The sequence below is a fragment of the Bradyrhizobium cenepequi genome (genome assembly GCF_020329485.1).
Classification (GTDB): Bacteria; Pseudomonadota; Alphaproteobacteria; order Rhizobiales; family Xanthobacteraceae; genus Bradyrhizobium; species Bradyrhizobium cenepequi.
Window position 1 is genome coordinate 54,120 of the sequence record NZ_JAGKJI010000021.1, and the last position, 56,688, is coordinate 110,807.

Consider the following 56,688-nt stretch of genomic DNA (forward strand, 5'->3'; position numbering starts at 1 on the left):
GCGACCGCGGCAGCCTGATGCATGGCGGCGCGAATGCGCGCAAGGATACGACGATGAGAAAGCTGGCTGCGATCGCTTGCTCACTGCTCTTCCTTGGCATTGCACCCGCGGCATCGGCGCAGGATCTGCCAAGATCGATCAAGATCGTCGTGCCGTTCCCGGCGGGAGGCACGACCGACATTCTCGCACGCTACGTGGCGCAGTCGCTCGAGATCAAGCACGGCATCACCGTGATCGTCGACAACCGCCCCGGGGCATCGGGCGTGATTGGCTCGCAGGCCGTGGCCACGTCACCTCCCGACGGCAGCGTGCTCCTGCTCACGGCGACGCATCACGTCATCAATCCGAGCCTGCGGAAGAGCTTTCCTTACGATACCCGCACCGCGTTCGCGACCGTCGCGGTCATCGCCACCGCGCCGAACGCCCTGGTCGTCAGTCGCGATTTCGCCGCCAGGAATGTCGGCGAGCTGGTCGCGATGGCGAAGGCACAGCCAGGCAAACTGTCATTCGCGTCCTCTGGCATAGGCGGCGCCAACCATCTATCGGGCGAATTGTTCAAGCAAATGGCGGGCGTCAATATCGTGCATGTGCCCTACAGAGGAGCGGCCCCTGCCATGAACGATCTGATCGGCGGCCATGTGCCGATCATGTTCGACACGTTGCCGACGGTGATCCCGGGAGCCGCGGCCGGAACGCTCCGCGTGCTCGCGGTGACAAGCAGGGAGCGCGCACCGACGCTACCGGACGTGCCGACGCTGGATGAAGTGGGCCTGAAGGGTTTCGAGGCGACGTCCTGGTTCGGACTTTACATGCCGCACGGCGGTGAGTCCGCCGTCTACGGCAGGCTGGTCACCACTATCCGGGATGTGCTCGCGGATTCCGCTATCAAGGAGAAGTTCGCGAGCCAGGGCGTCGAGCCGGGCAAGCTGTTCGGCTCCGAATTCGCGAAGTTTGTTGATGCCGAGATCGCAAAATGGAGTCGCGTGGTCGAGGCCGCCAATCTGCACCCGGAATAGTCCTCACATCAGCGGCGAGACCGCGCGACGCCCAGCCGGTCATCGCTCGGCCTGTTGGGGGAATTCCAGCGTCCAGTTGACGCCCGCCGCGGAGAAGTCGAGGCTGCCGCTGCCGTTCAGGGCGCGGGGCACGATCTGCTCGATCACGACGCGGCCGAAACCTTGCCGTTGCGGCGGCGTCACGGCGGGGCCGCCCTTTTCGGACCACGAGAATCGAACGCGGTCGTCGCCTTCCTCGGCGTGCCAGCGGATCACCACCTCGCCGTCGGGCGTCGACAATGCCCCGTGCTTGGAAGCGTTGGTCGCCAGTTCATGCAACGCCAGGCCCAGATGCTGCACGGCGTCAGGTTTGAGGATGATCGCAGGGCCGTCCGCGTCGATGCGCCCCGAATTGGCTTCGTCGAAGGGCCGCATCTGCGACGACACCAGATCGCGCAGCGAGGCGCCGCGCCAGCTATCCCTGACCAGGAGATCATGACAATGCGCCAGCGCCTGCAGCCGCTCCAGAAAGCGTGTCCGGTATTGCTTGACGTCCCCGGCATATTGCGCCGTCTGGTTGGCGACCGCCATGACGACGGCGAGCAGGTTCTTGGTGCGGTGCGATAGCTCCTCGATGATGAAGCGGATGTGCTCCTCGCGCCGCTTCTGCTCGCTAATATCGATGTGGGTGCCGATCCAGCGATAGACGGTCGAGGTTGCATCCCGCAGCGGGATCACCCGCGTCAGGAACGGACGGTAGCGCCCGTCCTTTCCGAGCAGCGACAGTTCCATTTCGAGCGGCACGCCATCGCGCAGCGAATGCGCCCAGCGGCTCTTGACCTCCGGCTGCGAGGCAGGGGAGAGCAGAGCCTGCCAGTCATGAACGCTGCCGGCTTCCACCGGCACGCCCGTGTAGTCGCACCATTGGCTGTTGATCCAGAAGATCCGGCCGTCGGCGTCCGCCATCCAGACCAGTTGCGGAATGGCATCGGCCAGCGTGTGAAACTGGCGTTCGCTAGCCAAAAGTGCGGCTTCGGCGCGCTTGCGTTCGGTGATCTCCTCGGCGGCGACATTGACGCCGATGATGTCGCCACGTGGTCCCCGGTGCGGATGCCAGTAGGTGATCCAGGTACGGTGTTCGACCTGGTTGGGGCGCTGCCCCGCCACCTCGACGCCGATCACCGGTTCGCCGGTCGTCATCACCGAACGGACGATCGCTTCGATCGAGCCGGCGAGCGCCGGCACGCACTCCCGCACCGTTCGTCCAAGATGCCCTTCGACGGAAATGCCGCATATTTCGGTGAGCCGCTGGTTGATATGCAGGTAGCGGCAGTCCGGCGAGAGGAATGCGAGCCCGATCGGCGCAGTATCATAGATCAATTGCAGCGCGGGCTGCTCGGCGAATGGCAGGCCGGCCAAGGGGAGGCTCGGCAAATCTGCCTGCGGCTGGGCGCGTACATCATTAGGCACGGAATGCCTCTTTAACGCTTCTCCGTCCGCCGCCACCCCCTGTAGCGACACAACCCTACACCGGCCTCCCGGCCCTGTGTCAACCGATCCAGCCGCATGCATCCTCTGCTTTCAAGTTGTTGAAAATAAATAGAAAGTTCATGCTAGCGGCGCTAACCCATGGAGGACGCGGATCGCCGGTCGCCTGAAGCTAGGCGGATGGCTTCATGCCGAGAGCGCAGTACTCGCCGTTCGAAAATAGTGTATCCGCTGTTTCGAGGGCGCGGTCGGACCTCTGTTCCCGCGCGACAAGAGCATAAGTTTCTTCGGAGGAAGTTTTCATGTCGGCTCTGCCACTCTCGGGCATCAAGATTCTCGACCTGACGCGTGTGCTCGCGGGTCCGTTATCTGCGCAGATGCTGGCCGATCTCGGCGCCGAGGTGATCAAGATCGAGCGTCCCGGCACCGGCGACGACGCGCGCGCCTTTGGTCCGCCTTACCTGACCGATCCGGAAGGCAAGGAGAACAACAACAACTCGTTCTATCTCTGCGCCAACCGCAACAAGAAGTCGGTCACGGTCAATATCGCCAAACCGGAAGGGCAGGAGATCATCCGCGAGCTCGCCAGAAACGTCGACGTTATGATGGAGAACTACAAGGTCGGCGATCTCAAGCGCTACGGGCTCGACTATGAATCGATCAAGACAATCAACCCGCGCATCATCTATTGCTCGGTGACCGGCTTCGGCCAGACCGGCCCCTATGCGCCGCGCGCCGGCTATGACGCGATCTTCCAGGCGATGGGCGGGCTGATGAGCGTCACCGGCCACATGGATGGCGAGCCCGGCGCCGGCCCGATGAAGGTCGGCCCCTCCATCGTCGACTACATGACCGGCATGAACACCTCGATCGGCATCCTGTCCGCGCTCTATCATCGCGATGCGAGGGGCGGGGAGGGGCAGCATATCGATGTCTGCCTGTTCGACACCGTGATCGCCTCGCTCTCGCACTACGCGCAGATCTATCTCGTCAACGGCAAGACACCGCCGCGCCGCGGCACCTGGGGCAATGGCGGCATGCCGGCCGGCGTGTTCCGCTGCACCGACGGCGAACTGATGCTGGTGGTCGGCAATGACGCGCAGTTCGAGCGCACCTGCGCCGTGCTCGGCGAGCCCGATCTCGCCAAGGATCCGCGCTTCATCAAGAACAACAACCGTGTCGTGCATGGCAAGGAGATCATGGCGATCTTCGCCGGCCTGTTCCTCAAGAAGCCGGTCGCCTATTGGCTGGAAGAGCTGGAGAAGGCCGGCGTGCCGTCCGGCCCGGTCAACGATTTCGCGCAGGTGTTTGCCGATGAGCATGTCCGCTCGCGCGGCATGGAGATCAAGGTCGACCACCCCTTCGAACATTCGCTGTCGCTGATCCGCAACGCGCTCACGTTCTCGGCCACGCCGATCAAGGACTACCGCGCGCCGCCGCTGCTCGGCGCGAACACCAAGGAAGTGCTGACGGGCAAGCTCGGTTATGACGAAGCCAAGATCGAGGGATTGAAGGCGGCGGGGATCATCTAACAACGATCCGGGACGTCACCGCGCGTCGCGTGCGAGCACGCGCGCCGGCGCCTTGCTCGCCGTATCGCCCATCGTCAAACTCATCGCTGCGACAGAGACCACGCGCTCGATGATCGCTTCGACATCGTCGACGTCGCATTTGCCTTCCGACAGCTTGGTGAGCCGCTCGCTGTCGCGCACCGTCTGCTGGGCCATGGCGAGTGCGAAGTGCAGGCCCCAATAGAGTTCGACATCGCTGTGTCCGGGGAGGGACCGCCGCATCGCCGCGATGAACTTGCGCAAGTGGTCGATCTCGCGGTTGCGGATGCGGCGGATCGGCGGCACGGATTCGATCGAGACCCGTATCATGAAACGCGCCGCGGTCGAGCGCTGGTTCTCCGGGCCGAGACAGCCGCGCAAGGTCGGGCCGACAAGGGCGCGCAGCACCGCATCGACGGAGGCCCGCCCGCCACCGTCTTCCTCGGCCGCTTGCAATAGCCTCAGTCGTTCGCGGTTGAGCTGGATGCTGCGGGTGACGAACAGTTCCGCGATCAATTCGTCCTTCGAGCCGAAGTGATAGTTCACCGCGGCGAGGTTGACGTTCGCCTCCGCGACAATGTCGCGCAGCGTGACGTCGCCGAAGCCGCGATCGGCATAGAGCCGCTCGGCAGCGGCAAGGATGGCGGTACGCGTCTGGTCGCTGGCCATTGGGTCTCCCGCCTCGTCGAGGGAGTTGCATTTCAAACATTTGTATGAAACTATCGTTTGAAGGCCGGAAAATGTCAATCTGCGGAATGCGCGGCTGGCGTTCTGGCACACCACATCCATTGCCGTCCGCGATCGGGCCTTGCGGCGCACGGGCGGCAGGAAGACAGTGCGGCCCAAAGTCTAGGAAACGAGGAGCGTCCCATGGATTTCACGATGTCGGACAAGCAGAGGGAATGGCTGAACCGCGTGCAGTCGTTCATGAACACGCATGTTCGCCCGGCGGTGCCGATCTACCGGAAGCAGGACGAGGAGGGGCCGCGCTGGAAGGTGATCCCGATCCTCGAGGAGTTGAAGAAGAAGGCCAAGGCCGAGGGTCTCTGGAACATGTTCCTGCCGCCGTCCTCGCACGACGATGACGAATTTCATGGCGCGGGACTGACCAATCTCGAATACGCGCTGCTCTCCGAGGAGATGGGGCACATCACCTGGGCGTCGGAAGTCTTCAACTGCTCCGCGCCCGACACCGGCAACATGGAAGTCCTGTTCCGCTACGGTAGCAAGGAGCAGAAGCGGCAGTGGCTGCGGCCGCTGATGGACGGCGAGATCCGCTCCGCCTTCCTGATGACCGAGCCCGCGGTGGCCTCGTCGGATGCGACGAACATCGAGACCCGCATCGAGCGCGACGGTGACCACTATGTGATCAACGGCCGCAAATGGTGGTCGTCGGGCGTCGGCGATCCCCGCTGCAAGATCGCGATCCTGATGGGCAAGACCGATCCGACGGCGGCCAGGCATCAACAGCAGTCGCAGATCTTGGTCCCGCTCGACACTCCCGGCATCAAGGTGGAGAAGATGCTGCCGGTGTTCGGCTTCGACGATGCGCCGCATGGCCATGCCCAGGTGCTGCTCGAGAACGTGCGTGTGCCAGCCTCGAATCTTCTGCTCGGTGAAGGCCGCGGTTTCGAGATCGCGCAGGGCCGCCTCGGCCCCGGCCGCATCCATCACTGCATGCGCACCATCGGCAAGGCCGAGGAGGCGCTGGAGAAGATGGTGAAGCGGCTGATGTCGCGCACCGCCTTTGGCAAGAAGATCATCGAGCACTCGGTTTGGGAGCAGCGCATCGGCGAGGCCCGCACCAACATCGAGATGACGCGCCTGCTTTGCCTCAAGGCCGCCGACATGATGGACAAGGTCGGCAACAAGACCGCGCAGCTCGAGATCGCCATGATCAAGGTTGCGGCGCCTAACATGGCGCTGAAGATCATCGACGAAGCGATCCAGGCCTATGGCGGCGGCGGCGTCTCCGACGACGCCGGATTGGCGAAGGATTACGCGGGTATCCGCACGCTGCGGCTGGCCGACGGTCCGGACGAGGTGCATAACCGCGCCATTGCCAGACTTGAACTTCGGAAGTATGCAAACACTGCACACTGACCGGGAGCACCACGATGGCGCTCCCCAAGAAGAGTGAGGGAGCGTCATCGTGGCGGACGGCGTCAGGAAGGACGAAGAATTTTCCGGGACCCGGGAAGTCGAGGAGCGGCATCGCATCGACGAGGCAAGTCTTGCCCGCTGGATGCAGGAGCACGTCGAAGGCTTTCAGGGACCGCTGAAGGTCCTGCAGTTCAAGGGCGGCCAGTCCAATCCGACCTATAAGCTCGAGACGCCCGGCCGCGCCTATGTGATGCGGCGCAAGCCGTTCGGTAAATTGTTGCCGTCCGCGCACGCGGTCGATCGCGAGTTCCGTGTGATCGCCGCGCTCGGCAAGCAAGGCTTCCCGGTTGCGAAGGCCTATGCACTCTGCACCGACGATTCCGTGATCGGCGCCACCTTCTACATCATGTCCTTTGAAGAGGGTCGGGTGTTCTGGGATCCGACGCTGCCGAGCCAAACGGCGGAGGATCGGCGCAAGATCTTCACCAGCAAGATCGAGACGCTCGCGAAACTCCACGTCTTCAATCCCGAAGCGATCGGGCTCGGCGATTTCGGCAAGCCCGGCAACTATTTCGCCCGCCAGATCGATCGCTGGACCAAGCAGTACCGCGCGTCCGAGACGCAGCACATTCCGGAATTCGAGAAGGTGGCCGAGTGGCTGCCGAAGACCGTGCCGCAGCAGGAACGGGTCTCGATCGTCCACGGCGATTATCGCCTCGACAACATGATCTTCCATCCGACCGAGCCGCGGGTGCTGGCGGTGCTGGACTGGGAATTGTCGACGCTCGGCGATCCCATGGCCGACTTCACCTATCTGTTGATGCAGTGGACCATGCCGGGGCTCGACGGCGCTGATATCAAGGCGCTCAACATTCCGAGCCTGGAAGAGGCCGCGCAGATCTATTGCAACGTCACCAAGATGGCGGTGCCGGATCTGAACTGGTATTTCTCCTACAACCTGTTCCGCCTCGCAGGCATCACGCAGGGCATAGCGGGCCGGATCCGCGACGGCACCGCGGCGAATGCGAAGGCGATCGAGTCCGCCAAGCGCACGGTGCCGCTGTCCCAGGCATCATGGGAATACGCGCAAAAGGCGGGCGCGACGTGAGAGAAGATATTGTGGCGCGATCTTTTTGGATCGCGTCATGTTTGAATAGAGCGAGCCGTGATACCACTCCACCTCTCCCATAGGGAGAGGTCGGCGCGTAGCGCCGGGTGAGGGGTTGCGGTCTCTCGATAGAGCGAGATCCTCTCACCCGAATTGCTGCGCAATTCGACCTCTCCCCGCTGGGGAGAGGTGAGGCACTTCCGACGCGGCACCAATTCGATCGAATTCCATCAATGCTATTGTAGCTGACTTGGCCCTTTCACTTGGCGCTTTCCCCGAACTTACGCGGAAGCCTGTTCATGGCGGTGGCCACCGCAGGCTTCACCATCAACGATGCGATCACCAAGGTCGTCTCGTCGGAGATGAACTTCGGCCAGGTGATGCTGGTGCGGGGCGTCTTTGCCATTGCGCTGATCGCGGCGTTGGCATTGCATCAGGGCGCGATGCGGTCGTTTCGAACGCTCCTGATCAAGCCGGTTGCGCTGCGGGTGATCGGCGAAGTCGGCGGAACGGTCTCCTATCTTGCTGCGATCTCGCATTTGCCTTTGGCGAATATCTCCGCGATCCTCCAGGCGCTGCCGCTGCTCGTCACGTTGGGCGCAGCGCTCGCATTCGGTGAGCCCGTCGGCTGGCGGCGCTGGCTTGCCATCATTGCCGGCTTTGTCGGCGTTCTCATCATCGTTCGGCCCGGCGCCGAAGGCTTTAACCAGTTCTCGCTGTTCGCCCTGATCTCGGTGATCTTCTGCGCGTTGCGCGATCTCGCGACCAGACAGATACCGGCGCAGATTCCATCGCTGTTCGTTACCTTCTTGACGACCGTCACGGTGACGACCACCGGCGCGGTCATGCTCGTTCCACTTGGCGGCTGGACTCCGCCATCAGTGAGCGCGCTCGGCCTCCTGGCGATGGCTGCGGTCCTGGTCCTGATCGGCTACCAGTGCGTCATCATGGCGCTGCGCACCGGCGATATCTCGGCGGTGGCACCGTTCCGCTACCTCGCGCTGCTCTGGGCCATGCTGCTCGGCTATCTCGTCTTCGGTGATGTGCCGGACGCCATGATGATCCTGGGTGCGTCGATCATCGTGCTGTCAGGCCTCTACGCGTTCTACCGCGAGCACAAGCGCAAACGGCCCGTGGCAGCAGGCGCATCTGGCCTGCCGCCGGATGGGCTGTGACCGCCGGCCGGCCTTGGCCGGGCCGGTCTCGACGGAGGTGAGCGTCAGACAAACAGGAAGTCGCTCGCATGAAGCGAGTGCAACGCGACGTTTTCCAGTACGATCGAACTGTTGGCGTCCACGGTGATGACCGTATCGTGGCCGACCTGATGGCTGGCCATCTCCACGTCATGGAAGTTTCCGAACACGCCATTGTCGAATTCGATGCGGTCGCCGTGGCGGAAGTCACTGACGGAATCATGTCCGAAACTGCTGGCGAACACGAATGTATCGTTCCCGTTACCGCCTTCGAGCTTATCGTTGCCGGCACCGCCCGTTAGGATGTCGTTGCCGTTGCCACCGCTGAGAGCATCGTTGCCGCGGCCGCCGATCACCGTGTCGTTGCCGTTGCCGCCAAGGATCTTGTCATTGCCGTCGTTGCCATTGAGCCGATCGCTGCCGTTGCCTGCGCTCATGGTGTCGTTGCCGGTGCCGCCCGTCAGATTGTCGTTGCCATTGCGCCCGCTGAAGGTTTGGCCGCTCTCGGCCACATTGGCTACGGCAACGTGGATCGTCTGGCTGTTGCTGGCGCCGAAAGCGTCTGTTGCCGACACCACCAGGTCGTAGACGTTGTCGTGATTGGCGTCCTCGGGCGTTTCGAAATCCGGCAGGCTGAGGAAGCTGAGCGCGCCGGTGTGGGGATCAATCGAGAAGAGTTTCTGGTCGCTTCCGCCCTCGAGAGCGAACGAGAACGCGTCATGCTCGGGATCAACCGCAGCGACCGTTCCGACCGCCTTATGATTCTCCGAGACCATGAAAGAAGGCGGCGACGTCAGCGTCGGGGCGTCGTTCACGGCGCTGACGGCGACGTTCACGGTGCCCGTATCGCTCAGTTGCCCGTCGGTTGCGGTGTAGTCGAACGCGACCGGACCGTTGAAGTTGGCATTCGGCGCAAAGGTCAGCGTTGCGTCGGCGTTCAGCGTCACGGTGCCCTCGGCCAATACGACCCTGTGGTTCTGATCGAACGCCCGACCATTGATGGCAGAGATCGCCAGCGCGTCGTGGTCGGGATCGATATCATTGCCAAGGACATTGACGATGACGGGAGTATCCTCGGCCGTCGTCGCGACATCATCGGCGGCGACCGGCGCATCATTGAGCGGGATCGCGAACCGCGCCAGCAGCGGATCGTGATCGCTGGTCTGATCGGCGAATTCAGCATTGATCCGCACAACGTCGAATTGCGCGACGTCGCTCAGCGCATCGCTGACGAAGACATGGTCGAGCGTCTCGGAGTTGCCTTCGAAGACGTAGTCATACCGCTCGTTGGCTGGCAGCAGGTCCTGCAGGTCGTTGAGGATGGCGGTGCCGCCCGGCGTGTAGTCCGCCACCGCGTCGAACGGATCGGTCCCCGGAACGTCGTAGTTCGAGATCGTTGCCGTTCCTTTGAGGACCGCCATCGGCTCCTCGAACTGGAATTCGTTCAGGTCGCCCGCAACGATCACCTTGGCTTGCGCGTCGGAGCTGAGCAGATTGTCGATGAACGTGTTCACCGCCTGCGCCTGTGCGGCACGCTGGACCTCGCCAGCGTCGAATGGAGGCTGATCGCTGCCGAGCAGCGGTGCGCTGCCGCCTTTCGAGGTGAAGTGATTGTCCACGACGGTGACCGCTTCGCCATGGAAGTTGAATGTCGCAACGAGCGGCGGCCGCGAGTCGAAGAACGGATTGTCCGGGTTGGTCTGCTGATCTACATAGGAGGTGGTGACGGCGCTGCCGTCCGCGCCGATCGTCCGCAGCGAGTCGGAGGCGAAATCAACGCGATCGGTGCGATAAAGGAAGGCGGTGCGGATGTTGCCGCCCGGCTCGCCACCGTTGGTGTCGTCGCCGATGAACGGATTGTCGATATAGGCATAATGGACGCCGGCCGGCGCGGCGGCATTGAGGGCATCGACCAGCATCTGCAGCGTCGCGTCGGCGGACGTCACCCCGTCGTTCGTCGGGCCGCTACCGTCCTGCACTTCCTGCAGCGCGACGACATCCGGTGCATTCAGATTGTGGAGGATCTGGTCGGCGATGGTCGCGAAGCGCGCGGCGCCGTCGCCCGGATCGAGATTCTCGGCATTGTAGCTCGCGACCAGAAGGTGATCGGCGTCGCCGCTGAGCGTACCCGTTTCTTTCGTAAGCGTGCTCGGGGCGGTAACGCCGTAGGCCTGGGTCGCGACGACCTGGTAATTGCCGAAGTCGTAGTTGACGATGCCGGTGACGTCGCCCAGCTGCGCGCCGACATTGACGAGCGGCGACGAGAACCCCGGAAGGATGCCGTTGTCGTCGTCGATCTGCACGCGTTCGGGGTTGAAGTCTCCGCCTGACGTATTGGTATCGCCAAAATCGCTTGCGCCCGGCGTGAGCAGCAGATTGCCACGGTCGGTCTGCCCGGTGGCGAGCGTCCCGTTGGCCGGATCGGAGTCGTTGTCGACGACCGAGAAGATTTCGCCAAAACTGTTGGTCGGTCCCGTCGCCTGCGCGTCCTTCACCGTCACCAGCATGCCTTCGAGACTCTCGAAGAAATTGCTTCCGGCGATCAGGCTTTCGGTCGGCGGCACCAGCCCGCCCGGTCCGCCAATCTGCACCGGCGCGATATCAGGCCCGTCGCCAAGGTCGGTCACGTTGGTGACCGAGGAGATTTCGGTGGTCGAGAAGCTGCCCACAGCGGCGTCGGACGGCGTGAATTCCTGCACCGTGCCCGACACCCGAACCAGATGCCCGACCTCCGGCAATTCGCCGTTCGGCAGGAACACGAAGATGCCATCCGAAGTCGCAGCGTTTCCGTCCCCGTTCGGATCCTGGATGTAAAAGCCACGGCTGCCGTTGGTGTCGACGGCTGTCACGACGCCGGTCGTGCTTATGGTCTGGCCGGCTAACTGCGAAAGGTGGCCGCTGCCCTGGATGGCAAAGATCGCGGTGAGGGGCACATCGTCATTCTGGATCGAAGCCGCGGCTGAGGCCGTCGTGATCACCGAACCGGGCGAGGCGTTCGATAGCGTCACGGTGAAGGTCTCATTGGGTTCGACCGCGAGATCACCCGCTACATTGATCGTGATGGTCTTGCTGGTTTCCGTGCCGGTGAACGTAAGCTTTCCCGACGTCGCCCCGGAGAAATCCGCGCCGTCAGCCTGATTGGCGCCGCCGGGGCCGGTCACGGACCAATCGACCGTCGCATCGCCGGTCGGGTTGGTGCGCGTCACCGTGAACGTGAACGGCGTCGTGCCCGCACTGCCTTCGCCCTTGTTGGCGTCGGTTGCGGCGATCGAAAAGCTCTGCTCCGCGGCGGTCGTGAAATCCAGTTGGCCCGCGCCAATTCCTGCGAAATGATTGCCGCTCGTATCCTGGATTGCGCCGTCAGCGATCGTTACGTGGTAGACGGCGCCTGCGGCGAGGTCGGACGTCGGGTTGATCGTCACCGCGTTGCCGCTGATCGTCACCGCGCCGTCCGGATCAGGGCCGCCGCCGACGCTGATCGTGCGTGTATCTCCCGAGCCATCGCTGATCACGATATTGCCGGCGCCGAGTTGCACGCTCTCGTCGAAGGTCAAGATGATGTCGCTGGCGGTTGAGATGTTGCCTGCCTCGTCGCTCGGATTGGCCGAGACGAGGGCCGGCGGCGTCGTATCGGCGAACGGGCTGCTCGACACGTTGAGGTCGTCAATGCCGACCCATTCGTCGCTGCCGGCGGCATTGGTGGTCATGATGCGGACCTGAACCTGCGCCTGATTGTTCGCCGCTGCCGGCAACGTGACATCAATGGGCGTCACCATGCTGCTGGCCGAGGGCCCGCTGGTTGCGTCGGCAATATAGCCGCCGGGCACATTGCTCCATGCGCCGGTCTCGCCTATGCGATACTGCACGTTGAGCTGCTGGATTGAACTGTCGGCGGTTCCGTCGATGTCGCGTGCGTTAAACTGTAGATGCACATCCTGACGCCCGGTCGCGTCCAGATAAAGGATGATGTAGGGCGCGTCCGCAGTGCCGGAACCCTGAAGGGCAATGGTCGGATTCGCAATCCCGTCGAATTCCGCGACGCCGCCATTGGTGATGGTCGTATTGCTCTGGTTGGCGATGGCATCGAGGTCGTTTGCGACTGTGGAATCGAGGGCCAAGGTCCGCGGGTCAGTTCCAGTCGCGGTCGTGATGTCCTGGCCAAGGTAGCCTTCGATGCTCGGAACTCCACTCCAATCGTCATTTGTGGTGATCAGACCGGCGTTGCTCCAGTCTTGCGTGAGGGAACCGTTTGCAAGCGTGAAATATGCTTTTGACATGATTGTCACCTCCGCTGTGATTTCGTGTTGTTGTTGTCCGCACGGTCGCTAGCGATCAGCGCGGAATGCACCCCAGTGCCGCGCTGAGGCGCGTATCTAGGCAAGCGCGTGTCTCAAGCGTGTGACGTTTCGCTTGCGAAAACATGTCCTGTGGAATTCGCTTCGAGTTGCTTGACCGACACGATGCGAACAAGAACGCGCTGCTCGCGTTGCGACTTTTTGCGGCGCGCTGTCATTGCGAGCGAAGCGAAGCAATCCAATCCATTCTTTCGCCTGCGGCGCTATGGATTGCTTCGCTTCGCTCGCAACGACGATGTGATGAGTCTGGTGCGACAAGACGACCCGTCGGGCAAATCACCAAAAGTCTGTCCAGTCCTTCGCGCAGAAATAAATCGCTTAACCCGTCGGGCAAATCAGTGATTTAACTCCGCGCGTCTCACCCAGATGAGGGGCGGGTCGCGATCGTCACGAACGTTGCGGTGAGATGCGGTGGACGCGGGTGTTGCGACTGACGAGCGCGGCATCAGCGGACGGCGAAGTCGTGTGGTTCTGGCGCCCCGACGCTGGCGCTAAGTCTTGCAGAGATGATCTGTGAGGCGACGGTGGCAAGAAAGCCCGGTCACCGGGGAGAGCACGAAGTAAGCCGTAAACCACTGCGCAGGGAAAGCCGGTGTTGCTTCGGTTGACCTGTGGTCCTACCCCCGTGCTTTTTGTTGCACGGGGCCCACGGGTGCAACCGGCACCCGGCTTTCCCTGCGCCCTCTATTCAATGAGAGGGTGGAAAGTGAAGCAAGACTCGGGCGCCATGCGCCGCGAGAATGCGGACTCACATCCGTTGTTTGAATCAGACGTAGGATGGGTAGAGCGCAGCGAAACCCATCATTCGCGAGGCTCGCTCCATCGCGATGGGTTTCGCTGCGCTCTACCCATCCTACGAGCCTGCTGTTTGAAAATTGATTGAGCTCTTCCCCACGTCGTCCCGGCCTTGAGCCGGGATCCATAACCACAAGTGCTTATTGTTATGCAAAGCTGCAACCACTTGCTCACACCACAACGCACATCGGTGGTTATGGGTCCCTGCTTTCGCATGCTTTCGCAGGGACGACGAGGTGAGAGAGCGCGCCCTAAATCGGCTTGCCCGTGTACGGCATCGACGCCGTGAGGCCGCCATCGACGGGGATCGCCTGGCCGTTGACGTAGGACGCTTCGTCGTTCGCAAGGAACAGTCCCATCGCGGCGAGCTCGTGCGGCTGGCCGGCGCGCTTGAGCGGATTGAGTTGGCCGATCTTGTCGGAGGTGCCGCGCTCCTTGGCGCGATCGAACACCGGCTTGGTCATGCCGGTCTCGATCAGGCCCGGGCAGACCGCGTTGATGCGCACGCCGGTGCCGGACAGCGAATAGGCCGTGGTCTGCACCAGGCTGATGACGCCGGCCTTGCTGGCGCCGTACGGATGCCCGCTCGCGCCTGCCTTCAGGCCTGCCACCGACGCGGTGCAGATGACCGAGCCATATCCCTGCTTGGTCATGTGCGGGATCGAGTGCTTGATCGCGAGGAACGGTCCGATCAGGTTGATGCGCAGCACCTCCTGCCAGTGCTCGACCGTTTGGTCGGCGAGCGGCACCAGGCCGCCGCTGACGCCGGCGTTGGCCCAGATCGCGTCGAGCTTGCCGTATGTCGACAGCGCCTTGTCGATGAAGGCTTTCACATCGGCTTCGGAGCCCGCATCCGCCATCACGGCCTCGACGGTGCCGCCGGCATCGCGGACGAGTTTTGCGGTCTCGTTCACGCCCTCGGTGCGGTCGACCGCGATCAGCTTCGCACCTTCCTTGGTGAACAACAGGGAGGCAGCGCGCCCGATGCCGCTTCCCGCGCCGGTGATGATGACGGATTTGCCTTCGAGGCGGCCCATGTGTTTCTCCCTGGTGGTCATGCGTATCGGCGCTTGCCGCTTCGCGGAATTCAAACAAGATTTCAAACGCCAAAGTCACTTGTGACGTTATGTGCTCTGACGTAGGACACGCGCACACTATTCAAGGGGGCCTGTGATGTCCAATGTCGACAAGTCAGAGGTAGTCACGACGCGGTGGTGGTGGATACGGCACGCGCCGGTACGCAGCGATGGCGGCAATATCTATGGCCAGAAAGACATCGAATGCGACACCGGAGATCGCGAAGTGTTCGAAGCGGTCGCGAAGATCCTGCCGCGCGCTGCGGTCTGGTACGCAAGCAACCTGATGCGCACGCATCAGACCGCGGAGGCGATCTGGGCTGCCGGCTTTCCAAAGCCTGCCGGCATGACCAGGGAAGTCGCCTTCGCCGAGCAGCATCTCGGTCGGTGGCAGGGCATGAATCGCGCCGCGTTCCTTGCCAGCCGCCCGGTCGGCAGCCATTGGTTCGCCGATATCAACGAGCCCGCGCCCGATGGCGAAAGTTTCATGGATCTCTACACCCGCGTCTGCCGCGCGATCGTGCGAATCAATGTCGCAGAAGCCGGCAGGGACGTGATCGCGGTCGGTCATGGCGGCACGATCAAGGCCGCCGTCGGCCTGGCGCTCGGCGGCCAGCCGGAGAGGGGCCTTGCCTTCGACATCGACAATTGTTCGGTGACGCGGCTCGATCATGTTGCAAGCGCGGACACCAGCCTCTGGCGATTGCCGATGGTGAACCAGCAGCCCTGGATCGCGGACGCAAAGCATGCCGCGATGCATCAGCCGGCCGGACCGGAAGTCGTGCCGGAGAACAAGCTCGCCTGACGCGCAATATCAACACCTCATACTGGGAGAGAAACATGACTTTGTTCGACATGAAGGGAAAAGTGGCCGTCATCACCGGCTCGACACGCGGCATCGGCCGCGCCATTGCCGAGCGCATGGCCGAGCACGGCGCCAAGGTGGTGATCTCCTCGCGCAAGGCCGACGTCTGCGACCAGGTGGCGAAAGAGATCAACGATAAGTTCGGCAAGGGCAGTGCGGTTGCGATCGCGGCGAACATCTCGAGCAAGGAGAACCTTCAGAACCTCGTCGACGAGAGCAACCGCGCCTTCGGCAAGATCGATGTGCTGGTCTGCAATGCGGCGTCGAATCCCTATTACGGCCCGCTGGCCGGCATCTCCGACGACCAGTTCCGCAAGATCCTCGAGAACAACATCGTCGCCAACAACTGGCTGATCTCGATGGTGGTGCCGCAGATGATCGAGCGCAAGGATGGCTCGATCATCATCGTGTCCTCGATCGGCGGCCTGAAGGGCTCGACCATCCTCGGCGCCTACGCGATCTCGAAGGCCGCCGACATGCAGCTTGCGCGCAACCTTGCCTGCGAATACGGCAAGCACAATATCCGCGTGAACTGCATCGCGCCCGGCCTGATCAAGACCGACTTTGCCAAGGCGCTGTGGGACAATCCGGAGAACCTGAAAGCCTCGACCGCGCGCTCGCCGTTGCAGCGCATCGGTATCCCCGACGAGATCGCCGGCTGCGCGGTGCTAATGGGATCGAAGGCCGGCGACTTCATGACCGGCCAGACCGTGGTGATCGACGGCGGCGCGACGGTCAGTTGACGCGCATGACACACACTCAACCGTCATCGCCCGCGCAGGCGGGCGATCCAGTAACCACCGGCCTCATTCCAATAGGCGCCGGCGTTTACTGGATGCCCCGCCTTCGCGGGGCATGACCCCGTGGATGGTGCGTCAGTCCAGCGCGGCGTACACGCCGTTCCGGACCAGCGTGCGGGTGTAGTCGCGCTGGCCCGGGCCCTGTGACATGAACACCGCGAACAGGTCCTCGCTCGGATCGATCCAGAAGAAGGTGCCGGCGACGCCGCTCCAGAAGAACTGGTCGACCGAGCCTGGAAATGGCGCGATGCCGGCCTGCGTGCGCACCGCAAAGCCGAGGCCGAAGCCGTGGCCAGGCGGCACCAGCGTGCCCTGGATCTTGACGTCGGGGGCAAGGTGATCCGACGCCATCAATTGCAGCGTCTTGCGCCCGATGATCCTGTTGCCGTCGAGCGTGCCGCCACTCAGCAGCATCTGCGAGAAGCGGGCATAATCCATCGTGGTCGAGACCAGCCCGCCGCCGCCGGATTCCATTGCCGGCTTCTCCAGCATGTTGAAGAGCTGCACCTTCTCGCCGTTCCATGGATCGGTCGCGAACGCCTCGGCGAGCCGGCCGGCATTTTCCTCGCCGGTGTAGAAGCCGGTCTCGGTCATCTGCAGCGGCGCCAGGATGCGTTCGGTCAGGAAGGCGCCGAGCGTCTTGCCGCTGACGACTTCGATGATGCGGCCGAGGATGTCGGTGGAGCGGCTGTAGTTGAACTCGGCGCCGGGCTGGCAGATCAGCGGCATGCTCGCGAGCAAGGTTGCGTGCTCGGCATTTGTGATCTTGCGGCTGCGCAGCCGCGATTGCTGATAGAGCTGCTGCACCAGGCTGTTGCCGGTGTGGTCGTAAGTCAGGCCCGACGTGTGGCGGAGAAGGTCCTGGATCGTCATCTGACGGCTCGCTGGCGCCAGCTCGAGCTTGCCGTCGCGCTCGACGCCGACCTTGGTCTCGGCAAATTCCGGGATGAATTTCGCGACGGGATCGCTGAGCAGGAAATGGCCGTCCTCCAGCAGCATCATGATGCCGACCGAGACGATCGGCTTGGTCATCGAGAAGATGCGGAAGATGGTGTCATGCGCCATCGACGCGCCCTCCGGGGCCTGCCGGCCGATGGCGTCGAACCAGCCGATCTGGCCGCGGCGCGCCACCAGCACGGTGGCGCCGGGGATGGTTCCCTTGTCGACCTCGCGCTTGAAGGTGTCGGACATCCGCCGCAGCCGGACGCTGGAAAGGCCAAGCTGCTCCGGCTTGGCGGACGGCAGGGGCAGCGTCTGCGGGGCGGATGTCGGCCTGGTGGCGGTTTGCGCGGTCATGGTCTCTCCCGTCTGGTTCTTGTTGTCGCGGCGATGGGGGAAGTCTGGCCGAGAAGTGCGATCCTGAACAGGGCGTTTACCGCTTCACCCTTGCATTCGGGGCATGCCCTGTGCTTCAAACGGCGCGAACCGGCGGCGACGCTTCGGTTCCGTAGGAGTGTAGCTCAATTGGTAGAGCACCGGTCTCCAAAACCGGGGGTCGTAGGTTCGAGCCCTACCACTCCTGCCAGGGTTGCCAATATCTTGACCTTTGGCTGTTCCCGCAGTACATAGCCGCCACCTGCAGCCGGCCCGCATTTGAAAGCGGATATCCGGCGCGGCGTTGATATCCCCCGAACAATCGAGCCTGCTTCCCGGCTCATCCTTCGCGAGAGGGCTGGGCGCTCAAGGACTGTTCGGATTCCTGAAACACTTGAATCGTCTGACGACGGATGCGGACTTAAGAAGAATGGCTTTCAGCCCGTTCAAATTCCTGCAGGAAGTGCGCTCGGAGACCGCCAAGGTCACCTGGCCGACCCGTCGTGAGACGACGATCACCACGATCATGGTGTTCGTGATGGTTGCGCTGGCGTCGATCTTCTTCTTCGCCGCGGACCAGATTATCCGCTATCTCATTACCTTCATCCTGGGCATCCACTGATGACCACTCTAACGCAATCGACGGACAAGCGCTGGTACATCGTCCACGCCTACTCGAACTTCGAGAAGAAGGTGGCAGAATCGATCCGCGAACAGGCGAAGCAGCGCGGGCTGGAGGAACTGTTCGAGCAGGTGCTGGTGCCCACCGAGAAGGTCACCGAGGTGCGCCGCGGCCGCAAGATCGACGCCGAGCGCAAGTTCTTCCCCGGCTACGTGCTGGTGAAGATGAAGCTCACGGATGAAGCCTTCCACCTGATCAAGAATACCCCGAAGGTGACGGGCTTCCTGGGCGCGGAAAACAAGCCGATGCCGATCTCGGAAGCGGAGGCCATGCACATCCTGCAGCAAGTGCAGGAGGGCGTGGAACGGCCGAAGGCCACGGTGTCGTTCGAGATCGGCGAGAATGTGCGGGTGGCCGACGGGCCATTCGCCTCGTTCTCGGGCGTGGTGGAAGAAATTGACGAAGCGCGCTCACGCGTGAAGGTCGCGGTTTCAATCTTCGGCCGCGCCACCCCGGTCGAGCTGGAATTCGGTCAGGTCGAGAAGGTCTGATCTGAAGAGGACGTGGGAGGAACAGGGCGGTCGCCAGCCGCTCTTGGTCCGAACCACGGAACCTGAACCCGCCGGGCAGCGTCCGGCACAACAGGAGTGATACATGGCAAAGAAAGTGACCGGATACCTGAAGCTTCAGGTCCCGGCCGGTGCGGCGAACCCGTCGCCACCGATCGGCCCCGCGCTCGGTCAGCGCGGTCTCAACATCATGGAATTCTGCAAGGCGTTCAACGCCCAGACGCAGAAGGAAGAGAAGAACACCCCGATCCCGGTGATCATCACCATCTACGCGGATCGTTCCTTCACCTTCGAGATGAAGACGCCGCCGATGTCTTATTTCTTGAAGCAGGCGGCCAAGATCCAGTCCGGCTCGAAGGCGCCGGGCCGTGACAAGGCCGGCCAGGTGACCCAGGCGCAGGTGCGCGAGATCGCCGAAAAGAAGATGAAGGATCTCAATTGCGACACCGTCGAAGCGGCCATGAAGATGGTCGAGGGCTCCGCCCGTTCGATGGGTCTGGAAGTTGCGGGGTAAGGCGCCATGGCTATCGGAAAGCGTTTGAAGAAGGCCCGCGAAGGTATTGACCGCGAAAAGCTTTATCCGCTCGCGGACGCCATCAAGCTGGTCAAGGAACGGGCCAAGTCGAAGTTCGACGAGACCATTGAGGTCGCGATCAATCTCGGCGTCGACCCGCGTCACGCCGACCAGATGGTGCGCGGCGTGGTGACCCTGCCGAACGGCACCGGCCGCACGCTCCGCGTCGGCGTGTTCGCCCGCGGCGCCAAGGCGGAAGAGGCCAAGGCGGCGGGTGCCGACGTCATCGGCGCCGAGGATCTGGTCGAGAAGGTGCAGGCCGGCAATATCGACTTCGACCGCTGCATCGCCACCCCTGACATGATGCCGCTGGTCGGCCGCCTCGGTAAGGTGCTCGGTCCGCGCGGCATGATGCCGAACCCGAAGATCGGCACCGTGACCATGGACGTCACCAGCGCCGTGAAGGGCGCGAAGGGCGGCTCGGTCGAGTTCCGTGTCGAGAAGGCCGGCATTATTCAGGCCGGCGTCGGCAAGGCCTCGTTCTCCGAGGACAAGCTGGTCGAGAACATCAAGGCGCTCGCGGACGCCGTCGTGAAGGCCAAGCCGGCCGGCGCCAAGGGCACCTACGTCCAGCGCGTGGCGGTTTCCTCCACCATGGGCCCGGGCGTGAAAGTCGAGCCGGGCACGCTGCTCGGCTAACCGCTGGCAGGGCGTATGAATAAAGAGGGCGGGATCGGGCAGCCGATTCCGCCCTTCGCTTTACGGCGTGGCGCAGCTTGCAGGAAAGGACAACAATGCCCGATAAGGTCCTGATCTATTCGCGCTTTCCCAAAGCCCAGCTCCAGCGCTTCGGCGAGCGCTATGAATTGTTGAACGCCGCGGGCAAGCGGCCGAATGAGGTGTTCTCGGCCGAGGAACTTGCCAACATCCGGGCGCTGATCACCGCCGGTGGCAGCGGGCGGCTTGGTGCCGAGGCCATGGACATGATGCCAAGGCTCGGCGCGATCATCTGCTATGGCACCGGCTACGACGGCATCGATCTTGGCGCCGCCGCCAGCCGCAACATCGCGGTCGGCAACAGCCCCGGCGCCAATGCGGCCTCGGTGGCCGACATCGCGGTGACGCTGATGCTGGCGGCGGTCCGCCGGCTGCCGGTCGCGGACAATTATGTGCGGAGCGGCGACTGGGCGGGAGCAAAACCGTCGCCGATGATGCGGCCGCAAGCTGGCATGCGCGGCCGCAAGGTTGGCGTCTACGGCATGGGCGAGATCGGCCGCAAGATCGCCGCGCGCGTCGCGGCCTTCGAGACCGAGGTCGGCTATTTCAGCCGCAGCCGGCACGACGTGCCGTACCCGTATTTTTCGAGCCTCGAGGCGCTGGCCGATTGGTGCAGCGTCCTGATGGTTGCCGTGCGAGCGGGTCCTGACAACAACCATGCCGTCAATGCCGACGTCCTGCGCCGGCTGGGCAGCGATGGTTTCGTCGTCAACATCTCCCGTGGCTCCGTCATTGACGAGGCTGCGCTGGTGGCGGCGCTGTCGGACCAGACCATTGCCGGTGCCGGCCTCGACGTCTACGCGACCGAGCCGCATGCGCCGGACGCGCTGACCGCGCTGCCGAACGTGGTGCTGACCCCGCATATTGGCGGCCACACCCTGGAATCGCATGTGGCGATGCAAGACTGCGTGCTCGGCTATCTCGATGCATTTTTCGCCGGCAAACCGCTGCCTTATCAGGTTCGGCTCACCTGATCTGCCCGCGGCCCGAATTTTGCTCTTGGCAAGCGAGGGTCGAGCCGCTAAATAACCGCCTCCGGGCGTGCTGGCGGTCGCTGGCACGCCCGTGCTCGCATTCCGAAAACTTGGTTCGATAGGAGACTTTATCCTTCCAGGCATCCACTTGGATTGCTCGAAGGAAGGGAACCCGTCGGCCTCGTTGGAATGAGGGCAGGGGCTTCGGCTCAAGCCGTTAGCCTCGATCCTGTCCGAGACTGCAGGCGCCCGCGACAAACTTCGGTTTTTCAACGGCTTAATCGCATGGCCTGCATAGACGGGTGAAAATCGGATTTGCTTCGCGCAGTGCCTTAAGAGGCCTTACGGGAAGCAGGTTTGGTTCGAACCTCGACAGCCCGCGGCCGAAAGGCCGACGGGAGGGCAGGCTTCAAGAATGTCGTCTTGCCCGGCGTGTCCCTCGGACTTCGGTCCCGAGGCATAAGGTTTGGGTGGGACGATGGGTGCAACCCGGCGGTCTCGCGCAAGCAAAGACCGCCAACCGGAGAGAGCTTGCTGTGGAACGAGCGGCAAAGAAAGAGGCGGTCGAACAGCTCAACGAGGTCTTCAAGACCACGGGAGTCGCGATCGTTGCTCACTATTCCGGCCTCACCGTCGCCCAGATGCAGACCCTGCGCAAGCAGATGAAGCAGGCGGGTGCATCGGTGAAGGTCTCGAAGAACCGTCTCGCCAAAATTGCTCTTGAAGGCACTGACGTCGCTGCCATCGGCACCCTCCTGAAGGGGCCGACCGTGATCGCTACCTCCAACGATCCGGTTGCGGCGCCAAAGGTTGCCATCGATTTCGCCAAGGCGAACGAGAAGTTCGTCATCCTCGGCGGCTCGATGGGCAAAACCGTCCTGAATGTCGATGGCGTCAAGGCGCTTGCCTCGCTGCCGTCGCTGGACGAACTGCGCGGCAAGCTCGTCGGCCTCATCGTAGCCCCGGCGACCAAGCTCGCTCAGCTCTCCAACGCGCCCGCGGCCAAGCTCGCGCGCGTCATTCAGGCTCATGCCTCAAAGGGCGAAGCGGCCTGATGGCCTTCGCAAAACTCAAACCCTGGTTCGAACCAAACGTTTAAGGAAACAGATCAATGGCTGACTTGCAGAAAATCGTCGACGACCTCTCGAGCCTCACCGTGCTCGAAGCGGCCGAACTCGCAAAGCTCCTCGAAGAGAAGTGGGGCGTCTCCGCCGCTGCCGCCGTGGCAGTGGCTGGTCCCGCCGCCGGTGGCGCCGCCGCGGCTCCGGTCGAAGAGAAGACCGAGTTCACCGTCGTACTGGCCGGTGCCGGCGACAAGAAGATCGAGGTCATCAAGGAAGTCCGCGCCATCACCGGCCTGGGCCTGAAGGAAGCCAAGGACCTCGTCGAGGGCGCTCCGAAGCCGGTCAAGGAAGGCGTCAACAAGGAAGAAGCCGACAAGATCAAGGCCCAGCTCGAGAAGGCTGGCGCGAAGGTCGAGCTCAAGTAACCGCGAGTTACTGAGCCAAAATCCCGGGCGAGCGCCGCGGACCCGGGATCCGGCCTCGGACAGGGCGAGGCGCAGCCGCGCGCAATCCGGGGCAGGCCATGCAAAAGATGTGCGACGGGTTGTCGCGCTGCGCATGGTACACAAAAAAGTGTGGGGATTCGTGGGTTTAACCCTCGAATCTCCATGATCGCTATCCCATATCGGGCTGGCAGCGAAAAACACGGTTGGCGGCGGGGCGGCAGGTTCCCGACGCGATCCGTTGGGAGACAGGCAGATTTCGGGCTTTTTCAGTCCGTGAAGCGACAAGTTTTGACGGGCGGGTGCGTCAAGCGCCCCGCGCGTCCTTTTGCGTTTTGAAGGCCGCAAGAACGAATTGAGGATTTAGTTCCTGAATTTGGCCCTTGTTCCTTCCAGACGAATCGAAATTCAACCCGGGCGCGGCGGCAGTCGCGCTCCGGAAGGTTCGCCCCAAAAGGGCGGCGAAAATGAGAGGCCACGATGGCGCAGCAGACATTCACCGGTCGCAAACGCGTACGCAAGTTCTTCGGTCACATCAAGGAAGTCGCCGAGATGCCGAACCTCATTGAGGTTCAGAAGGCGTCCTATGATCAGTTTCTGATGGTCGACGAGCCCCATGGCGGGCGGCCGGACGAAGGTCTGCAGGCCGTGTTCCGTTCGGTGTTCCCGATTTCGGACTTCTCCGGCACCTCAATGCTGGAGTTCGTACGTTACGAGTTCGAGCCGCCGAAATATGACGTCGACGAGTGCCGCCAGCGCGGCATGACCTTCGCTGCGCCGCTCAAGGTGACGCTGCGCCTCATCGTGTTCGATATCGACGAGGAGACCGGCGCCAAGTCGGTCAAGGACATCAAGGAGCAGGACGTCTACATGGGCGACATCCCGCTCATGACCATGAACGGCACCTTCGTCGTCAACGGCACCGAGCGCGTCATCGTCTCCCAGATGCACCGTTCGCCGGGCGTGTTCTTCGACCACGACAAGGGCAAGACCCATTCTTCGGGCAAGCTCCTGTTCGCGGCGCGCGTGATTCCCTATCGCGGCTCCTGGCTCGACATCGAGTTCGACGCCAAGGACATCGTGTTCGCGCGCATCGACCGCCGCCGCAAGATCCCCGTGACCTCGCTGATGTATGCGCTCGGTCTCGACGGCGAGCAGATCCTTTCGACCTTCTACAAGAAGATCAGCTACAAGCGTACCAAGGACGGCTGGCGCGTGCCGTTCGACGCCAACCGTTTCCGCGGCTATTCCACGGTCAACGACCTGATCGATGCCGACACAGGCAAGGTCGTGCTCGATGCCGGCAAGAAGCTCACCGTCCGTCAGGCCCGCCTGCTCCAGGAGAAGGGGCTCAAGGCGCTGCGCCTGTCAGATGAGGAATTGGTCGGCAATTACCTCGCCGAGGACCTCGTCAATCCGAAGACCGGCGAGATCTACGCCGAGGCCGGCGAGGAGATCACCGACAAGCTTTTGAAGTCGCTGAACGAGCAGGGCTACAAGGAACTGCCGCTGCTTGACATCGACCACGTCAACGTCGGCGCCTACATCCGCAACACGCTGAATGCCGACAAGAACATGACGCGCGAGGACGCGCTGTTCGACATCTACCGCGTGATGCGTCCGGGCGAGCCGCCGACGCTGGATTCGGCGCAGGCCATGTTCCAGTCGCTGTTCTTCGATTCCGAACGCTACGACCTCTCCGCGGTCGGCCGCGTCAAGATGAACATGCGTCTCGAGCTCGATGCGCCCGACACCCATCGCACGCTGCGCAAGGAAGACATCCTCGCCGTCATCAAGACGCTGGTCGACCTGCGCGACGGCAAGGGCGAGATCGACGACATCGACCATCTCGGCAACCGCCGGGTGCGCTCGGTCGGCGAGCTCATGGAGAACCAGTACCGCATCGGTCTGCTCCGCATGGAACGCGCGATCAAGGAGCGCATGTCGAGCGTCGATATCGACACCGTCATGCCGCAGGACCTGATCAACGCGAAGCCTGCGGCTGCCGCCGTGCGCGAATTCTTCGGCTCCTCGCAGCTCTCGCAGTTCATGGACCAGACCAATCCGCTCTCGGAGATCACCCACAAGCGGCGCCTGTCGGCGCTCGGCCCGGGCGGTCTGACCCGCGAGCGCGCCGGCTTCGAGGTGCGCGACGTGCACCCGACGCATTATGGCCGTATCTGCCCGATCGAGACGCCGGAAGGTCCGAACATCGGCCTGATCAACTCGCTCGCGACGTTTGCGCGCGTGAACAAGTACGGCTTCGTCGAGACGCCCTACCGCAAGGTGAAGGATGGCCGCGTCACCGATGAGGTGGTGTACCTGTCGGCGATGGAGGAGGGCCGCTATCGCGTCGCGCAGGCCAACGTGTCGCTCGATCCGAAGGGCCGCTTCACCGAAGATCTCGTGGTCTGCCGTCACGCCGGCGAAGTGATGCCGGTGGCGCCCGACAAGGTCGACTACATGGACGTGTCGCCGAAGCAGCTCGTTTCGGTCGCGGCCGCGCTGATTCCATTCCTTGAGAACGACGACGCCAACCGCGCGCTGATGGGCTCGAACATGCAGCGCCAGGCGGTGCCGCTGGTTCGCGCCGAGGCGCCGTTCGTCGGCACCGGCATGGAAGGCGTGGTTGCACGCGACTCGGGTGCTGCGATCGCGGCCCGCCGCTCCGGCGTGGTCGACCAGATCGACGCCACCCGCGTCGTCATCCGCGCCACCGAGGATCTCGATCCGACCAAGTCGGGCGTCGATATCTACCGGCTGATGAAGTACCAGCGCTCCAACCAGTCGACCTGCATCAATCAGCGTCCGCTGGTGAAGGTCGGCGACAGCGTCAAGAAGGGCGACATCATCGCTGACGGTCCGTCGACCGATCTCGGCGAGCTCGCGCTCGGCCGCAACGTGCTGGTCGCGTTCATGCCGTGGAACGGCTACAACTTCGAAGACTCGATCCTGCTCTCCGAGCGGATCGTGAAGGACGACGTCTTCACCTCGATCCACATCGAGGAATTCGAGGTGATGGCCCGCGACACCAAGCTCGGTCCGGAGGAAATCACACGCGACATTCCGAACGTTTCGGAAGAGGCGCTGAAGAACCTCGACGAAGCCGGCATCGTCTATATCGGTGCGGAAGTTCGCGCCGGCGACATTCTGGTCGGCAAGATCACGCCGAAGGGCGAAAGCCCGATGACGCCGGAAGAGAAGCTGCTCCGCGCCATCTTCGGCGAAAAGGCCTCCGACGTCCGCGACACCTCGCTCCGCGTGCCCCCGGGCGTGCAGGGCACGATCGTGGAAGTCCGTGTGTTCAACCGCCACGGTGTCGACAAGGACGAGCGTGCGCTGGCGATCGAGCGGGAGGAGATCGAGCGTCTCGCGAAAGACCGCGACGACGAGCAGGCGATCCTTGACCGCAACGTCTACAACCGTCTCGCAGAGCTCCTGGAGAACCGCCAGGGCATCTCCGGTCCGAAGGGCTTCAAGAAGGACACCAAGATCACCCGCGCGGTGCTCGATGAGTATCCGAAGTCGCAGTGGTGGCTGTTCGCCTCGCCCAACGACAAGCTGATGGCCGAGATCGAGGCGATGCGTAAGCAGTACGACGAGTCGAAGAAGGGGCTCGAGCAGCGCTTCCTCGACAAGGTCGAAAAGCTGCAGCGCGGCGACGAACTGCCTCCCGGCGTGATGAAGATGGTCAAGGTCTTCGTCGCGGTGAAGCGCAAGATCCAGCCCGGCGACAAGATGGCCGGCCGCCACGGCAACAAGGGCGTGGTGTCCAAGATCGTGCCGATCGAGGACATGCCGTTCCTCGAAGACGGCACGCATGCCGATATCGTGCTGAATCCGCTCGGCGTGCCCTCGCGCATGAACGTCGGCCAGATCCTCGAGACGCATCTCGGCTGGGCCTGCGCCGGCCTCGGCAGGCGCATCGGCCAGACCATCGACGCCTATTATCAGAAGCAGGATCTCAAGCCGCTGCGCGAGACCCTGAAGAAGATCTATGGCGACGATGAAACCATCCGCTCGCTGAACGACAACGAGCTGATTGAGCTTGGCCGCAATCTGAGCCACGGCGTGCCGATCGCAACCCCGGTGTTCGACGGCGCCAAGGAGGCAGACATCGAGGAGATGCTGAAGCTTGCCGGCTTCGACGCCTCCGGCCAGTCGACCGTCTATGACGGCCGCACCGGCGATCCCTTCGATCGCAAGGTGACGGTGGGCTACATCTACATGCTGAAGCTGCACCACCTGGTGGACGACAAGATCCACGCCCGCTCGATCGGCCCGTACTCGCTGGTCACCCAGCAGCCGCTGGGCGGCAAGGCGCAGTTCGGCGGCCAGCGCTTCGGCGAAATGGAGGTGTGGGCGCTGGAAGCCTATGGCGCGGCCTACACGCTGCAGGAGATGTTGACCGTGAAGTCGGACGACGTCGCCGGCCGTACCAAGGTGTACGAGGCGATCGTGCGCGGCGACGACACGTTCGAGGCTGGTATCCCCGAGTCGTTCAACGTGCTGGTCAAGGAAATGCGCTCGCTAGGCCTCAACGTCGACCTGCACAATTCCAAGATAGGACCGGCGCCGACGTCGGAAGCGGCCGAGTAACACGACACATGATGCCCGGTTTCAAGCCGGGCATCCGCGCCTCGCAGCTATGTGCGAGCGGGGCGCTTGGTGAGCAGAGTTTCGGAATTTGCTGCCGGCTTTGACCGGCATGCGAGGAGAAGACCATGAACCAAGAGATTATGAATCTTTTCAATCCGACGACGCCGGCCCAGGTCTTCGACCAGATCCGGATTTCGATCGCGTCCCCGGAGAAGATTCTGTCCTGGTCCTACGGCGAGATCAAGAAGCCGGAGACCATCAACTACCGCACCTTCAAGCCGGAGCGGGACGGGCTGTTCTGCGCCCGCATCTTCGGGCCGATCAAGGACTACGAGTGCTTGTGCGGCAAGTACAAGCGGATGAAGTACAAGGGCATCATCTGCGAAAAGTGCTCCGTCGAAGTCACGCTGTCGCGCGTCCGGCGCGAGCGCATGGGCCATATCGAGCTCGCGGCCCCGGTCGCCCACATCTGGTTCCTGAAGTCGCTGCCGTCGCGCATCGGCCTTCTGCTCGACATGACGCTGAAGGATCTCGAGCGCATCCTGTATTTCGAGTACTACGTCGTGCTCGAGCCGGGTCTGACTGCGCTCAAGGACCGTCAGCTCCTGTCGGAAGACGAGTATCTGAAGGCGCAGGACGAATACGGCCAGGATAGCTTCACCGCCATGATCGGCGCCGAGGCGATCCGCGAGCTGCTGAAGGGCCTTGACCTCGAGAAGCTCGAGGTTTCGCTGCGTGCCGAGATGCAGGAGACCGACTCCGACATCAAGCACAAGAAGCTCGCCAAGCGGCTGAAGATCGTCGAGGCCTTCCGCCACTCCGGCAACAAGCCGGAATGGATGATCATGACGGTCATCCCCGTGATTCCGCCGGACCTGCGCCCGCTGGTGCCGCTCGATGGCGGCCGCTTCGCGACGTCCGACCTCAACGACCTCTATCGCCGCGTCATCAACCGCAACAACCGTTTGAAGCGGTTGATGGAGCTGCGCGCGCCGGACATCATCATCCGCAACGAGAAGCGCATGCTGCAGGAGGCCGTCGACGCGCTGTTCGACAACGGCCGCCGCGGCCGCGTCATCACGGGCGCCAACAAGCGTCCGCTGAAGTCGCTCGCCGACATGCTCAAGGGCAAGCAGGGCCGCTTCCGCCAGAACCTGCTCGGCAAGCGCGTCGACTATTCCGGCCGCTCGGTGATCGTGGTCGGTCCCGAGCTGCGCCTGCATCAGTGCGGCCTGCCGAAGAAGATGGCGCTCGAGCTGTTCAAGCCGTTCATCTATTCGCGGCTAGATGCCAAGGGCCTGTCGACGACCGTGAAGCAGGCGAAGAAGCTGGTCGAGAAGGAGCGGCCCGAGGTCTGGGATATCCTGGACGAGGTGATCCGCGAACATCCGGTGCTGCTCAACCGCGCGCCGACGCTGCACCGTCTGGGCATCCAGGCGTTCGAGCCGGTGCTGATCGAGGGCAAGGCGATCCAGCTTCACCCGCTGGTCTGCGCCGCGTTCAACGCCGACTTCGACGGCGACCAGATGGCCGTGCACGTTCCGCTGTCGCTCGAAGCGCAGCTGGAAGCGCGCGTCCTGATGATGTCGACCAACAACATCCTGCATCCCGCGAACGGCCAGCCGATCATCGTGCCGTCGCAGGACATCGTGCTTGGCCTCTACTACGTCTCGATCATGCGCGAAGGCCTGCCCGGCGAGGGCAAGGTGTTCGGCGACATGGCCGAGCTCGAGCATGCCCTGCACTCGAAGGTCATCCACCTCCATACCAAGATCAAGTATCGGTGGGTGGGCACCGACGAGGAAGGCAAGAAGACCAAGCGCTGGATCGAAACCACGGCCGGCCGCGTCATGCTCGGCAATCTTTTGCCGAAGCATCCGAAGATCTCGTACGACATCATCAACAAGCTGATGACCAAGCGCGAGATCTCGGGCGTGATCGACCAGGTCTACCGTCACTGTGGTCAGAAGGAGACCGTGATCTTCTGCGACCGCATCATGGCGCTCGGCTTCTACAACGCCTTCAAGGCCGGCATCTCGTTCGGCAAGGACGACATGGTCGTGCCGGCGTCGAAGTGGAAGATCGTCGACCAGACCCGTACGCTGGCGAAGGATTTCGAGCAGCAGTACAATGATGGTCTGATCACCCATGGCGAGAAGTACAACAAGGTCGTCGACGCCTGGTCGAAGGCGGGCGAAGAAGTCGCCAAGGCGATGATGAAGGAGATCTCCTCGACCAAGAAGACGGCGAGCGGAGCGGACGCCGACATCAACTCGATCTACATGATGGCGCATTCCGGTGCACGTGGTTCGCCGGCGCAGATGCGTCAGCTCGCCGGCATGCGCGGCCTGATGGCGAAGCCGTCGGGCGAGATCATCGAAACGCCGATCATTTCCAACTTCAAGGAAGGCCTCTCGGTGCTCGAATACTTCAACTCGACCCACGGTGCCCGCAAGGGCCTCGCGGACACCGCGTTGAAGACCGCGAACTCCGGCTACCTGACCCGTCGTCTGGTCGACGTGGCGCAGGACTGCATCATCACGTCCAGCGACTGCGGCACCCATCTCGGCATCAAGATGCGCGCCATCGTCGATGCTGGCACCGTGGTTGCCTCGCTTGGCTCCCGTATCCTGGGCCGCGTGGCTTGCGATGACGTGCGCGATCCCACGACCAACGACGTCCTGGTCGCGCGCGGCACGCTGATGGAGGAGTCCCATGTGGACGCCATCCAGAAGGCCGGCATCCAGGAGGTGAAGATCCGTTCGGCGCTGACCTGCGAGCTCGTCAACGGCATTTGCGCCAAGTGCTACGGGCGCGATCTCGCCCGCGGCACCCCGGTCAACCATGGCGAGGCGGTCGGCGTGATCGCTGCGCAGTCGATCGGCGAGCCCGGCACGCAGCTGACGATGCGCACGTTCCACATCGGCGGCGCGGCGCAGATCAACGAGCAGTCGTTCGTGGAGTCGAACTTCGACGGCAAGATCGTGATCAGGAACAAGTCGATCGCCCGCAACAGCGAAGGCCACCTGATCGCGATGGTTCGCAACATGGTGGTTGCGATCGTCGATGCCGACGGCACCGAGCGTGCGACGCACCGCATCCAGTACGGCTCGCGCATGCATGTCGACGAAGGCGACATGGTCAAGCGCGGGCAGCGCATCGCCGAGTGGGATCCGTACACCCGTCCGGTGCTGACCGAAGTCGAGGGTACGATCGGGTTCGAGGACCTGGTCGAGGGCCAGTCGATCTCGGAAACGCTCGACGAATCCACTGGTATCGCCAAGCGCGTTGTTATCGATTGGCGGTCGACGCGCGGCGGCGCGGATCTGCGTCCGGCCATCGTGGTCAAGGGCAAGGACGGCAAGGTGATGAAGCTCGCGCGTGGCGGCGATGCCCGCTACATGCTGTCGGTCGACGCCATCCTGTCAGTCGACGTCGGTGCGCAGGTGAAGCCCGGCGACATCCTGGCGCGTATCTCCACCGAGAGCGCCAAGACGCGTGACATCACCGGCGGTCTGCCGCGCGTGGCGGAGCTGTTCGAGGCCCGCAAGCCGAAGGATGCGGCGATCATCGCGGAAGTGGCGGGCACCGTCCGCTTCGGCCGCGACTACAAGAACAAGCGTCGCATCTCGATCGAGCCAGCCGACAAGAACGAGGAGCCGCGCGAGTACCTGATCCCGAAGGGAAAGCACATCCACCTTCAGGACGGCGACATCGTCGAAAAGGGCGATTTCATCGTCGAAGGCAATCCGGCGCCGCACGACATCCTGGCGATCAAGGGCATCGAGGAGCTCGCTGCCTATCTGGTCAACGAGATCCAGGAAGTTTACCGGTTGCAGGGCGTGCTCATCAACGACAAGCACATCGAGGTGATTGTCCGTCAGATGCTGCAGAAGGTGGAGGTCACCGATCAGGGCGACACCGACATGATTACCGGCGAGCAGGTCGACAAGATCGAGTTCGACGCGCTCAACACCAAGGCCAAGGAAGAGGGCAAGAAGCCCGCGACCGGAACGCCGGTGCTGCTCGGCATCACCAAGGCGAGCCTGCAGACCCGCTCGTTCTTCTCGGCGGCGTCGTTCCAGGAGACCACCCGCGTGCTCACCGAGGCCGCCGTCAACGGCAAGGTGGACCCGCTGGAAGGCCTCAAGGAGAACGTCATTGTCGGCCGGCTGATCCCGGCGGGCACGGGCGCCTCGATGGCGCGGATCCGCGAAGTCGCGATGAAGCGCGACAAGCTGATCCTCGACGAGCGCGAGAAGCAGGCGGCGATCGTGCCGTCCGCGCCGGAAGCGGAGCCGCTAGCGCTGCCGCCCGCGGAGTAACACTCCGCAAAACTACGGTGCTCACGAAAAGGCCGGCTTTTTGCCGGCCTTTTTGCTGCTTTCCTTTACCGTTGCGCCGCACGACCTTGCTTTGTTCATCTTTCCTTCAGACAGAAAAGCGCTTCTGCTAAAGCGGCTGAGGCCGGGCGCTCCGCGCGTCCGGTAGATACGGAATCCACATGCTTGATCTTGCAATCGTTGGCGGCGGCCCCGGCGGGCTGATGAGCGCCTGGTACTTGAAGCGGAAGCTTGGCGACCTCTGCCGCGTCACCATTTTCGAGGCGTCGGACCGGCTCGGCGGCAAGATCCTCACGCGCAAATTCGATTCCGCGCCCGCGACCTACGAGGCTGGCGTCGCCGAGATCTACGATTATTCGATGACCGGCCCGGATCCGCTGCGCGAGCTGATCCAGCATTTCGGCCTGCAGACCATTCCGATGGATGCCGAGCAGGTCCAACTCGAAGGCGATCTCCTGAACGATGTGCCGGGCATGCGCCGCAAATACGGCACGAAGACTGCCGACGCGATCGAAGCCTTTCGCAAGCGCTGCACCGAGATGATCTCGCCGGTCGAATATTATGAGGGCGTCGGCGCCCACGACAACGAGCATCCCTGGGCCCGCAAGACCTGCGAAGAGCTGCTCGACGAGGAGGTCGAGGACCCGACCGCCAAGCGCTTCTTCAAGGTGATGGCGCGCTCGGACATCGCGACCGAGAGCCACAACACCAACGGCCTCAACGCGCTCAAGAATTTCGTGATGGATATCGACGGCTATATCAGCCTGTATTCGATCCAGAACGGCAATGAGCAGCTGATCGAATGCCTGCGCTCGGAAGTCGATGCCGACATTCAGTTCAATCATCGGGTGCTGAAAGTCGGCAAGGCCGGCAACGGCCGCTACCGCCTCAATATGATGAACGGGAAGGGGCCGGAGGCGCGTGACTTCGACCTCGTGCTGGTCTGCCTGCCGCATTCCTGGCTCGCCACGCTCGGCTGGGACGGCGAGCAATTGCGCCAGTCGATGGTCAAGCACATCGCCTATTTCGACCGGCCTGCGCATTACCTGCGGGTCTCGATCCTGTTCGACGAACCGTTCTGGGGCGAGAAGATACCGGGCTCCTGGTTCATGTCGGAAGCATTCGGCGGCTGCTGCGTCTACAACGAAGGCTCGCGCCACGATGTCGGCCGGCACGGCGTTCTAAACTGGCTGATCGCCGGTTCGGACGCGCTTGCCTTTGCCAATCTCAGCGACCAGGAACTGATCGACGCTGCGCTGAAGTCGCTGCCGGCTTCGTTCGGCAACGCGCGCGAGCATTTCCTCGAGGGCAAGATCCACCGCTGGCTCAGCTCCGTGAACGCGCTGCCCGGCGGCCTCCTGGCGCGCGACGTCATGACCAACCATCGTCCCGAGCCGAAGGAGCATCCCGGCATCGTCGTGGTCGGTGACTATCTGTTCGATTCGACGCTGAACGGCCTGCTCGATTCCTCCGATGCCGCGACCGACATCATCCTGACCGAGATGATCCGGCTGCGCCGTGCCCGCACCCAGGCCGAGCGACCGCTGTCGGATAAGATCGACCGCGATTATTTCGAGAATTATCGCGGGCTTGGCCCGTACAGCGAAGCGTGGCGCCACTTCACCGATCCCGCGCTGCTGATGGAGATGATCCAGATCGTCTGGGGCAGGGAGAAGGGCTACAAGCTCCTGGTGGCGGGCTCGGCGAGCGGCGAACTGGTCGGCGCGCTGCGCGAGCGCGGGGTCGATGCCTGGGGTGTCGAGAACAACCGCTTCATCCACGGCAAGACGCCGAAGGAGCTGAAGACGTACAACAAGCTCGGCGCGGTCGTCGACCTGCCGTTCGCCGACAACGAATTCGACTTTGTGTTCGAGACCAGCCTCTGCCATCTCGGCGGAAGGCAGGTCGTGCGCGCGGTGCGCGAATTGCATCGCGTGGTCAAGACCGGCCTCGTGTTTGGCTCGGTGACATCCGACCTCGCGCCCGGCTTGATCGACCGCTACGATCTGTTGCGTGGCGTAAAGAAGCTCGCCACCTGGTGGGAATGGTCGGAACTGTTCTTCGGCAACGGCTTTGATCTCGCCGCCCACCAGCGCAACTGCACCGAGGCGCTGTGGGCCGCGGCGCGCGCCGCCAACAAGGGGCCTGGCTACTGGTACGGCGATTCCGATGCCTTGCGCTATTCGTTCTTCGACAAGGTCGAGGACGAGGATTGACTGGTGTAACCAGCCGGTTCAATTGCTTTGCCCAATCCTTGCTGATCGCATAGAATCGGCAGCATAGCGCTGTCGCACTCGATTTGCGGTCATGCCGACCGTGCAGTATCGGTTGGTTTCATGGCATCGAAGCCCCCTTCATCTGACGGTCACAATCCGGTTGCGACGGATGAACTCGAGCTGAAAAAGAAGCTCGGGGCGAGCGTCGATTCCGCTGTGTCCCGACCCGGCGGGAAGCCTTCGTCCGCATCGTCGCCTCCCGCTGATGACGACGAAGCCGACGACGAGAACGAAGTCGAACTCGATGACGATGATGAGGAAGAGGACCTCGTCGTCTTCACCGCCAAGGAAGCAGCCGGCGCGCTCGCCACCATCTACGGCTTCGTCAAGCCATATCTGGCCAACTACAAGCGGATGCTGGTGTTCGTCAGCTTCGGCGTCGTGGTCGAGACGTTATTCAACGTCATCATGCCACTCAGCCTGAAGTTCCTGATCGACGATGCGCTTGGCGAGGAAGATTTTCAGGCGCTCTACAAGATCCTCGGCGTGCTCGCGGCCGCCGGGATCATCACCTCCATCATCGCGGTCTGGTACGAACGCTGGGATGCGCGGCTGGCCGCCTGCATCATTTCCGACGTCCGGACCAGACTGTTCGAGCACGTCCAGAACCTGCCTGCGGCCTATTTTGCCCGCACCAAGCGAGGCGAGATCCTGTCGCGGTTCTCGATTGACCTTTCGGCTTTCGAGGGTTCGGTCAAGAGCTTCGCCAACAGCGCGGCCCTGCCGTTCCTGGAACTGATCGCGGGCATTATCCTGATGCTGTTCCTGAGCTGGCAGCTCGCTGCGGTCGCGCTCCTGGTGTTTCCGATCACGCTGATCGGGCCGCGGATCCTGACCCCGAAAGCGGTGCAGGCCAATTACGAGCAGAAGCTGAACGAGGCCGCGCTGCTCGGCACCGTGCAGGAGAATGTCGCCGCGCAGGCGGTGGTGAAGGCGTTCAATCTGCAGCGCCGCGCGCTCGGCTGGTTCACGATGCGCAACAACGACGTGCGCCTGAAGGCAGCGTCGGCCATGTTCCTGTCGACCATGGTGGAGCGCACCGTCACCATCGCGGTGCTGCTGTTGCACCTCGTGGTGCTCGCGATCGGCGCCTATCTCGCCACCAAGGGCCAGATCACGATCGGCACCTTCGTCACCTTCGAGAGTGCGTTCTGGGAGGTGTCCTACAACATCGCGCACCTCATGCACTTCATCCCGGTATCGATCCAGTCGGCGGCGGCGGTGCGCCACATCCAGGAGCTCGTGGACGAGCCGACGCGCGGTGCTGACCGGCCAGGCGCGCCGGACCTGCCGCGCATCTCCAATGACATCACCTTCGAACGCGTGACGTTCCGGTACGAGGGCAGCCAGGCGCCGGTGCTGGACAATTTCAGCCTCAGGCTCAAGGTTGGCCGGCGCATCGCGATCGTCGGTCGCTCTGGCTCCGGCAAGAGCACGCTGCTCAACCTGATCCTGCGGCTTTACGTCCCGGACGAGGGCCGGGTCACCATCGACGGCGTCGATATCCGCAAGGTGACGCGCGAATCGCTCAGACGGAGCATGGCAGTCGTGTTCCAGGAGAACATGCTGTTCAACATGTCGATCCGCGAGAATATCCGTCTCGGCAAGGAAGGCGCGAGTGACGAGGAGGTCGTGGACGCTGCGCGCAAGGCCGAGATCCACCGCTTCATCATGAGCCTGCCCCAGAAATACGACACCGTGGTCGGGGAGCGCGGCGAGACGCTGTCGGGCGGCCAGCGCCAGCGCATCGCAATCGCGCGCGCCATCATCCGCAATCCGTCCGTGCTGCTGCTCGACGAAGCCACCTCGGCCCTCGACCAGACCACGGAGGCCGCGATCAACCGCACGCTGTTCAAGGTGGCCGCGGGCCGCACCATGATCTGGTCGACGCACCGGCTGACCTCGGTGGTCGACATGGACGAGATCATCGTGTTCTCCGGCGGCAAGGCGATCGAGCGCGGCACGCATGCCGAGTTGCTCGCGGCGGGCGGCGCCTACCGCAAGCTCTGGGACGACCAGGGCCACGTGGCGCACAATGCCGCCGCGCAGGCCAACGACGACAATGATGATAAGGAGGACGACGAGGAGTGATCGCTTAGCTTGACGTCGCGATCGGGCCTTGCCGCGCGGGACGAACCGCGCCAGCGGTGGCGTAGCGGACCCCCTGCGCCAAGCGGAACACGAAGCGACCCCACCGTCCGGCGCGCCAGGTCAGGCCATGATCGATCGACAGCGAACGAAGGTGGTAGGCCTTGGCCAGCGATCTTGCCTCGCAGTCCTGTTTGATCGGATCGTCGTAGAACGCCTGGATCTTCCGCACATCCATGCCGTCGCTTGAAAGCCACGCCGGGATGTAGACGTTGCACAGCCGCTCGACGTCGGTGAACACCTTGTTGGTGCCGGTGCCGGCGGCCGGGCAGGAGGTCGAGAAGGCGTCGCCAACCAGGACGATGCCGGGCTGCAGATATCCTTCGGTGACGTAGAGGTCGGCCGGCCTGATCCTGATCGGCCCGGAGACGATGAAGCCTCCGGTCATGCGCGCAAGCCCCGGCATCGTGCTGAGCATGGTCGCTTCCGGCGCCTGCCTGAACTGCTGCAGCCACGGGTCGGTCATGTCGCGGTAGACCATGAAATTGGCGCGCATCGTTCCGTCGATCGGAAACAGCGAAAGGTAGGCCATGCGCGCACTCGGTCGGGCCGGCCAATAGGTCAGCGCAGGAAAATCGAACGCCACGCGGTTGGCCGGCACGACATCGAAGCCCAGCGTGATCGAGTGGCACGTGCTGATGATGCGGCGCTGCATGCCGAGCGTATGGCGCAAGCCCGTATTCAGGCCGTTAGCGAGCACGATGAGCCTTGCCGAGACTTCCTCGTTGTTCGACAGCACGATCTTCTGCCGGTCGGCGCTGTTCGAAACGGCGTAGGCCTTGGCATGGATGATCTCGATATCGCCGGGAATCTGCGCACGCACGGTGTTGACCAGCGTGTCGTAGAGAATGCCGTGCTGATCGCTCGGCTTCTTCGCGACGACATAGCCGAACCGCGCCTCCCATACCTGGCCATCCAGCGTCGTGGCGCGCAGCGTCCGCTCGGCGAGGCCGGTCCTGCGCAACAGCTCGAGTTGATCTCCGCCGAGCTTCTCGCAGCGCAGCTCGGGCGGGTAGCTCAGATGCGGGTCGATCAGGCAGGCCGGGATGCCTGCGCGTCCGAGCATCGCTGCGGCGGTCGAGCCGGCGAGCCCGCCGCCGATGATGGCAACATCCGTGTAGCGCATGGGTCTTGCCTCTGATCGCAAGGCTCCATGCATGGCCGAGAATGGCAAAGGAACCCTGAACTGGTGCTTCACAATCCAGTCAGTCGCGTATCTGCTTAATTGAAAAGCAATGTCCGGCAAAGACGATTGGCGCGGTCGGAGAGCGCGAATTTCGATGATCACGGTAACGATTGATTCACCCAGGCTGGACATCGCCCCGCAATGGGACGAGCTCGTGCGGCGTGCCTCGTCGAACGCATTCATGAATCCGGCGGCGCTTGCGACGGCCGTTGCGACCGACTTTGCCAAGTTGCGCGTGCTGCTGGCTTGGGAGCTGGGCGCTTCACAGCGCAGGCTCGTGGGCATCTGGGCCTTGCAGGTGCGGCAGGTCGTGCCGCTGTGGCCGAAAGTGTCGGAAGCGCTGCCCTACAACTACGCTTTTCTCTCTAGCCCCGTCGTCGATCCGGCTTTCTCCGATCAGGTCCTTCCCGCATTTCTCGCCGCGATCGAACAAGACCCGCTGCTGTCTGATGTCCTCAGCCTCACGTCGTTCGACGCGGAATGCCCGAGCTATGCGGCCATGTCGAAATGGCTGGCCGCGCGCGGCATCGAGCCATTGATCGTTGCAACGAGCAGCCGCCCCTTCGTGACGAAAGAATTCGGTGTGAAGCGTAGCGGCTCCACGCGGAAGAAACTGCGTCAGGACTGGAACAGATTGTCGGCGCTTGGTGTCGTCGATGTCGTCAACGATCGGTCACCGGGCGCGGTCCGCCAGGCGTTCGAGACATTTCTGGCGATGGAGAAGGCAAGTTGGAAAGGCGAGCGGGGCACGGCCGTGCTCTCGGATGCCCGTGATGCCGACTTCACCAGGCAGTTGGTGCAGAATCTGGCGGACCGGGAGGCGTGTTCCGTCGCCCTGCTGCAGGTGAACGGCGATGTCGCCGCGGCGCAAGTGCTGATGTATTGCGGCTCGACCGCCTATACTTGGAAGACTGCGTATAATGCGCAGTTCGCGCGATATTCACCCGGCCATCTGCTCGTCGACAAGGTGACCGATCAGTTGTTCGCGCAGCCCGAGATTGAGGCGATCAATTCCTGCGCGGCCGAAGATAGTTTCATGGCCCAGCTATGGGCCGGCCGCCGGACCATGCTCGATCTGCTCTTCGACGTCAGGGGAACGAAGTCGCTGGGCTACCGGATGGAGGCCGGCCGGCTGCTCGGCTACCATCTCCTGCGGCGTCTGCGGCACCGCTTCCGGCAGCATCGTCCGGCGTCCGCCGCCAGCAAGGCGCCGCAGCGCGGCTCGACCAAGCCGGAAAAGGAAGCAAGCGCCGCGTTGCGCTCGCCGGCCAAGGCCGAAGTCGGCCACTGACCGGATGCCAGTCGGTCCGTGCGAATCGCTCAAAGCTGCATGCGTTCGTGCGTGGGAAAATCGAAGGTCTCCAAAACCCGCTCTTTGCGCTCGCAATGGCGAATAAAGCCTTATTTTGTGCGACATCTTTGGGTGAGAGCCGCGCCCAAGCTGCTTCAAGTCATTTATGTCCGGGTAAAAATTTTCGGTCGATCCGTCCGGAGGAGAGGCGGTAAGCTTCCCGTTTTCCTTCGCGCTCACTGCGCGAAAGCGCCAAATCTCTATGCGGCAGAGGCGCTTCTCGCATTGTCGTTTTGCTTGACTTCACTATCTACCGCTTATACAACCCGCGCACTTAACGACAGGCGGTGAGCTACGCCAGCGTCGGAACGGAACACCCTATCAGACCTGTTGGACTGAGGCGGGCACCACCCTCGACGAATGCCGCTCAAACGCTGTCGATGATAGCTAGGCAATGCCAGGACGATTTTTGTTCTCTTGAGCACGTTCTCTTGAGAGTGAACTCGGATGCATGACCTCGGTTTTCTGCCGGTTAGCGGACGCTAATCGGTCGTGATCGCGGTCCTCTGTGGCGTCGAAGCGCTTTCCGCTCAGCAATGAGTGGTAGGCGCGATTTCGCTTTGCGCGATTGATTTTCGTGTGAGGCGGCCGGACGGGGCGGCTCGTTCCCGAGAAGAATTTGCGGGCCGGTGAGGTCCGCGCGAACTTGAAGGGTGAAGGCTGACATGCCGACGATCAACCAACTGATCGCAAATCCACGGATGGTGCAGAAGTCGCGCAAGAAGGTGCCGGCGCTGCAGCAGTCGCCGCAGAAGCGCGGCGTGTGCACGCGCGTCTACACGACGACCCCGAAGAAGCCGAACTCGGCGCTTCGCAAGGTCGCCAAGGTGCGCCTGACCAACGGGTTCGAGGTGATCGGTTACATCCCGGGTGAGGGTCATAACCTTCAGGAGCACTCGGTGGTCATGATCCGCGGCGGCCGCGTCAAGGACCTGCCGGGCGTGCGCTACCACATCCTCCGCGGCGTGCTGGACACCCAGGGCGTCAAGAACCGTAAGCAGCGTCGTTCGAAGTACGGCGCCAAGCGTCCGAAGTAAGCGGGAACAGGCAAGATGTCGCGTCGTCACTCTGCAGAAAAGCGTGAAGTGCTTCCGGACCCGAAGTTCGGAAACATCGTCGTCACCAAGTTCATGAACTCGGTCATGTACGCCGGCAAGAAGTCGGTCGCCGAAAACATCGTCTATGGCGCGCTCACGATGATCGAGACCAAGACCAAGCAGAACCCGCTCGGCGTGTTCGAGCAGGCGCTCGAGAACGTCATGCCGACTATCGAAGTGCGTTCCCGCCGCGTCGGTGGTGCGACCTATCAGGTGCCGGTGGAAGTCCGTTCGGTGCGCCGGCAGGCGCTCGGCATCCGCTGGCTGATTTCGTCCGCGCGTGAGCGCAACGAGAAGACCATGACGGAGCGGCTCTCGGCGGAGCTGCTCGACGCGTCGAACAACCGGGGGAACGCCGTCAAGAAGCGCGAAGACGTGCACCGGATGGCGGAAGCCAACCGCGCCTTCTCGCATTATCGCTGGTAAGGCGAATTACGGAATTTAAGGAACAGCCCCATGCCCCGCCAACATGCCATTGAGGACTATCGCAACTTCGGTATCATGGCGCATATCGACGCCGGCAAGACCACGACGACCGAGCGCATCCTCTATTACACCGGCAAGAGCCACAAGATCGGCGAAGTGCACGAAGGTGCCGCGACGATGGACTGGATGGAGCAGGAGCAGGAGCGTGGCATCACCATCACCTCCGCTGCGACCACCGCGTTCTGGAACGGCAAGCGCCTGAACATCATCGACACGCCCGGCCACGTCGACTTCACGATTGAAGTCGAGCGCAGCTTGCGCGTGCTCGACGGCGCCGTGTGCGTGCTCGACTCCAACCAGGGCGTCGAGCCGCAGACCGAGACCGTCTGGCGCCAGGGCGACAAGTACAAGGTTCCGCGCATCGTCTTCGCCAACAAGATGGACAAGACCGGTGCCGACTTCTTCAAGTGTCTGTCCGATATCGTCGATCGCCTCGGTGCCAAGCCGATCGCAATCCAGCTCCCGATCGGTGCGGAGAACAACTTCAAGGGTCTCGTCGACCTCGTGAAGATGAAGGGCATCATCTGGAACGACGAGTCGCTCGGCGCGAAGTTCGACTATGTCGACATTCCCGCTGACCTTGTTGATCAGGCCACGGAATACCGCGAGAAGATGGTGGAAGCCGCCGTCGAGCTCGATGACGACGCCATGGCCGCCTATCTCGACGGCAACGAGCCGGACGAGGCGACGCTGAAGAGGCTGATCCGCAAGGCGGTGCTGACCGGCGCGTTCTATCCGGTGCTGTGCGGCTCGGCCTTCAAGAACAAGGGTGTGCAGCCGCTGCTCGACGCCGTCGTCGACTATCTGCCGTCGCCGATCGACGTGCCCGCGATCAAGGGCACCGACGAGGATGGCAACGAAGTCGTGCGCAAGGCTGATGACAAGGAGCCGCTGGCGCTGCTCGCGTTCAAGATCATGGACGATCCGTTCGTCGGTACAATCACCTTCTGCCGCATCTATTCGGGCATCCTGCAGAGCGGCACCGGCGTGATCAACTCGACCCGCGAGAAGAAGGAGCGCATCGGCCGCATGCTTTTGATGCACGCGAACAACCGCGAGGACATCAAGGAAGCCTATGCCGGCGACATCGTTGCGCTGGCCGGTCTGAAGGAAGCGCGCACGGGTGACACGCTGTGCGATCCCAACAAGCCGGTGATCCTGGAAAAGATGGAATTCCCGGATCCGGTGATCGAGATCGCGATCGAGCCAAAGTCGAAGGCCGATCAGGAAAAGCTCGGTGTCGCGCTTGCGAAGCTTGCGGCGGAAGATCCGTCGTTCCGGGTGTCGACCGATCACGAGTCCGGTCAGACCATCTTGAAGGGCATGGGCGAACTGCATCTCGACATCAAGGTCGACATCCTGAAGCGCACCTACAAGGTCGACGCCAACATCGGCGCGCCGCAGGTGGCGTTCCGTGAGCGTGTGACCAGGCGGGTCGAGCACAGCTACACCCACAAGAAACAGACCGGCGGCACCGGCCAGTTCGCGGCCGTGACGCTGATCGTCGAGCCGAACGAGGCCGGCAAGGGCTACGAGTTCGAATCGAAGGTCGTCGGTGGTGCGGTGCCGAAGGAATATATCCCCGGCGTCGAGAAGGGTCTCGAGAGCGTGCTGACCTCTGGCGTCGTTGCCGGCTTCCCGGTCGTCGACGTCAAGGTGCAGCTCATCGACGGCAAGTATCACGACGTCGACTCGTCGGCGCTGGCCTTCGAAATCGCCACGCGCGCCTGCTTCCGCGAGGCGCTGCAGATGGGCAAATCGGTTCTGCTCGAGCCGATCATGAAGGTCGAGGTGGTGACGCCGGAAGACTACACTGGCTCCGTCATCGGCGATCTTAATTCGCGGCGCGGCCAGATCCAGGGCCAAGACATGCGCGGCAACGCCAACGTCATCAACGCGATGGTGCCGCTCATGAACATGTTCGGTTACGTGAACAATCTGCGCTCGATGAGCCAGGGTCGCGCGACCTTCACCATGCAGTTCGATCACTACGCCGAAGCGCCGGCGAACGTATCGGCTGAAGTCCAGAAGAAGTTTGCCTGATTATCGTTGGTTGGCAGCTAACGATTGAACGGAGAGTCAAATGGCCAAAGCAAAATTTGAGCGTAACAAACCGCACTGCAACATCGGCACCATCGGTCACGTCGACCATGGCAAGACCTCGCTGACCGCCGCGATCACCAAGATCCTGGCGGAGACGGGCGGTGCTACGTTCACCGCCTACGACCAGATCGACAAGGCGCCGGAAGAGAAGGCGCGCGGCATCACGATCTCGACCGCTCACGTCGAGTACGAGACCCAGAAGCGCCATTACGCCCACGTCGACTGCCCCGGCCACGCCGACTACGTGAAGAACATGATCACCGGCGCCGCCCAGATGGATGGTGCGATCCTCGTCGTGTCGGCTGCCGACGGCCCGATGCCGCAGACCCGCGAGCACATCCTGCTCGCCCGCCAGGTCGGCGTGCCGGCGCTCGTCGTGTTCCTCAACAAGTGCGACATGGTCGACGATCCGGAGCTGCTCGAGCTCGTCGAGCTCGAAGTTCGCGAGCTGCTCTCGAAGTACGACTTCCCCGGCGACAAGATCCCGATCATCAAGGGCTCGGCGCTGGCCGCTCTCGAAGACAGCGACAAGAAGCTCGGCCATGACGCGATCCTCGAGCTGATGAAGAATGTCGACGAGTACATCCCGCAGCCAGAGCGTCCGATCGACCAGCCGTTCCTGATGCCGGTCGAAGACGTGTTCTCGATCTCGGGCCGCGGCACCGTGGTGACCGGCCGTGTCGAGCGCGGCATCGTCAAGGTCGGCGACGAAATCGAGATCGTCGGTCTGCGCGACACCCAGAAGACCACCGTCACCGGCGTCGAAATGTTCCGCAAGCTGCTCGATCAGGGTCAGGCGGGCGACAACATCGGTGCGCTGCTCCGCGGTACCAAGCGCGAGGAAGTCGAGCGTGGCCAGGTGCTGTGCAAGCCGGGTTCGGTCAAGCCGCACACCAAGTTCAAGGCCGAGGCGTACATCCTCACGAAGGAAGAGGGCGGCCGTCACACGCCGTTCTTCACCAACTACCGCCCGCAGTTCTACTTCCGCACCACCGACGTGACCGGTGTCGTGCACCTGCCTGAGGGCACCGAGATGGTGATGCCCGGCGATAACATCGCGATGGAAGTGCACCTGATCGTGCCGATCGCGATGGAGGAGAAGCTGCGCTTCGCCATCCGCGAGGGCGGCCGTACCGTCGGCGCCGGCGTCGTCGCCTCGATCCTCGAGTAAGCAACAAAATAGGGATTGGCGGATAGCGAGTGGCTCCATTCGCTGTTCGCTATTCGCCACTCACTAAAGAAAGACCACGGCAATGAACGGCCAGAATATCCGCATCCGTCTCAAGGCGTTCGACCATCGCATTCTCGATACGTCGACCCGCGAGATCGTGAACACGGCGAAACGCACCGGTGCCCAGGTTCGCGGTCCTATCCCGCTGCCGACCCGCATCGAGAAGTTCACCGTCAACCGTTCGCCGCACGTCGACAAGAAGAGCCGCGAACAGTTCGAGATGCGCACCCACAAGCGCCTTCTCGATATCGTCGATCCGACCCCGCAGACTGTCGATGCTCTCATGAAGCTCGATCTGGCTGCCGGTGTCGACGTCGAGATCAAGCTCTAAGTTTTGGATTGAAGTCTGCGCGAGCGGACTAGAGAGAACAGGAACCATGCCGATGCGCTCCGGAGTGATCGCACAAAAGGTCGGGATGACGCGGGTCTTCACGGAGGCCGGCGAACATATCCCCGTGACCGTGCTGAAGCTCGGCAACTGCCAGGTGCTGGGCCACCGCACCACTGAAAAGAACGGGTATGTCGCGCTGCAACTCGGTTCGGGCTCGCGCAAAACCGTGTACATGCCGAAGGCCGAGCGCGGCCAGTTCGCCGTTGCCAAGGTCGAGCCGAAGCGCAAGGTTGCGGAATTCCGCGTGTCCGAGGATGCGCTGATTCCGGTCGGCGCCGAGATCCAGGCCGACCACTTCGTGGTCGGTCAGTTCGTCGACGTCACCGGCACCTCGATCGGCAAGGGTTTTGCCGGCGGCATGAAGCGCTGGAATTTCGGCGGTCTGCGCGCCACCCACGGCGTGTCGGTCTCGCACCGCTCGATCGGTTCGACCGGCGGCCGTCAGGATCCCGGCAAGACCTGGAAGAACAAGAAGATGCCCGGCCATATGGGTGTCGATCGCATCACCACGCTCAACCTTCGCGTCGTGCAGACCGATGTCGTGCGTGGCCTGATCCTGGTCGAAGGCGCCGTCCCCGGCTCCAAGGGCGGCTGGATCAGGGTGCGCGACGCCATCAAGAAGCCGCTGCCAAAGGAAGCTCCGAAGCCCGGCAAGTTCAAGGTCGCGGGCGAGCAGACTGCTGAGGCGCCGGCCGAGCAGGAGGGTGCGTGAGATGGAACTGAAAGTCACCACCCTTGAGGGCAAGGAAGCCGGCTCGGTCCAGCTTTCCGACGCCATTTTCGGCCTCGAGCCGCGCGCCGACATCATTCAGCGCTGCGTGCAGTGGCAGCTCAACAAGCGTCAGGCCGGCACGCACAAGGCCAAAGGCCGCGCCGAGATCTGGCGCACCGGCAAGAAGATGTACAAGCAGAAGGGCACCGGCGGTGCTCGTCACGGCTCGGCACGCGTGCCGCAGTTCCGTGGCGGCGGCCGCGCCTTCGGTCCGGTGGTTCGCTCGCATGCGACCGACCTGCCGAAGAAGGTGCGCGCACTCGCGCTCAAGCATGCTTTGTCGGCCAAGGCCAAGGACGGCGGCCTGGTCGTACTCGACAGCGCTGACATCAAGGAAGCCAAGACCAAGGCGCTGGTCGGTCACTTCTCCGGCCTCGGGCTGACCAATGCGCTGATCATCGACGGCGCCGAGCTCAACAACGGTTTCGCGGCCGCGGCCCGCAACATTCCGAATATCGACGTACTGCCGATCCAGGGCATCAACGTCTACGACATCCTGCGCCGCCACAAGCTGGTCCTGACCAAGGCGGCCGTCGATGCGCTGGAGGCGCGCTTCAAATGAAGAATATCGATCCGCGCCATTACGACGTCATCGTCGCGCCCGTTGTGACCGAAAAGGCGACGCTCGCCTCCGAGCACAACAAGGTGCTGTTCAAGGTTGCCAGCAAGGCGACCAAGCCGCAGATCAAGGAAGCGGTCGAGAAGCTCTTCGACGTCAAGGTCAAGAGCGTGAACACGCTGGTGCGCAAGGGCAAGACCAAGGTGTTCCGCGGCAATTTCGGCTCGCAGTCGGACACCAAGCGCGCGATCGTGACCCTGGAAGAGGGCCACCGTATCGACGTGACTACCGGACTATAAGGGCGTAACGACGATGGCATTGAAAACCTATAACCCAACGACGCCGGGCCAGCGCCAGCTGGTGATGGTCGATCGTTCGGCGCTCTACAAGGGCAAGCCGGTCAAGGCGCTCACCGAGGGCAAGCAATCGAACGGTGGCCGCAACAACACCGGCCGGATCACCGTGCGTTTCCGCGGCGGCGGCCACAAGAAGGCCTACCGCATCGTCGATTTCAAGCGCGACAAGGTCGATGTGCCCGCGACCGTCGAGCGGCTGGAATACGATCCGAACCGCACCGCGTTCATCGCGCTGATCAAGTATCAGGACGGCGAGCAGGCCTATATCCTGGCGCCGCAGAGGCTCGCCGCGGGCGACACGGTGGTTGCCGGCGACTATGTCGACGTCAAGCCGGGCAACGTCATGCCGCTCGGCAACATGCCGGTCGGCACGATTGTCCACAATATCGAGTTGAAGATCGGCAAGGGCGGCCAGCTTGCGCGCTCCGCCGGCACCTATGCGCAGGTCGTCGGTCGCGACCAGGACTACGTCATCGTCCGCCTGAACTCGGGCGAGCAGCGTCTGGTGCACGGCCGTTGCCGCGGCGCCATCGGTGCGGTGTCGAACCCCGATAACATGAACATCTCGATCGGTAAGGCGGGTCGCACTCGCTGGCTCGGCTGGCGCCCGCACAACCGCGGCGTCGTCATGAACCCGATCGATCACCCGCATGGCGGCGGTGAAGGCCGCACCTCGGGCGGCCGCCACCCGGTGACACCGTGGGGCAAGCCGACCAAGGGCAAGAAGACGCGGTCGAACAAGTCGACCAACAAATTCATTCTCCTAAGCCGCCACAAGCGGAAGAAGTAAGGAACGCCGGACATGGTTCGTTCAGTCTGGAAAGGCCCGTTCGTCGAGGCATCGCTGCTCAAGAAGGCAGATGCTGCGCGCGCGTCCGGCCGTCACGACGTCATCAAGATCTGGAGCCGCCGCTCGACCATCCTGCCGCAGTTCGTGGGTCTGACCTTCGGCGTCTACAACGGCCAGAAGCACGTGCCGGTTTCGGTGAACGAGGAAATGGTGGGTCACAAGTTCGGCGAGTTCTCGCCGACCCGTACCTTCCACGGCCACTCTGGCGACAAGAAAGCCAAGAGAGCTTGAGGATTAAGCGATGAGCAAACCAAAGCGCGAACGTGTCCTCGCGGACAATGAGGCCAAGGCGGTTGCAAGGATGCTGCGCGTCAGCCCGCAAAAGCTGAATCTTGTCGCGCAGATGATCCGTGGCCGCAAGGCGTCGGCTGCACTCGCCGACCTGCAGTTCTCGCGCAAGCGGATCGCTGTCGACGTCAAGAAGTGCCTGGAATCGGCGATTGCCAATGCCGAAAACAACCATGATCTGGAAGTCGACGATCTCGTCGTCGCCGAGGCCCATGTCGGCAATGGTCTCGTCATGAAGCGTTTTGCCCCGCGCGGCCGTGGCCGCTCGGGCCGTATCTATAAACCGTTCTCGCATCTCACGATCGTGGTTCGTGAGGTCGAGGCCGAGGCGAGCGCTTAAAGGAGCGCGGGAGAACAAGATGGGTCAAAAGATCAATCCGATCGGGCTGCGTCTCGGCATCAACCGGACCTGGGATTCGCGTTGGTTCGCCGGCAAGGCCGAATACGGCAAGCTGCTGCACGAGGACGTCAAGATTCGCGAGATCCTGCACAAGGAGCTCAAGCAGGCCGCGGTGGCGCGCATCGTGATCGAGCGCCCGCACAAGAAGTGCCGGGTGACGATCCACTCGGCGCGTCCCGGCGTCGTGATCGGCAAGAAGGGCGCCGACATCGACAAGCTGCGCAAGAAGGTTGCCGACATCACCGCTTCCGACGTCGTGATCAACATCGTGGAGATCCGCAAGCCGGAGCTCGATGCCACGCTGGTCGCTGAATCGATCGCACAGCAGCTCGAGCGCCGCGTTGCGTTCCGCCGCGCCATGAAGCGGGCGGTGCAGTCCGCGATGCGTCTCGGCGCCGAGGGCATCCGCATCAACTGCTCGGGTCGGCTCGGCGGCGCTGAAATCGCGCGCATGGAATGGTATCGCGAGGGCCGGGTGCCGTTGCACACGCTGCGCGCCGACGTCGACTACGGCGTTGCCACCGCGTTCACGACCTTCGGCACCTGCGGCGTCAAGGTCTGGATCTTCAAGGGCGAGATTCTCGAGCACGATCCGATGGCCCAGGACAAGCGAATGGCTGAAGGCGACAACACGCGGTCCCGCCGCGACGCCGCCTAAGGCAAAATGAAAGTTTGAGGGCTTAACGCCATGATGCAACCAAAGAAAACGAAGTTCCGGAAGGCGCATAAGGGCCGTATCCACGGCGTTGCGACTTCGGGTGCGACGTTGTCCTTCGGCCAGTTCGGCTTGAAGGCGCTTGAGCCGGAGCGCGTGACCGCGCGCCAGATCGAGGCCGCCCGCCGCGCGCTGACCCGCCACATGAAGCGCGCCGGCCGCGTCTGGATCCGCGTGTTCCCCGACGTGCCGGTGTCGAAGAAGCCCGCCGAAGTGCGCATGGGTTCGGGCAAGGGCGCTCCGGAATTGTGGGTCGCCCGCGTTAAGCCGGGCCGCGTGATCTTCGAAATCGACGGCGTCACCAACCAGGTCGCGCGCGAAGCACTCAATCTCGCCGCCGCCAAGCTGCCGATCAAGACGCGCTTCGTGGCGCGCATCGCGGAGTAACCGAGATGGCCCAGATGAAAGTCGAGGATATCCGCGCGATGAGCGCCGACCAGATGGAGGACGCGATCCTCAATCTGAAGAAGGAGCGGTTCAACCTGCGTTTCCAGCGCGCCACCGGTCAGCTCGAGAACACTTCGCGGCTGAAGGAAGCGCGCCGCGACATCGCACGTATCAAGACCATCGCCGCGCAGCAGCGCGCGAAGAAGAAGTAAGAGGCCGGATATGCCGAAACGTACGCTGCAGGGCGTGGTCGTCAGCGACAAGCAAGCCAAGACAGTGGTGGTGCGCGTCGATCGCCGCTTCACCCATCCGATCTACAAGAAGACGGTCCGCCGTTCGAAGAACTACCACGCGCACGACGAGAGCGACCAGTTCAAGCCGGGCGACACGGTGTGGATCGAGGAAAGCAAGCCGATCTCGAAGTTGAAGCGCTGGATTGTGATCCGGGGCGAGCAGAAGCAAACGGCCTGACGCGCGTCCGGCTTTGAAAGCCGGAGAATGTCGGGAAAATTTTGAGCGCAAGTGAAGCGCAGAAAGAGGACGAGGTGCATCAATGATTCAGATGCAGACCAACCTCGACGTGGCCGATAATTCAGGCGCACGCCGTGTCATGTGCATCAAGGTGCTTGGAGGCTCCAAGCGCCGCTATGCCACCGTGGGCGATATTATCGTTGTGTCGATCAAGGAAGCCATTCCGCGTGGCAAGGTGAAGAAGGGCGACGTGATGAAGGCGGTCGTGGTGCGGGTCCGCAAGGACATCCGCCGCCCCGACGGCTCGGTCATCCGCTTCGACCGCAACGCCGCCGTGCTGGTCAACAACCAGTCCGAGCCGGTCGGCACCCGTATCTTCGGGCCGGTGCCGCGCGAGCTGCGCGCCAAGAACCACATGAAGATCATCTCGCTTGCGCCGGAGGTGCTGTGATGGCTGCCAAGATCCGGAAGGGTGACAGGGTCGTCGTACTGACCGGCCGCGACAAGGGCCGCACCGGCGAGGTGTTCGAAGTGCGTCCGGCGGACAACACCGCGCTGGTGCGCGGCGTCAACATGGTGAAGCGTCACCAGAAGCAGACCCAGAACCAGGAGGGCGGCATCATCTCCAAGGAGGCGCCGGTCCACCTCTCCAACATCGCGTATGTCGGCAAGGACGGAAAGCCGACCCGCGTTGGGTTCAAGATTCAGGCTGATGGCAAGAAGGTTCGCATTGCCAAGAGCTCGGGAGCAGAGATCGATGGCTGAGACCGCTTATGTGCCGCGTTTGCGCACGGAGTATGACAGGAAGATCCGCGGCCTTCTGACCGAGAAGTTCGGCTACGAGAACGCGATGCAGGTGCCGCGGCTGGACAAGATCGTGCTCAACATGGGCGTCGGCGATTCCGTCAACGACCGCAAGAAGGCCGAGACCGCTGCCGCCGAGCTGACCCAGATCGCCGGCCAGAAGGCGATCGTGACCTATTCGCGGGTTGCGATCGCGACCTTCAAGCTGCGCGAGAATCAGCCGATCGGTTGCAAGGTCACGCTGCGCAAGGCTCGCATGTACGAGTTCATCGATCGCCTGGTGAACGTCGCGCTGCCGCGCGTGCGCGACTTCCGCGGGCTGAACCCGAAGAGCTTCGATGGCCGCGGCAACTATTCGCTCGGCATCAAGGAGCACATCATTTTTCCCGAGATCGATTTTGACAAGGTCTCGGAAGCGCGGGGCATGGACATCACCGTCTGTACCACGGCCAAGACCGACGACGAGGCTCGCGCCTTGTTGACCGCTTTCAATTTCCCGTTCCGGCAGTGAGACGCTGACGAACAGCCTCTCAAACGCGGAAACGTAAGGAGCCACGCATGGCAAAGAAGAGTGCAGTCGAGAAGAACAACCGGCGCAAGCGGATGGCCAAGAACGCCGCCGCCAGCCGCGCCCGGCTGAAGGCGATCATCGCCGACAAGACCAAGCCGATGGAAGAGCGTTTCGCGGCGACCTTGAAACTTGCGGAAATGCCGCGCAACTCGTCGCCGACCCGGATTCGCAATCGTTGCGAGCTCACGGGCCGTCCGCGCTCGAACTATCGCAAGAACAAGCTGTCCCGCATCGCGCTGCGCGAGCTCGGCTCCAAGGGCCTGATCCCGGGCCTCGTGAAGTCGAGCTGGTAAGGAGGGTCGGAAGATGTCAACGCACGATCCGATCTCCGATCTCATCACCCGCATCCGCAACGCGCAGATGCGCTCGAAGTCCAAGGTCTCGACCCCGGGCTCGAAGATGCGCCAGAGCGTTCTCGAAGTGCTGAAGGCGGAAGGCTATATCCGCGGCTACGCCAGCGTCGAGCATTCGTCCGGCCGCAGCGAGCTCGAGATTGAATTGAAGTATTTCGACGGCGAGCCCGTCATCCGCGAGATCGAGCGCGTCTCGAAGCCGGGCCGCCGGGTCTACACCTCGGTGAAGAACCTGCCGCGGGTGAACAACGGTCTCGGCATTTCCGTATTGTCGACGCCGAAGGGAATCATGGCCGACCACGACGCGCGCGACGCGAATGTTGGCGGTGAAGTTCTCTTCACGGTGTTCTGAGGAAGGATTTAGCCATGTCACGTGTTGGCAAAAGGCCTGTGACGATCCCGTCGGGTGTGACGGCGACCGTCGATGGGCAGACGGTGAAGGTGAAGGGGCCGAAGGGCCAGCTTCAGTTCGTCGTGCATGACGACGTCGAGGTGAAGTTCGAGAACGGCCAGGTCACGGTCGCTCCGCGCATAAAGACCAACCGCGCGCAGGCGATGTACGGCACCGCGCGTGCCCAGGTCGCCAACCTCGTCGAAGGCGTCACCAAGGGTTTCGAGAAGAAGCTCGAAATCACCGGCGTCGGCTACCGTGCCGCGATGCAGGGCAAGAACCTGCAGCTCGCGCTCGGCTACAGCCACGACGTCGTCTACGCGATCCCGGACGGTATCTCGATCGCGGTGCCGAAGCCGACCGAGATCACGATCACGGGTATCGATCCCCAGCGCGTGGGGCAGGTCGCGGCCGAGATCCGCGCCTATCGTCCGCCGGAGCCCTACAAGGGCAAGGGCGTGAAGTACGCCAACGAATTCATCTTCCGTAAGGAAGGCAAGAAGAAGTAACGGAGCCGGTCATGTCACTGAAGGTTACCAATGCCCGGCGCAAGCAACGCGTACGGTTGGCGCTGCGCCGTTCCGGGGGCGGCCGTCCGCGCCTGTCGGTGTTCCGCTCGTCCAAGCACATCTACGCCCAGGTGATCGACGATCAGAAGGGCGAGACGCTGGCGTCCGCCTCGTCGCTCGAGAAGACGATGCGCGACGGCGCCAATACCGGCGCCAACATCGATGCGGCCAAGGCCGTCGGCAAGCTGCTCGCCGAGCGCGCCACGCAGAAGGGTGTCAAGGAAGTCGTGTTCGACCGCGGCGCCTATCTGTACCACGGGCGCGTCAAGGCGCTCGCAGATGCCGCGCGCGAGGGTGGACTGAGCTTCTAAGAGTTTCGAACGGATATTAGGACTGAGGCACAAGCCTCTCTAGAGATTGGAAAACACCATGGCAGGTGAACGCGAACGCGGCGGACGCGAACGGAGCAGGGAGCGCGAGGAGCGCGACAGCGAGTTCGTCGACAAGCTCGTGCACATCAATCGCGTGGCGAAGGTCGTCAAGGGCGGTAAGCGCTTCGGCTTTGCGGCGCTGGTTGTGATCGGCGACCAGAAGGGCCGGGTCGGTTTCGGCCACGGCAAGGCGCGCGAAGTGCCGGAAGCGATCCGCAAGGCAACCGAGGCCGCCAAGCGCAACCTGACCCGCGTGGCGCTGCGTGAAGGCCGTACGCTGCATCACGACATCGCCGGCCGTCACGGCGCCGGCCGCGTCTACCTGCGCGCCGCGCCGGCCGGTACCGGCATTATCGCCGGCGGCCCGATGCGCGCTGTGTTCGAGACGCTCGGCATCCAGGACGTGGTGGCGAAGTCGATTGGCTCGTCGAATCCGTACAACATGGTTCGCGCCACTTTCAACGCGCTGAAGAACCAGGATTCGCCGCGTTCTGTTGCCGCGCGCCGCAACATCAAGGTGTCCACCCTGCAGGCCCGCCGCGTCGGCGGCGATGCCGAAGTGGTGGCTGAATAACCCGCGCTAAGGCAGCGCGCTATCTGGAGTTCTAAGAGATGGCCCAGGCCGCAAAGACGATCAAGGTCGAGCAGATCGGCAGCCCGATTCGCCGCCATCATTCGCAGCGTTCGACGCTGATCGGCCTCAAGCTCAACAAGATCGGCCGGGTTGCCGAGCATCAGGATACTCCTGAGGTTCGCGGCATGATCAGCAAGGTTCAACACCTCGTCCGCATCGTCGGCGAAGGTTAAGATAGACAAGGAGAAGGGCGATGAAGCTCAGCGAGATCGCCGACAATCCCGGTTCGCGCAAGAAGCGCATGCGCATCGGCCGTGGCATCGGCTCAGGCAAGGGCAAGACCGGCGGCCGTGGCGGCAAGGGTCAGACCGCGCGTACGGGCGTGCGCATCAAGGGCTTTGAGGGCGGCCAGATGCCGCTGCATCGCCGCCTGCCCAAGCGCGGGTTCAACAACATCTTCAGGCTCGAGTTTGCCGAGATCAATCTCGATCGCCTGCAGCAGGCGGTCGACACCAAACAACTCGACACCGGAGCAACCGTGAACGCGGAAGCGCTGGTGAAGGCGGGCGTGCTGCGCCGCGCCAAGGACGGCGTGCGGCTGCTCGGCCGCGGGGAGCTCACGGCCAAGCTCAACATCGAGGTGCACGGCGCCTCCAAATCCGCGGTCGCCGCGGTGGAGAAGGCCGGTGGCACGGTGAAGATCCTGGCGCCCGCCAAGAAGGAAGAAGGCGAGGCGGCGTAACATCTGCGTCATTGCCTGCCTCACGCGGGCAGGGACGGCAGAGAACATTGGACTTATCGAAGCCGAGCACCAAATGATGTCCGGTGTCTGCCGATGTCCCATGGGGGACGTCGGCGTGAGGCCTCCGGGAGAAAGCCAAGAATATGGTCTCAGCAGCGGAACAACTTGCAGCCAACCTCAATTTCGGCGCTCTGGCGAAGGCCGAAGAGCTGAAGAAGCGCATCTGGTTCACGCTGGGTGCGCTGCTTGTTTATCGGCTCGGCACCTACATCCCGCTGCCCGGCATCGACCCCAACGTGTGGGAGCAGGTGTTCCGCTCACAGGCCGGCGGCATCCTCGGCATGTTCAACATGTTCGCCGGCGGCGGCATCCACCGCATGGCGATCTTCGCGCTGAACATCATGCCGTACATCTCGGCATCGATCATCATCCAGCTCCTGACCACGGTCTCGCCGCAGCTCGAGGCTCTGAAGAAGGAAGGCGAGGCTGGCCGCAAGACGCTGAACCAGTACACGCGCTATCTCACCGTGATCCTGGCCGCGTTCCAGTCTTACGGCATCGCGGTGGGACTCGAGGGCGCCGGCAACGTCGTCACCGATCCCGGCATGTTCTTCCGTCTCTCGACCGCGATCACGCTGACCGGCGGCACCATGTTCCTGATGTGGCTGGGCGAACAGATCACCTCGCGCGGCATCGGCAACGGCATCTCGCTGATCATTCTGGCCGGCATTGTCGCGGAACTGCCGGCGGCGCTAGCCAATATGCTCGAACTCGGCCGCCAGGGGGCGATGTCGACCGGGCTGATCCTGATCGTGATCGTGATGGCGGTCGCCGTGATCGCCTTCATCGTCTTCATGGAGCGCGCGCAGCGGCGGCTTCTGATCCAGTATCCGAAGCGCCAGGTCGGCAACAAGATGTTCGAGGGCCAGTCCTCGCATCTGCCGCTCAAGCTCAACACCTCGGGCGTGATTCCGCCGATCTTCGCGTCCTCGCTGCTGTTGCTTCCGGCCACGCTTGCGAACTTCAATGTCGCCTCGGGGGGGCCGGAATGGCTGCAATGGATCACCACCCAGCTGAGCCATGGCCGGCCGCTGTTCCTGGTGCTCTATCTCGCACTGATCGTGTTCTTCGCCTTCTTCTACACCGCGATCGTGTTCAACCCGACCGAGACAGCCGACAATCTGAAGAAGCATGGCGGCTTCATCCCGGGCATCCGGCCCGGCGAGCGCACTGCGGAATATATCGACTACGTGCTGTCGCGCATCACGGTGGTCGGCGCGATCTATCTTGCGATCGTATGTCTCATTCCGGAGATTCTGATTTCCTACGCCTCCGTGCCGTTCTACTTTGGCGGTACCTCGCTTCTGATCGTGGTCAGCGTGACCATGGATACGGTGGCGCAGGTTCAGGGCTATCTGCTCGCGCACCAGTATGAGGGGCTGATCAGGAAGTCCAAGCTCAGGGGACGCCGCCGCTAACGATGCGGAATGCGGGCGGCGCAAACGTCAAAACCAAGGGTGTGCGGATTGCGCTCACCAAGCCGGGGGGCGAAAAATCATGAGATTCATCCTGTTGGGGCCGCCGGGCTCGGGCAAGGGAACCCAGGCCCAGCGGCTGGTTCAGAAATACGGCATTGTCCAGCTCTCAACCGGCGAGATGCTGCGCGCCGCGGTTGCCGCCGGCACGCCGGTCGGCCTGCAGGCCAAGGACATCATGGCCGCTGGCGGGCTGGTGCCGGACGAGATCGTGATCGACATCATCTCCGATCGGATCGATCAGCCCGACGCCAGGAAAGGGTTCATCCTCGACGGCTTTCCGCGCACGGTGCCACAGGCCGAGGCGCTGGATGAACTTCTAAAGAAGAAGCGCCTCAAGCTCGACGCCGTCATCGAACTGCGCGTCAATGAGAGCGCGCTGCTCGATCGGGTCGAGAAGCGCGCCGCCGAAACGCGGGCGCGCGGCGAGGAAGTGCGTGCCGACGATACGCCGGAAGTGCTGACCAAGCGGCTGGCGAGCTACCGCGCCCAGACCGAGCCGCTGATTCATTATTATTCCGAGCGCCGCAAGCTGCTCACCGTAGATGGCATGATGGCCATCGAACACGTCACAGGCGAGATCAACCGGATTCTGGAGGCGATCGGCGCCACGGAACCCAAGGCGGCTCGTCGGGCCTCTCCGGCCAAGCGCTCCGCCGCTGGAATCGCCCGGAAGGGAACCAAGGCGCCCGCCAAGAAGGGGGCCGCCAAGGGTGGCGGCAAGGGAACCAAGAAGGCCGCCAGCTCCGCCCGGAAGACCCGCAAAACGGTTTCCAAGGCTGCCAAGGCGAGGCGTGTCGGCAAGGCCAAGAAGGCGGTGAGGCAAGCCGCAAAACGGCCTGCAAAAAAGCTCACGAAAAAGCGAGCTAAGCGCTAGGAGCGGTTGACGAAACCGACATGAATCCTTTAATAAGCCTCGCATCCAAGTCGGATAGTTTTATGACGATGCCGGGCCCCGAAGGAACGAGGGGAGGGCGTCGTGTTCGCGTTTGTGGACGCCTGCCCGAGATAGCAGAGATCTAGGAAGCACCGGTCCAATGGATCGGCGACAGGAGAAGAAGGCCGTGGCCCGTATTGCCGGCGTGAATATTCCAACCAATAAGCGCGTGCTGATCGCGCTTCAGTACATCCATGGCATCGGCCAGAAGAATGCGGCCGACATCATTGAGAAGGTCAAGATCCCGCTGGAGCGTCGCGTCAGCCAGTTGACCGACCAGGAAGTGTTGCAGATCCGCGAAGTGATCGACCGCGACTACGTTGTGGAGGGCGACCTTCGCCGTGAGACCGGCATCAACATCAAGCGGCTGATGGACCTCGGCTGCTATCGTGGCCTGCGCCATCGCCGTGGCCTGCCGGTGCGCGGCCAGCGCACCCACACCAATGCGCGCACGCGCAAGGGGCCGGCCAAGGCGATCGCCGGCAAGAAGAAGTAGGATTTTGCGAATAGCGAATGGTGAATAGCGAATAGAACTATTCGCTATTCGCCACTCACCATTCGCTTTTTACAGGTGTAGCCGCTGGCACTACGGCGGCGTTGAGATCATAGGAAAGGTTTGGAATGGGCAAGGAAGCCACCCGCGTACGCCGCCGCGAACGCAAGAACATCGCCTCCGGCATCGCGCATGTGAATTCATCGTTCAACAACACCACGATCACCATCACCGACGCCCAAGGCAACACCATTGCCTGGTCTTCCGCCGGCACGATGGGTTTCAAGGGGTCGCGCAAGTCGACTCCCTATGCCGCGCAGGTCGCGGCGGAGGACGTTTCCAAGAAGGCGCAGGAGCATGGCATGCGCACGCTGGAAGTCGAAGTCGCCGGTCCCGGTTCGGGCCGCGAGTCGGCGCTCCGCGCGCTGCAGGCTGCGGGCTTCACCGTCACCTCGATCCGCGACGTGACAACGATCCCGCACAATGGCTGCCGTCCGCGCAAGCGCCGGCGCGTTTGATGGTTGGTCGCGGGGCGGCGGTTGCCGTCTCGCGATTGTTTTTGGAATTGACCGCGCGGACTAATCCGCGACGCCAGTAAGTTGATGTCGACTGGCCCAAATCGACTTCACCACGGGTGACACAGTGACGATCCAGAAGAATTGGCAGGAACTTATTCGACCGAACAAGCTGCAGGTAACGGCCGGCTCCGATGCCGCGCGGTTTGCGACCGTTGT

At 62.9% G+C, this 56,688-nt stretch carries 56 protein-coding genes and 1 tRNA gene (2 of these 57 running past the window's edge); 51 read left to right on the plus strand and 6 right to left on the minus strand.

The window, feature by feature from the left end; all coding sequences use genetic code 11:
• Together J6497_RS21705 and J6497_RS21710 are read left to right on the plus strand one after the other, a co-directional pair.
• Window positions 1-18, plus strand: the end of a protein-coding gene (locus tag J6497_RS21705; protein ID WP_225706313.1) for a MaoC family dehydratase. 432 nt of this gene lie to the left of the window's left edge; 18 of the gene's 450 nt are visible here — the last part of the coding sequence; its start codon lies beyond the left edge, outside the window; its stop codon occupies window positions 16-18.
• Between the two features lie 35 nt (window positions 19-53).
• Window positions 54-1,016 (plus strand): Bug family tripartite tricarboxylate transporter substrate binding protein, encoded by a 963-nt coding sequence (locus tag J6497_RS21710; RefSeq protein WP_225706314.1) that lies wholly within the window; start codon window positions 54-56, stop codon window positions 1,014-1,016.
• Window positions 1,017-1,055: 39 nt separating this feature from the next.
• On the opposite strand, the gene J6497_RS21715 is transcribed toward J6497_RS21710, so the two are convergent.
• Window positions 1,056-2,465: a PAS domain-containing protein gene (locus J6497_RS21715; RefSeq protein ID WP_225706315.1), complete on the minus strand. Its 1,410-nt coding sequence runs from the start codon at window positions 2,463-2,465 to the stop codon at window positions 1,056-1,058.
• Between the two features lie 320 nt (window positions 2,466-2,785).
• On the opposite strand from J6497_RS21715, the gene J6497_RS21720 reads away from it, so the two are divergent.
• Complete coding sequence (locus J6497_RS21720; RefSeq protein WP_225706316.1) at window positions 2,786-4,015, plus strand: CaiB/BaiF CoA transferase family protein; 1,230 nt, start codon at window positions 2,786-2,788, stop codon at window positions 4,013-4,015.
• 15 nt (window positions 4,016-4,030) lie between these two features.
• Here the strand turns inward: J6497_RS21720 and J6497_RS21725 are convergent, their stop codons facing one another.
• Window positions 4,031-4,702 carry a TetR/AcrR family transcriptional regulator gene (locus J6497_RS21725; protein WP_225706317.1) on the minus strand — a complete coding sequence of 224 codons (672 nt, stop codon included), beginning with the start codon at window positions 4,700-4,702 and terminating at the stop codon, window positions 4,031-4,033.
• A 201-nt stretch (window positions 4,703-4,903) separates the two neighbouring features.
• Here J6497_RS21725 and J6497_RS21730 point away from each other — a divergent pair, with 201 nt between their 5' ends.
• The 3 genes from J6497_RS21730 (at window position 4,904) to J6497_RS21740 (ending at window position 8,419) form a co-directional block, all read left to right on the plus strand.
• A complete protein-coding gene (locus J6497_RS21730) occupies window positions 4,904-6,136 on the plus strand; it encodes an acyl-CoA dehydrogenase family protein (protein WP_225706318.1) in 1,233 nt (410 codons plus the stop codon).
• A 49-nt stretch (window positions 6,137-6,185) separates the two neighbouring features.
• Window positions 6,186-7,244: a phosphotransferase family protein gene (locus J6497_RS21735; protein WP_225706319.1), complete on the plus strand. Its 1,059-nt coding sequence runs from the start codon at window positions 6,186-6,188 to the stop codon at window positions 7,242-7,244.
• A 263-nt stretch (window positions 7,245-7,507) separates the two neighbouring features.
• Window positions 7,508-8,419, plus strand: coding sequence for a DMT family transporter (locus J6497_RS21740; RefSeq protein WP_225706320.1), 912 nt, complete (start codon window positions 7,508-7,510; stop codon window positions 8,417-8,419).
• A gap of 44 nt (window positions 8,420-8,463) precedes the next feature.
• Here J6497_RS21740 and J6497_RS21745 read toward each other — a convergent pair whose 3' ends face one another.
• Together J6497_RS21745 and J6497_RS21750 are read right to left on the minus strand one after the other, a co-directional pair.
• Entirely contained in the window at window positions 8,464-12,714 is a 4,251-nt protein-coding gene (locus J6497_RS21745; protein WP_225706321.1) for a DUF8508 domain-containing protein, read from the minus strand.
• A 1,124-nt stretch (window positions 12,715-13,838) separates the two neighbouring features.
• Window positions 13,839-14,624, minus strand: coding sequence for an SDR family NAD(P)-dependent oxidoreductase (locus tag J6497_RS21750; protein ID WP_225706322.1), 786 nt, complete (start codon window positions 14,622-14,624; stop codon window positions 13,839-13,841).
• A 136-nt stretch (window positions 14,625-14,760) separates the two neighbouring features.
• Between J6497_RS21750 and J6497_RS21755 the strand changes: the two genes are divergently transcribed.
• Together J6497_RS21755 and J6497_RS21760 are read left to right on the plus strand one after the other, a co-directional pair.
• On the plus strand, window positions 14,761-15,468 hold the full coding sequence (locus J6497_RS21755) for a histidine phosphatase family protein (protein ID WP_225706323.1): 708 nt from the start codon (window positions 14,761-14,763) through the stop codon (window positions 15,466-15,468).
• A gap of 35 nt (window positions 15,469-15,503) precedes the next feature.
• Window positions 15,504-16,271 (plus strand): SDR family NAD(P)-dependent oxidoreductase, encoded by a 768-nt coding sequence (locus tag J6497_RS21760; RefSeq protein WP_225706324.1) that lies wholly within the window; start codon window positions 15,504-15,506, stop codon window positions 16,269-16,271.
• 132 nt (window positions 16,272-16,403) lie between these two features.
• On the opposite strand, the gene J6497_RS21765 is transcribed toward J6497_RS21760, so the two are convergent.
• Window positions 16,404-17,624, minus strand: coding sequence for a serine hydrolase domain-containing protein (locus J6497_RS21765; protein ID WP_225706325.1), 1,221 nt, complete (start codon window positions 17,622-17,624; stop codon window positions 16,404-16,406).
• Window positions 17,625-17,777: 153 nt separating this feature from the next.
• Here J6497_RS21765 and J6497_RS21770 point away from each other — a divergent pair.
• The 12 genes from J6497_RS21770 to J6497_RS21825 all read left to right on the plus strand — a co-directional run bounded on the left by J6497_RS21770 (window position 17,778) and on the right by J6497_RS21825 (window position 35,914).
• A tRNA-Trp gene (locus J6497_RS21770) sits at window positions 17,778-17,853 on the plus strand.
• Between the two features lie 219 nt (window positions 17,854-18,072).
• The gene (gene secE / locus J6497_RS21775) at window positions 18,073-18,264 is read left to right on the plus strand and encodes a preprotein translocase subunit SecE (protein WP_225706326.1); all 192 of its coding nucleotides are present in this window, start codon (window positions 18,073-18,075) and stop codon (window positions 18,262-18,264) included.
• Window positions 18,264-18,815: a transcription termination/antitermination protein NusG gene (nusG, locus tag J6497_RS21780; protein ID WP_225706327.1), complete on the plus strand. Its 552-nt coding sequence runs from the start codon at window positions 18,264-18,266 to the stop codon at window positions 18,813-18,815. Before secE ends, nusG begins: the two co-directional genes overlap by 1 nt.
• A gap of 103 nt (window positions 18,816-18,918) precedes the next feature.
• On the plus strand, window positions 18,919-19,347 hold the full coding sequence (rplK, locus tag J6497_RS21785) for a 50S ribosomal protein L11 (RefSeq protein ID WP_225706328.1): 429 nt from the start codon (window positions 18,919-18,921) through the stop codon (window positions 19,345-19,347).
• A gap of 6 nt (window positions 19,348-19,353) precedes the next feature.
• Window positions 19,354-20,046, plus strand: coding sequence for a 50S ribosomal protein L1 (rplA, locus tag J6497_RS21790; RefSeq protein WP_225706329.1), 693 nt, complete (start codon window positions 19,354-19,356; stop codon window positions 20,044-20,046).
• Between the two features lie 95 nt (window positions 20,047-20,141).
• Window positions 20,142-21,098 (plus strand): 2-hydroxyacid dehydrogenase, encoded by a 957-nt coding sequence (locus J6497_RS21795; RefSeq protein WP_225706330.1) that lies wholly within the window; start codon window positions 20,142-20,144, stop codon window positions 21,096-21,098.
• A 536-nt stretch (window positions 21,099-21,634) separates the two neighbouring features.
• Window positions 21,635-22,153, plus strand: coding sequence for a 50S ribosomal protein L10 (rplJ, locus tag J6497_RS21800; RefSeq protein ID WP_225706331.1), 519 nt, complete (start codon window positions 21,635-21,637; stop codon window positions 22,151-22,153).
• Window positions 22,154-22,209: 56 nt separating this feature from the next.
• Window positions 22,210-22,587 carry a 50S ribosomal protein L7/L12 gene (rplL, locus tag J6497_RS21805; RefSeq protein WP_225706332.1) on the plus strand — a complete coding sequence of 126 codons (378 nt, stop codon included), beginning with the start codon at window positions 22,210-22,212 and terminating at the stop codon, window positions 22,585-22,587.
• A gap of 498 nt (window positions 22,588-23,085) precedes the next feature.
• Window positions 23,086-27,204: a DNA-directed RNA polymerase subunit beta gene (gene rpoB, locus J6497_RS21810; protein WP_225706333.1), complete on the plus strand. Its 4,119-nt coding sequence runs from the start codon at window positions 23,086-23,088 to the stop codon at window positions 27,202-27,204.
• Between the two features lie 125 nt (window positions 27,205-27,329).
• The gene (rpoC, locus tag J6497_RS21815) at window positions 27,330-31,529 is read left to right on the plus strand and encodes a DNA-directed RNA polymerase subunit beta' (RefSeq protein ID WP_225706334.1); all 4,200 of its coding nucleotides are present in this window, start codon (window positions 27,330-27,332) and stop codon (window positions 31,527-31,529) included.
• 179 nt (window positions 31,530-31,708) lie between these two features.
• Window positions 31,709-33,763, plus strand: coding sequence for an FAD-dependent oxidoreductase (locus J6497_RS21820; protein ID WP_225706335.1), 2,055 nt, complete (start codon window positions 31,709-31,711; stop codon window positions 33,761-33,763).
• 120 nt (window positions 33,764-33,883) lie between these two features.
• On the plus strand, window positions 33,884-35,914 hold the full coding sequence (locus tag J6497_RS21825) for an ABC transporter ATP-binding protein (RefSeq protein WP_225706336.1): 2,031 nt from the start codon (window positions 33,884-33,886) through the stop codon (window positions 35,912-35,914).
• A 4-nt stretch (window positions 35,915-35,918) separates the two neighbouring features.
• Here J6497_RS21825 and J6497_RS21830 read toward each other — a convergent pair whose 3' ends face one another.
• Window positions 35,919-37,097 carry an FAD-dependent oxidoreductase gene (locus tag J6497_RS21830; RefSeq protein WP_225706337.1) on the minus strand — a complete coding sequence of 393 codons (1,179 nt, stop codon included), beginning with the start codon at window positions 37,095-37,097 and terminating at the stop codon, window positions 35,919-35,921.
• Window positions 37,098-37,251: 154 nt separating this feature from the next.
• Between J6497_RS21830 and J6497_RS21835 the strand changes: the two genes are divergently transcribed.
• The 31 genes from J6497_RS21835 to J6497_RS21985 all read left to right on the plus strand — a co-directional run.
• Complete coding sequence (locus tag J6497_RS21835) at window positions 37,252-38,448, plus strand: GNAT family N-acetyltransferase (RefSeq protein ID WP_225706338.1); 1,197 nt, start codon at window positions 37,252-37,254, stop codon at window positions 38,446-38,448.
• Between the two features lie 725 nt (window positions 38,449-39,173).
• Window positions 39,174-39,545 (plus strand): 30S ribosomal protein S12, encoded by a 372-nt coding sequence (gene rpsL, locus J6497_RS21840; RefSeq protein WP_028349062.1) that lies wholly within the window; start codon window positions 39,174-39,176, stop codon window positions 39,543-39,545.
• Window positions 39,546-39,560: 15 nt separating this feature from the next.
• Window positions 39,561-40,031 carry a 30S ribosomal protein S7 gene (gene rpsG, locus J6497_RS21845; protein ID WP_225706339.1) on the plus strand — a complete coding sequence of 157 codons (471 nt, stop codon included), beginning with the start codon at window positions 39,561-39,563 and terminating at the stop codon, window positions 40,029-40,031.
• 30 nt (window positions 40,032-40,061) lie between these two features.
• Window positions 40,062-42,134, plus strand: a complete 2,073-nt coding sequence (fusA, locus tag J6497_RS21850) for an elongation factor G (RefSeq protein WP_225706340.1) — start codon at window positions 40,062-40,064, stop codon at window positions 42,132-42,134.
• Between the two features lie 40 nt (window positions 42,135-42,174).
• Window positions 42,175-43,365 (plus strand): elongation factor Tu, encoded by a 1,191-nt coding sequence (tuf, locus tag J6497_RS21855; protein WP_225706341.1) that lies wholly within the window; start codon window positions 42,175-42,177, stop codon window positions 43,363-43,365.
• An 82-nt stretch (window positions 43,366-43,447) separates the two neighbouring features.
• Entirely contained in the window at window positions 43,448-43,756 is a 309-nt protein-coding gene (gene rpsJ, locus J6497_RS21860) for a 30S ribosomal protein S10 (protein ID WP_002712302.1), read from the plus strand.
• 52 nt (window positions 43,757-43,808) lie between these two features.
• The gene (rplC, locus tag J6497_RS21865) at window positions 43,809-44,528 is read left to right on the plus strand and encodes a 50S ribosomal protein L3 (RefSeq protein ID WP_225706342.1); all 720 of its coding nucleotides are present in this window, start codon (window positions 43,809-43,811) and stop codon (window positions 44,526-44,528) included.
• A gap of 1 nt (window position 44,529) precedes the next feature.
• Entirely contained in the window at window positions 44,530-45,150 is a 621-nt protein-coding gene (rplD, locus tag J6497_RS21870; protein ID WP_225706343.1) for a 50S ribosomal protein L4, read from the plus strand.
• Window positions 45,147-45,446 carry a 50S ribosomal protein L23 gene (locus J6497_RS21875; protein WP_028168161.1) on the plus strand — a complete coding sequence of 100 codons (300 nt, stop codon included), beginning with the start codon at window positions 45,147-45,149 and terminating at the stop codon, window positions 45,444-45,446. The genes rplD and J6497_RS21875 overlap by 4 nt, the downstream gene beginning before the upstream one ends.
• Window positions 45,447-45,459: 13 nt before the next feature.
• Entirely contained in the window at window positions 45,460-46,293 is an 834-nt protein-coding gene (gene rplB / locus J6497_RS21880; RefSeq protein WP_225706344.1) for a 50S ribosomal protein L2, read from the plus strand.
• 12 nt (window positions 46,294-46,305) lie between these two features.
• Window positions 46,306-46,584: a 30S ribosomal protein S19 gene (gene rpsS, locus J6497_RS21885; protein ID WP_027583256.1), complete on the plus strand. Its 279-nt coding sequence runs from the start codon at window positions 46,306-46,308 to the stop codon at window positions 46,582-46,584.
• A 10-nt stretch (window positions 46,585-46,594) separates the two neighbouring features.
• On the plus strand, window positions 46,595-46,981 hold the full coding sequence (gene rplV, locus J6497_RS21890; protein ID WP_225706345.1) for a 50S ribosomal protein L22: 387 nt from the start codon (window positions 46,595-46,597) through the stop codon (window positions 46,979-46,981).
• A 19-nt stretch (window positions 46,982-47,000) separates the two neighbouring features.
• Entirely contained in the window at window positions 47,001-47,699 is a 699-nt protein-coding gene (gene rpsC / locus J6497_RS21895; protein WP_225706346.1) for a 30S ribosomal protein S3, read from the plus strand.
• Between the two features lie 30 nt (window positions 47,700-47,729).
• Window positions 47,730-48,143: a 50S ribosomal protein L16 gene (gene rplP / locus J6497_RS21900; RefSeq protein WP_225706347.1), complete on the plus strand. Its 414-nt coding sequence runs from the start codon at window positions 47,730-47,732 to the stop codon at window positions 48,141-48,143.
• A 5-nt stretch (window positions 48,144-48,148) separates the two neighbouring features.
• The gene (rpmC, locus tag J6497_RS21905) at window positions 48,149-48,355 is read left to right on the plus strand and encodes a 50S ribosomal protein L29 (RefSeq protein ID WP_130577496.1); all 207 of its coding nucleotides are present in this window, start codon (window positions 48,149-48,151) and stop codon (window positions 48,353-48,355) included.
• A gap of 10 nt (window positions 48,356-48,365) precedes the next feature.
• Window positions 48,366-48,614 (plus strand): 30S ribosomal protein S17, encoded by a 249-nt coding sequence (gene rpsQ, locus J6497_RS21910; protein WP_225706348.1) that lies wholly within the window; start codon window positions 48,366-48,368, stop codon window positions 48,612-48,614.
• An 82-nt stretch (window positions 48,615-48,696) separates the two neighbouring features.
• A complete protein-coding gene (gene rplN / locus J6497_RS21915; protein WP_028168155.1) occupies window positions 48,697-49,065 on the plus strand; it encodes a 50S ribosomal protein L14 in 369 nt (122 codons plus the stop codon).
• A complete protein-coding gene (gene rplX, locus J6497_RS21920; protein ID WP_225706349.1) occupies window positions 49,065-49,379 on the plus strand; it encodes a 50S ribosomal protein L24 in 315 nt (104 codons plus the stop codon). The genes rplN and rplX overlap by 1 nt, the downstream gene beginning before the upstream one ends.
• Complete coding sequence (gene rplE, locus J6497_RS21925) at window positions 49,372-49,929, plus strand: 50S ribosomal protein L5 (RefSeq protein WP_225706350.1); 558 nt, start codon at window positions 49,372-49,374, stop codon at window positions 49,927-49,929. Before rplX ends, rplE begins: the two co-directional genes overlap by 8 nt.
• Before the next feature lie 47 nt (window positions 49,930-49,976).
• A complete protein-coding gene (rpsN, locus tag J6497_RS21930) occupies window positions 49,977-50,282 on the plus strand; it encodes a 30S ribosomal protein S14 (RefSeq protein ID WP_028168152.1) in 306 nt (101 codons plus the stop codon).
• 13 nt (window positions 50,283-50,295) lie between these two features.
• Complete coding sequence (rpsH, locus tag J6497_RS21935) at window positions 50,296-50,694, plus strand: 30S ribosomal protein S8 (RefSeq protein WP_225706351.1); 399 nt, start codon at window positions 50,296-50,298, stop codon at window positions 50,692-50,694.
• A 14-nt stretch (window positions 50,695-50,708) separates the two neighbouring features.
• A complete protein-coding gene (gene rplF / locus J6497_RS21940; RefSeq protein ID WP_225706352.1) occupies window positions 50,709-51,242 on the plus strand; it encodes a 50S ribosomal protein L6 in 534 nt (177 codons plus the stop codon).
• Between the two features lie 11 nt (window positions 51,243-51,253).
• A complete protein-coding gene (gene rplR, locus J6497_RS21945) occupies window positions 51,254-51,613 on the plus strand; it encodes a 50S ribosomal protein L18 (protein WP_225706353.1) in 360 nt (119 codons plus the stop codon).
• A 58-nt stretch (window positions 51,614-51,671) separates the two neighbouring features.
• On the plus strand, window positions 51,672-52,247 hold the full coding sequence (rpsE, locus tag J6497_RS21950) for a 30S ribosomal protein S5 (RefSeq protein ID WP_225706354.1): 576 nt from the start codon (window positions 51,672-51,674) through the stop codon (window positions 52,245-52,247).
• Between the two features lie 38 nt (window positions 52,248-52,285).
• Window positions 52,286-52,480, plus strand: coding sequence for a 50S ribosomal protein L30 (gene rpmD, locus J6497_RS21955; protein ID WP_225706355.1), 195 nt, complete (start codon window positions 52,286-52,288; stop codon window positions 52,478-52,480).
• A 20-nt stretch (window positions 52,481-52,500) separates the two neighbouring features.
• Window positions 52,501-52,989, plus strand: a complete 489-nt coding sequence (gene rplO, locus J6497_RS21960; RefSeq protein WP_225706356.1) for a 50S ribosomal protein L15 — start codon at window positions 52,501-52,503, stop codon at window positions 52,987-52,989.
• Between the two features lie 143 nt (window positions 52,990-53,132).
• Window positions 53,133-54,467, plus strand: coding sequence for a preprotein translocase subunit SecY (secY, locus tag J6497_RS21965; RefSeq protein ID WP_225706357.1), 1,335 nt, complete (start codon window positions 53,133-53,135; stop codon window positions 54,465-54,467).
• 79 nt (window positions 54,468-54,546) lie between these two features.
• Window positions 54,547-55,401, plus strand: coding sequence for an adenylate kinase (locus J6497_RS21970; protein ID WP_225706358.1), 855 nt, complete (start codon window positions 54,547-54,549; stop codon window positions 55,399-55,401).
• Window positions 55,402-55,588: 187 nt separating this feature from the next.
• Window positions 55,589-55,957, plus strand: a complete 369-nt coding sequence (rpsM, locus tag J6497_RS21975; RefSeq protein ID WP_225706364.1) for a 30S ribosomal protein S13 — start codon at window positions 55,589-55,591, stop codon at window positions 55,955-55,957.
• Window positions 55,958-56,082: 125 nt separating this feature from the next.
• Window positions 56,083-56,472, plus strand: a complete 390-nt coding sequence (gene rpsK, locus J6497_RS21980) for a 30S ribosomal protein S11 (protein WP_006021048.1) — start codon at window positions 56,083-56,085, stop codon at window positions 56,470-56,472.
• A gap of 100 nt (window positions 56,473-56,572) precedes the next feature.
• A protein-coding gene (locus tag J6497_RS21985; RefSeq protein WP_225706365.1) for a DNA-directed RNA polymerase subunit alpha crosses the window boundary here: on the plus strand, window positions 56,573-56,688 show its 5' end (the start). It continues 928 nt past the right edge of the window; only the first 116 of its 1,044 coding nucleotides appear in the window; it begins with the start codon at window positions 56,573-56,575; the stop codon falls past the right edge of the window.

Coding starts and splice junctions, on each gene's coding strand:
- secE (WP_225706326.1), top strand. CDS start 18,073: ATGGCTTTCAGCCCGTTCAAATTCCTGCAGGAAGTGCGCTCGGAGACC.
- J6497_RS21750 (WP_225706322.1), bottom strand. CDS start 14,624: ATGGGCCGCCTCGAAGGCAAATCCGTCATCATCACCGGCGCGGGAAGC.
- rplO (WP_225706356.1), top strand. CDS start 52,501: ATGAAGCTCAGCGAGATCGCCGACAATCCCGGTTCGCGCAAGAAGCGC.
- rplF (WP_225706352.1), top strand. CDS start 50,709: ATGTCACGTGTTGGCAAAAGGCCTGTGACGATCCCGTCGGGTGTGACG.
- rplA (WP_225706329.1), top strand. CDS start 19,354: ATGGCTATCGGAAAGCGTTTGAAGAAGGCCCGCGAAGGTATTGACCGC.
- rplP (WP_225706347.1), top strand. CDS start 47,730: ATGATGCAACCAAAGAAAACGAAGTTCCGGAAGGCGCATAAGGGCCGT.
- rpsC (WP_225706346.1), top strand. CDS start 47,001: ATGGGTCAAAAGATCAATCCGATCGGGCTGCGTCTCGGCATCAACCGG.
- rpmC (WP_130577496.1), top strand. CDS start 48,149: ATGGCCCAGATGAAAGTCGAGGATATCCGCGCGATGAGCGCCGACCAG.
- rpoC (WP_225706334.1), top strand. CDS start 27,330: ATGAACCAAGAGATTATGAATCTTTTCAATCCGACGACGCCGGCCCAG.
- rplX (WP_225706349.1), top strand. CDS start 49,065: ATGGCTGCCAAGATCCGGAAGGGTGACAGGGTCGTCGTACTGACCGGC.
- rpsK (WP_006021048.1), top strand. CDS start 56,083: ATGGGCAAGGAAGCCACCCGCGTACGCCGCCGCGAACGCAAGAACATC.
- J6497_RS21875 (WP_028168161.1), top strand. CDS start 45,147: ATGAAGAATATCGATCCGCGCCATTACGACGTCATCGTCGCGCCCGTT.
- rplK (WP_225706328.1), top strand. CDS start 18,919: ATGGCAAAGAAAGTGACCGGATACCTGAAGCTTCAGGTCCCGGCCGGT.
- J6497_RS21710 (WP_225706314.1), top strand. CDS start 54: ATGAGAAAGCTGGCTGCGATCGCTTGCTCACTGCTCTTCCTTGGCATT.
- J6497_RS21725 (WP_225706317.1), bottom strand. CDS start 4,702: ATGGCCAGCGACCAGACGCGTACCGCCATCCTTGCCGCTGCCGAGCGG.
- rplR (WP_225706353.1), top strand. CDS start 51,254: ATGTCACTGAAGGTTACCAATGCCCGGCGCAAGCAACGCGTACGGTTG.
- rplC (WP_225706342.1), top strand. CDS start 43,809: ATGCGCTCCGGAGTGATCGCACAAAAGGTCGGGATGACGCGGGTCTTC.
- J6497_RS21830 (WP_225706337.1), bottom strand. CDS start 37,097: ATGCGCTACACGGATGTTGCCATCATCGGCGGCGGGCTCGCCGGCTCG.
- rpsE (WP_225706354.1), top strand. CDS start 51,672: ATGGCAGGTGAACGCGAACGCGGCGGACGCGAACGGAGCAGGGAGCGC.
- rpmD (WP_225706355.1), top strand. CDS start 52,286: ATGGCCCAGGCCGCAAAGACGATCAAGGTCGAGCAGATCGGCAGCCCG.
- rpsQ (WP_225706348.1), top strand. CDS start 48,366: ATGCCGAAACGTACGCTGCAGGGCGTGGTCGTCAGCGACAAGCAAGCC.
- rplV (WP_225706345.1), top strand. CDS start 46,595: ATGAGCAAACCAAAGCGCGAACGTGTCCTCGCGGACAATGAGGCCAAG.
- tuf (WP_225706341.1), top strand. CDS start 42,175: ATGGCCAAAGCAAAATTTGAGCGTAACAAACCGCACTGCAACATCGGC.
- J6497_RS21720 (WP_225706316.1), top strand. CDS start 2,786: ATGTCGGCTCTGCCACTCTCGGGCATCAAGATTCTCGACCTGACGCGT.
- rplL (WP_225706332.1), top strand. CDS start 22,210: ATGGCTGACTTGCAGAAAATCGTCGACGACCTCTCGAGCCTCACCGTG.
- rpsG (WP_225706339.1), top strand. CDS start 39,561: ATGTCGCGTCGTCACTCTGCAGAAAAGCGTGAAGTGCTTCCGGACCCG.
- rpsN (WP_028168152.1), top strand. CDS start 49,977: ATGGCAAAGAAGAGTGCAGTCGAGAAGAACAACCGGCGCAAGCGGATG.
- rpoB (WP_225706333.1), top strand. CDS start 23,086: ATGGCGCAGCAGACATTCACCGGTCGCAAACGCGTACGCAAGTTCTTC.
- J6497_RS21820 (WP_225706335.1), top strand. CDS start 31,709: ATGCTTGATCTTGCAATCGTTGGCGGCGGCCCCGGCGGGCTGATGAGC.
- secY (WP_225706357.1), top strand. CDS start 53,133: ATGGTCTCAGCAGCGGAACAACTTGCAGCCAACCTCAATTTCGGCGCT.
- fusA (WP_225706340.1), top strand. CDS start 40,062: ATGCCCCGCCAACATGCCATTGAGGACTATCGCAACTTCGGTATCATG.
- rpsJ (WP_002712302.1), top strand. CDS start 43,448: ATGAACGGCCAGAATATCCGCATCCGTCTCAAGGCGTTCGACCATCGC.
- J6497_RS21765 (WP_225706325.1), bottom strand. CDS start 17,624: ATGACCGCGCAAACCGCCACCAGGCCGACATCCGCCCCGCAGACGCTG.
- rpsS (WP_027583256.1), top strand. CDS start 46,306: ATGGTTCGTTCAGTCTGGAAAGGCCCGTTCGTCGAGGCATCGCTGCTC.
- rplN (WP_028168155.1), top strand. CDS start 48,697: ATGATTCAGATGCAGACCAACCTCGACGTGGCCGATAATTCAGGCGCA.
- J6497_RS21760 (WP_225706324.1), top strand. CDS start 15,504: ATGACTTTGTTCGACATGAAGGGAAAAGTGGCCGTCATCACCGGCTCG.
- J6497_RS21795 (WP_225706330.1), top strand. CDS start 20,142: ATGCCCGATAAGGTCCTGATCTATTCGCGCTTTCCCAAAGCCCAGCTC.
- J6497_RS21730 (WP_225706318.1), top strand. CDS start 4,904: ATGGATTTCACGATGTCGGACAAGCAGAGGGAATGGCTGAACCGCGTG.
- nusG (WP_225706327.1), top strand. CDS start 18,264: ATGACCACTCTAACGCAATCGACGGACAAGCGCTGGTACATCGTCCAC.
- rplD (WP_225706343.1), top strand. CDS start 44,530: ATGGAACTGAAAGTCACCACCCTTGAGGGCAAGGAAGCCGGCTCGGTC.
- rplB (WP_225706344.1), top strand. CDS start 45,460: ATGGCATTGAAAACCTATAACCCAACGACGCCGGGCCAGCGCCAGCTG.
- J6497_RS21825 (WP_225706336.1), top strand. CDS start 33,884: ATGGCATCGAAGCCCCCTTCATCTGACGGTCACAATCCGGTTGCGACG.
- J6497_RS21755 (WP_225706323.1), top strand. CDS start 14,761: ATGTCCAATGTCGACAAGTCAGAGGTAGTCACGACGCGGTGGTGGTGG.
- rplE (WP_225706350.1), top strand. CDS start 49,372: ATGGCTGAGACCGCTTATGTGCCGCGTTTGCGCACGGAGTATGACAGG.
- rpsH (WP_225706351.1), top strand. CDS start 50,296: ATGTCAACGCACGATCCGATCTCCGATCTCATCACCCGCATCCGCAAC.
- J6497_RS21835 (WP_225706338.1), top strand. CDS start 37,252: ATGATCACGGTAACGATTGATTCACCCAGGCTGGACATCGCCCCGCAA.
- J6497_RS21745 (WP_225706321.1), bottom strand. CDS start 12,714: ATGTCAAAAGCATATTTCACGCTTGCAAACGGTTCCCTCACGCAAGAC.
- J6497_RS21970 (WP_225706358.1), top strand. CDS start 54,547: ATGAGATTCATCCTGTTGGGGCCGCCGGGCTCGGGCAAGGGAACCCAG.
- rpsL (WP_028349062.1), top strand. CDS start 39,174: ATGCCGACGATCAACCAACTGATCGCAAATCCACGGATGGTGCAGAAG.